Below are 57,671 nucleotides of genomic sequence, written 5' to 3' on the forward strand. Positions count from 1 at the left end.
ATCATTAAAAACAACTTTTTAAGGTTTTTGATAATATTTTTTTCTTCTGAAAACAACTCAGAATAATCTGGAGTTTCAAAAGAAGGGATGCTTGTCAATTCTTCTTTAACAGCCATCGCTGGAGTTATAACATCTACATGTCCTTTCATGGCTTTTTTAATAAGCATGCCAATGCACAACATCCGGTTTATTTCGTTAGTGCCTTCGTAAATTCGCGATATGCGAGCATCCCGCCATGCAGACTCCATTGGTGTATCTTCCGAAAATCCCATACCACCTAAAATCTGGATACCTTCATCTGTGCACTTTTGAACAAATTCTGAAACGGCAACCTTAAGCATGGAGCATTCTATGGCATATTCTTCAACACCTTTAAGTTCTGCTTCTTGATGTGTGTCCTTGCCGTTATGTCTTCTAAGTTCTATACGGTCTTCAATATTCTTTGCTGCTCTATAACAACCCGCTTCACCAACCCAGCAATTGGTAGCCATTTCAGCTATTTTTTGTTGTATGGCTCCAAAACTTGAAATAGGTCTTTTAAATTGAATGCGTTCGTTGGCATATTTAACAGATTCGGATATTACCCGGCGTTGAGCATCCAAACATGCTACAGCCAACTTTATTCTACCTACATTAAGGGCATTCATGGCTATTTTAAAGCCATTGCCTCTAGAAGAAAGCATGTTTTCAATAGGGACTTTGGTTTCATTAAAAAACACCTGACGTGTGGATGACGCACGTATCCCTAATTTGTGTTCTTCTTCACCCAAAGTAATGCCGTTAGGGTTTTCTGGGTCGTATTCCACAATAAAGCCAGTAATATTTTTATCATCTTCTATGCGGGCAAAAACAATCATAAGACTACAAAACCCTGCATTGGAAATCCACATTTTTTGGCCAGTGATTTTATAGTATTTACCATCTTCAGATAATACAGCTTTGGTTTTTCCCGAATTGGCATCACTACCTGCACTAGGTTCTGTAAGGCAATATGAACCAAACCATTCACCAGAAGCTAATTTTGGAACATAATTTTGCTTTTGTTCTTCTGTACCGTAAAGTGTAATAGGCATGGTCCCTATACCAGTATGGGCACCAAAAGCTGTACTAAAAGATCCTGTGGCTCCTGAAATATAGTCACAAACCAACATGGTGTCAACAAAACCCATACCCATGCCACCATAAGCTTCAGGCACAGAAACACTAAGAAACCCAAGTTCACCTGCTTTTTGCATGCAGGACTCTGTTAAAGCATAGTCTTTTTGTTCAAACTGAGCTTTTTTTGCCCATATTTCACGATCAACAAATTCGGTAACCGCCTCTTTCATCATCATTTGATCTTCGTTGAAATCTTCTGGAATGAAAATATCTTCACAGTTTGTTTCCTTTACGAGAAATTGACCACCTCTTAATATTTCTTTTTCCATATTTATTTTTTTCTTTTTCTTAATTTATAAATTCAAAAATTCCACAAGCTCCTTGTCCAGTACCTACACACATGGTTACAGCACCGTAGTTCCCTTTCATGTTACGTTTTCGCATTTCATCAAATAGTTGTACTGATAATTTAGCTCCTGTGCAACCAAGAGGATGTCCTAAAGCTATAGCTCCTCCATTAACATTTATCAAGTCAGGATTTAAATTTAATTCCCTTATAACGGCAAGCGACTGGGATGCAAAGGCCTCATTCAACTCAATTAAGTCTAAATTTTCCTGTTTTAATCCAGACATTTTTAAAGCTTTAGGAATGGCTTTCACAGGGCCAATACCCATAATTCGTGGTTCAACACCAACTGCGGCATAACTCACTAAGCGTGCTATAGGTTCTAGGTTCAATTCTTTAACTAAATTTTCGCTCATTACCATAACAAAAGCAGCACCATCACTCATTTGGGATGAGTTTCCGGCAGTCACGCTTCCTCCTTGTGCAAAAACAGGACGTAATTTTGCTAAAGCCTCCAGACTTGTGTCTGTGCGAGGACCTTCATCTTTGGTAACTATATATGTTTTTGTAGCCTTTTTACCATTGACATCAATATAGGTTTGCTCAACTTCTATAGGAACAATTTGATTTTGAAAACGATTTTCAGCTTGGGCTTTTAATGCTTTTTGATGTGAATGGTAAGCAAACATATCTTGGTCTTCTCGAGATATATTGAACTGTTTGGCAACCGCTTCAGCGGTATTTCCCATGCCCCAATAATAATCTTCATGCCCCGCTTTTATTGTGTTATAGTTTAGTTCTGGCTTAAAGCCGGTCATAGGTACTGAACTCATACTTTCTGAGCCTCCTGCGATTATACAATCGGCCATACCAGCCTTAATTTTTGCTGTGGCAATCCCAATGGTTTCTATACCGGATGAACAAAATCTGTTTATTGTTACGCCCGGTACATCAATAGTATTTAAACCAATTAAAGAAATAAACCTTGCCATATTCAGCCCTTGTGAGCCTTCGGGCATGGCATTACCAACAATAACATCATCTATTCTTGAAACATCCAAGTTAGGAAGTTCCTTCATCATGTACTGTATGGTCTCAGCGCCTAATTCGTCTGCACGTTTGAAACGAAATACTCCTTTAGGGGCTTTACCTACGGCGGTTCTATATGCTTTTACTATATATGCTTGTTTCATAATTTTAAATTTTAGATAATTGGATTTTTAGACTGTTTCGATTTCTAAATATCTAAAAATCCAATATTCTAATTTGTCTAATTACGTAATGGTTTTCCCGTTTTCAACATGTGTTGAATACGTTCCAACGTTTTACGCTCTGTACATAAACTCAAAAAGGCTTCTCGTTCAATATCCAGTAGGTATTGTTCGGTTACTAATGAGGGCTCCGATAAATCACCACCCGCCATGACATAAGCCAATTTATTTGCAATTTTTTGATCATGTTCACTAATATAGTTACTTGCCTCCATGGCATCTGTTCCTACCAAGAACATCCCTAACGCTTGCTTTCCTAAAACTTTAACGTCTTTGCGTTTTATAGGTTTAGTGTAGCCTGCATCAGCCATTAATTTAGCATAAGCTTTTGCTATAGCAATTTGTCTGTCCTTATTAACAACTATAACATCTTTTCCTTTTTGAAGTATACCTAAGTCGTATGCTTCATAAGCTGATGTTGATACTTTTGCCATACCGATGGTTAGGAAATATTCTTGCAGGACATTTAATTCAACATCTCCTTTTCTGAAAGTATCAGATGCTCTTAAAGCCATTTCTTTTGAGCCTCCACCACCAGGAATAACACCTACTCCAAATTCTACCAAGCCCATATAAGTTTCGGCTGCTGCAACTACTTTATCTGCATGCATGGAAAGCTCACAAGCTCCTCCAAGTGATAGGCCATGTGGTGCTGAAATAGTTGGAATGGAGGAGTAGCGCATACGCATCATAGTGTCTTGAAAATATTTTATAGCAGCATTTAATTCATCATATTCCTGTTCTACTGCCATCATAAAAATCATACCAATATTGGCACCAACTGAGAAATTGGGGCCTTGGTTACCAACTACTAATCCCTCGAAACTTTGTTCGGCTAAATCTATGGCCTTGTTTATTCCTGCAAGCACATCACCACCTATAGTGTTCATTTTAGACTGGAATTCACAGTTTAAAATACCATCACCCAAATCTTCTATAACAACACCTGAATTTTTATAGACTTCATTGGATTTTCTAATATTATCCAAAATAATAAAAGCATCTTGTCCTGGTATTTTTTCTTGAGTTTTGTTCTGAATATTATAAATATAGGTGGCGCCATCTTTTACGTTATAGAAAGAGTTCCTTCCAGATGCTAACATATCCTTTACCCAAGTAGCTAGTTCTAGATTTTCATCTTCTATCATTGCTATCCCTTTTTCAACACCTATGGCATCCCAAATTTGAAAAGGACCGTGCTCCCAACCAAAACCGGCTTTCATAGCGTTATCAATTTTATAGAGGTCATCCGATATTTCAGGAATACGTTGAGATACATAAGCAAATAATGCGGCGAATGTTTTTCTATAGAATTCACCCGCTTTATCTTTCCCGTTTACAAGGATTTTAAATCTATCAATTACTTTATCAATAGGTTTGGTTAATTCTAAAGTCGTAAATTTTGCCTTTTTAGCCGAGCGATATTTTAATGTAATTAAATCTAATGATAGAATTTCTTTTTTACCATCTTCAGAAACATGTTTTTTATAAAAACCTTGACCTGATTTACTACCATACCATTTGTTTACCATCATGGTTTGGACAAACTCAGGTAGCTTGAAAAGTTCTAATCGTTCATCATTCCTGCAATTTTCTACTATGCCATTAGAAACATGAACAAGGGTGTCAAGGCCAACAACATCAACGGTTCTAAATGTAGCTGATTTGGGCCTGCCAATAACAGGGCCAGTAAGTTTGTCTACTTCTTCAATGGTCAATCCCATATCCTGTACAGTATGGAATAAGCTCATAATACTGAAAATACCAATTCGGTTTCCAATAAAAGCAGGTGTATCTTTTGCTATAACAGAAGTCTTACCTAGAAATTGTTCACCATAATTATTAAGAAAATCTAAAACCTCACGGGAGGTTTTAGGACCTGGAATAATTTCGAATAACTTTAGGTAACGTGCCGGATTAAAAAAGTGGGTTCCACAAAAATGTTTTTGAAAATCATCACTTCGACCATCACTCATAAATTTTATTGGGATGCCAGAAGTATTACTAGTTATTAAAGTGCCTGGAGTTCTGTGTTTTTCAAGATTTTCAAAGATTTGTTTTTTAATATCCAACCGTTCAACAACCACTTCCATAATCCAATCTGCATCAGCTACTTTAGCAATATCGTCTTCCAGATTACCAGTAGTTATTCTACTTGCAAATTTTTGGTGATAAATAGGAGAGGGGGTCGACTTTAATGCCTTATTTAAAGCATCATTGACTAATCTGTTCCTAACTATTTTATCGTTTAAGGTTAACCCTATGGCTTTTTCTTTTTCGTTAAGTTCCCTAGGGGTAATATCCAATAATAGCACATCTACGCCAATATTTGCAAAATGACAAGCAATACCGCTTCCCATAATTCCAGAACCTATAATGGCTACTTTATTTATTCTACGTTTGCTCATTCTGTATAAGTTCTTACTTATTTTGCTCGTAAATTCTTTTGTTGGTGATCATATCGTTTATTAATTCAGCCACTTCATAAAAATGATCCAACTTTTCTTCTGAAATATTGTTTCTTATGGCGTTATTAAAAGTGAGTACTTTTTCTCTTGAATAATCCCTTTTTTCTTTTCCAAAATCGGTTAAGTGTATTAGTACACCACGACCGTCTTCTGGATTTGGTTGGCGTTCTATTAATCCCCTTTCTTCCATGGTTTTTAAAATACGTGATAGACTTGTGGCCTCCATTCCCATTTTGGGACCTAAGGCTGTTGAAGGAGTACCTTTTTCTGGATCTATGCTTAATAAAGTAAAACCTGTTGCCATTGTACTATCAAATTTAGCAGCTTCTTCATTATACATTTTTTGTACGGTAAGCCATGTTGTTCTTAGTACGTAATCTAAAGTTTTATCTTTCATAATTTGCCTTTTGTTAGCCAAATATAATAAAATATATTATGCGTGCATAATAAAAATATTAAAAACATTTCATTTCAAAAACTATTAAATTAGTCACTAAAAAAACGCTCAATTTATTAATTGAGCGTTTTTTTGGATTAAACAAGATCTTCTACTTTGCTAGAACAGTCGCTTTTGTTTTTTTTAAATCAATTTCAACTTGATTCTTTAGTAAGTCATCAAAGGTTTCACGTTTTCTTATTAAATGTGCTTTTTTATTGTACCATAATACTTCAGCAGGACGATAGCGCGAATTGTAATTACTAGCCATGGAAAAGCAATATGCTCCAGCGTTTTTAAAAGCTAAGATATCACCTTCGTTAATTTCATTAACTCTTCTATTATTACCAAATGTATCGGTTTCACAAATATAACCCACTACAGTATAAAAACGTTCACGCCCATTAGGGTTAGAGATGTTTATAATATCGTGGTGTGATCCATAAAACATGGGGCGTATTAAGTGGTTAAACCCAGAATCTACATGAGCAAAAACGGTAGAAGTAGTCTGCTTTACCGCATTAACTTGGGTTAAAAAAGTGCCAGCTTCGCTCACCAAAAATTTTCCAGGTTCAAAAGCTAATGTTAGTTCCTTTCCGTAATCTTTACAAAAGGCATTAAACTTTTCAGATAATTTTCTGCCTAACTCTTCAATGTTTGTTTCAATATCTCCTTTTTTGTAAGGAACTTTGAAGCCGGATCCAAAATCTATAAATTCAAGGTTTTTGAATTGTTTAGCCGTTTCAAACAATATTTCACTGGCATATAAGAATACATCAATGTCTAAGATGTCACTTCCTGTGTGCATGTGAATACCATTAATAGTCATTTTAGTATTCTCAACAATGCGTAATAAATGGGGGATTTGATGAATAGAAATCCCAAATTTAGAATCAATGTGTCCAACAGAAATGTTACTATTGCCTCCAGCCATTACATGTGGGTTGATACGAATGCAAACAGGTGTATCTGGATGATTGGTTCCAAATTGTTCTAATATTGATAAGTTGTCAATATTTATTTGTACACCTAGTTTTGCAGCTTCTTCAATTTCAGATAAAGACACACCATTTGGAGTGAAAATAATTTGTTCTGGTTTAAAACCAGCAGCAATCCCCAAATTAACCTCTTGTATGGAAACCGTATCAATTCCAGAGCCAAGTGAATTAAAAAACTTTAAAATCGATATGTTGGACAATGCTTTTACAGCATAGTTTATCTTTAAGTTCTTTACCGATTTAAAAGCACCGGTTAAGCGACTATATTGAGAAGCTATTTTTTCAGCATCATAAACATATAATGGATTACCGAACTCCTTTGCGATTTGTAATAATTGACTGTTAGTCATAAGTATATTTATTTTTGAGCAAATATATTCCTTTACAACTTAAATAAAATAATTATAGATAAAATTAAACAAATTAAACAAAATGTTAATTATATAACATTGATAAAATTAACTAAAAACAAGTTAGGGGCTTTTCTTTATAAAAACATTAGTCTAATTACATGTGATTATTTACCTTTGCCCAACTCAAATTATTAAGCTAATTATGAATTTACACGAATATCAAGGTAAAGAAATATTAAGTAGTTTTGGAGTGCGTATTCAACGTGGTATTGTAGCCCAAAGTGCTACAGAAGCTGTTGCTGCAGCCAAGCAATTAACTGAAGAAACTGGTACAGGATGGCATGTTATTAAGGCACAAGTTCACGCTGGTGGACGCGGTAAAGGTGGTGGTGTTAAATTGGCTAAAAACTTAGAAGAGGTTGAAACGCTTGCAGGACAAATTATTGGAATGAATTTGGTAACTCCACAAACATCGGCCGAAGGGAAAAAGGTGCATCAAGTATTGGTTGCCGAGGATGTTTATTATCCAGGAGAAACTGAAACGAGTGAATTTTACATGTCCGTTCTTTTAAACAGAGCTACCGGTAGAAATATGATTATGTACTCCACAGAGGGGGGTATGGATATTGAAACCGTAGCAGAAGAAACCCCACATTTAATATTTACAGAGGAAATTGATCCTACAGTAGGTTTAATGCCTTTTCAAGCAAGGCGTATCGCTTTTAATCTAGGATTATCTGGTATTGCTTTTAAGGAAATGACCAAATTTGTTACAGCACTTTATTCCGCTTATGTAAAATCCGATTCATCATTGTTTGAAATCAACCCAGTATTGAAAACTAGTGATAATAAAATTATGGCTGTTGATGCCAAAGTTACTATCGATGATAATGCCTTATATAGACATAAGGATTATGCAGAACTTAGGGATTTGAGGGAGGAAAATCCTATTGAAGTTGAAGCTAAAGAAGTTGGATTAAACTATGTTGATTTAGATGGTAATGTAGGTTGTATGGTTAATGGAGCAGGACTGGCTATGGCAACTATGGATTTAATTAAACAAGCTGGAGGAGAACCGGCCAATTTTTTAGATGTTGGTGGTACTGCTGATGCTGCTAGGGTAGAGGCGGCCTTTAAGATTATATTGAAAGATCCAGCTGTGAAAGCTATTCTGATTAATATCTTTGGAGGAATTGTACGTTGTGACCGTGTTGCACAAGGTGTAATTGATGCTTATAAAAATATGGGGAATATTAATGTTCCTATTATTGTACGTTTACAAGGGACCAATGCCGATATAGCCAAAGAATTAATTGATAATTCTGGATTGGATGTATTAAGTGCTACAGAGTTTCAAGAAGCAGCTGATAAAGTACAGCAAGTATTAGCTTAAACAAAATACTATTATATAGATATTAAAGGGTAACTAAGCGTTACCCTTTTTTTGTTCGGTTTTGTTTTCTTTCTTAGGTATTGGACCTCTCATATGGATTATTAAGCCATTTAAAAAATTCCTTAAAATCTGATCGCCACATTCAACATATTTTGGATGGTCTTCTCTTCTAAAAAAAGCGCCTAATTCACTTTTAGATATTCTAAAGTCAACCAGCTTTAGGATATCCACAATATCACTATCTCTTAATTTAAGTGCAACACGTATTTTTTTTAAAACATCATTATTAGTCATATGGATATGTTTAGATTATTCAATATTAAAAATGAATCGTTTTTCTTCATAATCAAAACGTTTTCTAGAATTCTAACAATATTTTTCAAAGATACCTCATTGTAAATGAAAATAGCTTGGTAAAAACATAAAATATGTTTCACTTTATACTATTGATAATCAATTAATTAGTAACATTTAAAATGATTGATAACATATTTTATTAGTATTGAATAATTGATAATTAAGTCATAAATTATGATACTATATTTGATGAAATCATAAAATATCCGATGAAAAGCTTGTTAGTTTTCGATGAGTTACAAATTATCAACGATTATAAATCTACAGTTTTGAGTATCTTTATAATGTAATTAATTAATCCTCATTTACAATGATTAATAGAGTAGAAAAATTGAGTCTACTTTCAGAAATGATTGCATTTGCAAAGTACGACAAAGAGATTAATACTATTGAATACAACTTCCTGCTAGGTGTAGCTAAACAATTGGATATAACTCGTGAAGATTTTGATTATTTGATTGAACATCCTGTAACATATACCCATTTAAAATCTCACAGTGAACGCATAGTTCAGTTTCATAGGTTAGTTTTATTAATGAATATTGATAGCGAAAATTCTAAATCTGGTGCAACAAAACTTTATAATTTTGGTTTGCGAATGGGATTAAGTCACGAATCAATTAGTAAAGTACTTTACTTAATGGAAAGTTTTCCAAACAAGATTGTACCACCAGATGTACTTATAGATATTTTTAAAACACAATATAATTAGTATTTAATTGGTTTGAATCCTAATTTAAAAGCGCTAAAGGTATTATACATTTAGCGCTTTTATTTTATCTTGATATTGCTTTATTTCATCACGTAACTTAGCAGCAATAATAAAATCTAGAGCTTTTGCAGCTTCTTCCATTAATTTTCGTTTTTCCCTAATTTTCTTTTCCAATTCTGGTTTGCTTAGATATTCACTTTCAGGCTCTGCGGCTTTAGCTGCTGATAACCGATAGCTATAAGTACTTACAGAATTTTTAGCCAAGGCATTATCCAAGCTTTTATTAAGGGCTTTAGGCGTGATATTATTTGCTGTGTTGTAAGCCATTTGTTTCTCTCTTCTATAATTTGTTTCGTCAATGGTTTTCTGCATACTTTTAGTTATAGTGTCCGCATACATTATGGCTTTGCCATTAAGGTTTCTTGCTGCTCTTCCAACAGTTTGGGTAAGTGATCTTGCGGAACGTAAAAACCCTTCTTTATCGGCATCTAAAATGGCAACAAGAGATACCTCTGGAAGGTCTAAACCTTCACGAAGTAAGTTTACGCCTACCAAAACATCAAACAGTCCTTTTCGAAGATCCTGCATAATTTCTACTCGTTCCAGTGTGTCTACATCACTATGTATATAGCGACAACGCACTTGAATGCGTTCTAGGTATTTGGTCAACTCTTCAGCCATACGTTTGGTTAATGTGGTTACCAAAATACGTTCGTCTTTTTCAACACGTAACTGGATTTCTTCAATTAAATCATCAATTTGGTTTAAACTTGGGCGTACTTCAATTTCTGGATCTAAAAGTCCCGTTGGACGAATTACCTGTTCCACATAGACACCATCTGTTTTTTGCAATTCATAGTTGGCAGGTGTGGCACTTACGTATATGACTTGGTTTTGAAGCGCTTCAAACTCTTCAAATTTTAACGGGCGGTTATCCATTGCAGCTGGTAAACGGAAACCATATTCTACCAAATTTTCCTTTCTACTGCGGTCACCACCATACATGGCATGCACTTGTGAAATGGTTACATGGCTTTCATCGACTACCATTAAAAAGTCATCAGGAAAATAATCCAATAAGCAGAATGGGCGTGAGCCAGCAGGTCTTCCATCTAAATATCTGGAGTAGTTTTCAATACCAGAGCAATAGCCTAACTCACGAATCATTTCTAAATCGAATTCGGTGCGTTCCTTTAAACGCTTTGCTTCTAAGTGTTTTCCAATGTCCTTAAAATAGTCATATTGTTTTACTAAATCATTCTGAATATCCTTAATTGCATTTTGAAGCACTTCTGGAGAAGTTACAAACATATTGGCTGGGTATATGTTGAGCCTGTCATACTTTTCAATAACCTGATTGGTTTGAATGTTAAAAGATTCGATTTCCTCAATTTCATCTCCAAAAAAATGAATTCTATAGGCATCATCTGCATAGCTTGGGAATATATCAACTGTATCCCCTTTAATACGAAAATTTCCATGGTTAAATTCTGCCTCGGTACGGGAATACAAACTTTGTACTAATTGATGTAGCAATTGGGTCCTTGAAATCACTTGATCCCGTTTTAAAGAAATCACATTCTTTTGAAATTCAATGGGGTTACCAATACCATATAGACAGGATACGGAAGCGACGACAATTACATCACGACGTCCAGACAATAGGGAGGAGGTCGTACTAAGCCGCATTTTTTCAATTTCTTCATTAATTGAAAGGTCCTTTTCTATATATACACCTGTAACGGGAATATAGGCCTCAGGTTGGTAATAATCATAGTAAGAGACAAAGTATTCTACAGCATTTTTAGGAAAGAATTGTTTAAATTCGGAATATAATTGTGCTGCCAAGGTTTTATTATGCGCCAAAACTAAGGTAGGACGTTGCACTTCTTCTATAACATTGGCAATGGTAAAGGTTTTACCCGAACCGGTAACGCCTAATAGGGTTTGATATTTTTCATTAGAATCAATACCATCGCTAAGCTGTTTGATTGCTTCAGGTTGATCACCAGTAGGACTAAATTCGGATTCAATTTTAAACTGCATACTACTATGTACCTAGAATTTTAAGCTTCTAAAATACTTAAAGTAACTGGGATATTGAATTTAGGCTTAGAAAAATGTATTACCGCTTTAAAGCAAAATGTCCCATAAACTCCCTTCCATCTTCTAAAAGCACCTTAAACCAGTAATCATCTGAAGGCATCATATTCCCATTATAAGTTCCGTCCCAACCCTCTTCTAATGTTGAAATTTGTTTAAGGAGTTTACCATATCGGTCAAAAACTAAAATTCTGCTATTTGGTTGAAAGAATGCATTAACGCCAATGATTTTCCAATAATCATTAAAACCATCATTATTTGGTGTAAAGAATTTCATGTATCCTATTACTGAAATATCTAAAGTAGAAGCTCCACATCCATTTTTATCATTTACATAAATTGTATAAAAACCTGGTTTTACATTGTTGAATTCAGGTGCGTCTTGATAATTTATAAAGTTAGAATCTTGTTCAACCAAAGCAAATTCATAATTTCCTTGACCTAGTTTGGTAGTATCAATTGTTACCGAATTATTATTTTCGTTAAAATCAATAATAGTTACATCATCATGTGTAATGGTAGCTAATTCAGAAGCATTTACAAAAATATCTCTAGTTCTTGAACATCCCGTTCCATCTGTTTTTGTTAAGGTAACATGATAAGTTCCCGGAATTGAAACGTTAATAGTAGGAGTAGTATCTGTTAATAATTGGTTGACAGTACTTCCATCTATACTTGTATAACGCCATTCATAGGTAAATGATTCAATATCATTGGATTCCACTGGATCTAGTTCTATTGCGAATGTTGGATCCGATGTACAAACAATATACTCCGAGTCTATATAAAAATCTGGCAACGGATTTACAATTAAATCTATTGTAGTATTAGCATAACAATTTGGGTTTATGGGGTTAATAACATCTACATTTACAGTTTGATTTGTAGAATTTAATGGGTTTGGTAAAGTTGGACTATCTACAATAAAGTTTCCGTTTTCATCAACATAATCAAAATAAATTTCCATATTGGTCTGTGTTCCTAAAATGGTGCCAGAAAAGCTAGATGTGTCAAAAGGGAAGTAATCATCATCATCAACATCACCACTATCACCATCGCAAGCTATTTGAGGTGCAACAGTGTTAGCAATAATAGGCTGTTCATCCACAATAAACGCTAAAGTGGTTTCATCATAACAAGGCCCGTCTGGGTCTTGGGTGTTATTATTCGTTACTAGTATGGTGATGGTCTGGTTTTTGGTTAAAAATGGATTAGGTAAAGGGCTGGGCAGTTCGGTTCCCATTTCATCAAAATACCTTATGTTAACGTTTGCTGAATTTTGGTTGCCCAACACAGTACTTTCAACCAAAGAAGTATCAAAGGGATAGCTTAATATTGTATCGCTGGTATCGTAATCGCACTGTCTATCCACAGATACCAGATTGGCAAAAGGTAAGGCTTCTACAATTAAAAGATTTGGCAATTCTTCAAGTCCTAAACAATTATTACCTATATCACTTTTTATACGAACCCAAATACTTTGAGTATTGGGTGAGTTGGTATTTTGATGACTAGAAATATCTGATATTTCGTTGGTCTCAAGTTCTGCATCCATTTGGGTTTCATAAAAATGAACTGAGGCATTAAACGTTGAAAATATGTTATTAGAAATATGGTCTCTAATGTGAGTAAAATTAAAAGTAGCTACGCCATCTCTTGTATCTAATCCATCATCACATTGGTAAATAGGTATAGGATTGTAAACACTTAAAGCGGCACTAGAAGGGTTAACTAAAAGAGTTAATGGTACTTCTCTAAAGCAACCATTTGGATTTTCTACTCTAACCCAAACGGTTTCTGGAATAAATCCTAAAGCATCTTGATAGCTGTCTGGATTAGGTATAGGATTTGTTACATTTTGAGCATCATTCTGTGTTAAGTAATATGTGAAAGTTAATCCTTTTGCAATGTAATTTGGATTGATTTCTTCTTTTATCAAGTCAAGTGTTAGATTAAAAAAAGCTTGTCCATCATTAGAAGCGTCATCACATTGAGCGTAAATATTAGGGTTATTGACTACAGGTAATTCAAAAACTTCAATTTCAAAAGCAGTATCGGTATGGCAATTACTGTACAAATTATTAGTTACTCGCACATAAATGGTTTGATTACCAGCAATTGCATTTGTATAGGTGCTAGGAGTTATAATTTGATTTGTATAAGCTGCATCAGTAAAATAAGTTAATGAAAAGTCACTAGCCGACTGCCCGTTTAAGATCTCATTTTCCTTTTGTGTTAAATCAAAAATAATAAAACCGTCAACATCAGTTCCCACAGAAGTATCATCACATTCTTGAAGAGGGGTTACATTTAGTAATGGGAAGGCACTATCGAAAACCTCTAAATCAAAACTAGAAGTATCATAGCAAGTATTGTTTGCATCATTTTCAATACGGGCATAAATAGTGGTACTTCCACTTTCAAAAGGACTTGTTATAGGGTTTGCACCATTATCTGCATCGGCTTGAGAGGTGTGATATGTTATTGTCATACCTGCCGCAGTACTTATAGCACTATTTTGAAGTGTTAAATCAAAAGGCATAGTGCCATTGTTATCATCATCACATGATAGCACATTAGGTGCCGTATTAGCTACAGGCAAAGAAAAAACTGTAAGTTCTCCTAAATCTGAATATAGACCGCAACCATTTCCTGTCAGTTCTAAAAATGCTCTGTATTTGTAAGTATTAAATGATAATGGCGTGTTATAAATAGTTAAATCTGCAGTTTGGGAACCACTATAAGTGGCATCATCTACAATGGTGTTCCAATTGAGTCCACCATCGGTACTCACTTCCCACTGGATAGTATCATAAGTGGATGATACTACCGAAAGAATAATATTGGATAATTCACAAACAACAGAATCAATGGGTTGGGTTGTTATTGTAATAGGAGCAGCTATTATATAATTAGGATGTGGAGTGGTATATCCATCAGTTGCATTGTTAACAATACCATAACTATCTACAGTAACTATATCATTCCCAAGATAATCATCTGCATCATCGTCAGTGAAACCGGCTTCAATGACATCACTACAGCCATCATTATCAGAATCTGATTCAATACTGTTAATATCTCCATCTCCATCTGTATCAAAAACAGTAAAATTTACAGTTCCACTATTTGGTATAGTTTGAACAGCATCTGGGATACCATCATTACCTACACTTCCATTAACAACACCAGTTGTATGTGGTTTTCCATGGCCAGCTTCTTCTGCATCATAAATTCCATCATTATCACTATCTAAATCGAGACTATTTATAATACCATCATTATCGGTATCACATACTTCTGCAAGATATTCTAATCTTAAATTGTCAAAATACATATAAGAAGGAGATCCAGCAGTAATTTCTCTGGCTTGAAACTTAATTTTTGTGAATATTGTAGTCGAATTTATGTCAATGGTAAATGATTTCCAATTAGGAGATGTATTGGTCAAAAGATTAGTTATTTCTACTTCTCCTAAAAACGTTTCATTGTTTGCTGCATCAATACCAAAAATAACTAGTTTACCTGATGACGAATAATATGGAGGGTAAGATATGTAACCACCATCAAAAGTAAATTCATATGCGCCAATAGGCATTGCTTGGGCCAATGTGTTGATTGCATCTTCACCATCAGTAGTGGATAGGCTATGAATTCCAAGCCATGCTTTACCATCTGATCCTGAAGGCAAACTAGTACTTGCCGGCCATGATTCAGCAGGCTTTGATGACACACAACCACTAATAGGGTCATTTACCATTAATTGCCCCCCCCAAGTACGGTCACTAGTATCCCAACCTGAAGCCAATTGAATTGAGCCTGCTCCAGTTGCAGGAGGACAACTAGAATAGCTTTCCATACTAGCACCAAATAAAAAATTGGTTTTAGTACATTCTACACTATCTAAAATACCATCATTGTCGTCATCAAGATCTAATGTATCATCAATACCATCATTATCGGAATCTATAACTATATTTTCAATGAAAATAAACTCTTTTTTTGTGTGATTAATATAATTGAATAAGGTAATTATTTGTAGTAAAATGATTAGCAACAATAATTTATACATGAATCAATAATTTATACATGAATCAAAAGTAGTAATTTATACATGAATCAAATACATTATTATTAACTTATCTTTTCAAAGCAAAATGTCCCATAAATGATCTGCCATCGACCAGTTTTATCCTAAACCAATAGTCATCCGAAGGCATCATTACCCCTTTATGAGTGCCATCCCAACCATCGGACAGTGGATCCAATTGTTTAATTAACTTTCCATAGCGGTCAAATATTAATATTGTACTACCAGCCTGTAAAGGACTAAGGCCAAGTATTTGCCAATAATCATTTCTACCGTCACCATTAGGCGTGAAGAACTTTTTATGGCCAACTACATAAATTTCCAACTCAGCAATGCCACAAATATCATCTTTTACATATAGCGTATAAGTACCAGCTCTTACATTGTCGAATACAGGACTATCTTGATAAGGGAAAAAGATTTCACCATCATTAGATTCCAATGAGAACTGATAGGTTCCAGCACCTAAACTATTGGGATTGTTTATGGTAACGTTGTTATGTTCAGAAATATCTATAATAGTAATATCATTTTGGGTAATAGTGGCCATTTCAGATGCTTTTACCGAGATGGTTTTGCTTCGAGAACAAAATGTTGTTTTATTACTAATGGTGATCGTATAATTTCCTGGTAAAGAGACATCTAAAGCCTTTGTGTTGGAAAGTATCGTACCGTCTTCAAATCTCCATTCATAATCAAAATCCAAGGGATTGGCTATAATAGGATCTAAGTTTACGGTAAAGGTTGGGTCCGAGGTACAAACAATTTCTTCTTCAACAATTAAAAAATCTGGTAATGCATTGACCTTAAGTTCTATGTTCGTAGCTGCTATACAGTTTGGGTTATTTGGATTTATGGCTCTTACTGTTATGGTTTGGTTTCCTGAAATTAATGGATTGGGTAATGTAGGGCTATTCGAAACAGGTATTCCATTTTCATCAATATAGTCATAATAAATATCCATACCCGTTTGTGTACCCCTTAAAATGCTCTCAAAGGTTGAGGTGTCGAACTCAAAAATACCATCATTATCTATATCGTCAGCACTACCATCACATACTATTTGTGGTGTGATGTCATTAATTATTGGCTGCTCATCAATAGTGAGTATTAATATGGTTTCATCATAGCATGGACCATCGGGATCGTAGGAGACATTATACGTTACCCTAATTGTAATGGTCTGGGGTACCATGAGTAGTGAGTTAGACAAGGGACTTACCACATTGTTGCCGTTGGCATCCTTAAGAGGATTACCATTGGTGTCCCAATAGCTAAGGCTAACGATTGTGGGATCTTGACTTCCTAAAACAGTACTCTCTACCGTTGAAGTGTCAAAATAGTAAAGACCATCGTTAATACCACTGCCATCTGTACCGTCATCACATTGCCTGTCGATGGTTACCGGGTTGGCCGTGGGAAGTGGTTCAACCACCAAAAGGTCGGGAAATTCATGTAATCCAAGGCAGTCGTTGCCTAATTCACTCTTGATACGCACCCAAATACTTTGTGAGTTTGGTGAATTAATATTTTGATGGTTTGAAACATCCAATATTTCGTTTAATTCCGTTTCTGCATCAATCTGGTTTTCAAAAAAATGTACACTAACATTAATGGTAGAAAAGATAGTATTGGAGATATGATCCTTAATTGCAGTCATGTTGAATGTGGAGATACCGTCCCTATGGTCATTACCATCATCACATTGAAAAATAGGACTTGGTAAGTATGAATCTAATGCACCAATGTAAGGATTGACCACAAGGGTAAGAGGTACAATCTTAAAACAACCGTTAGGATCTTCAACACGTATCCATACAGTCTCTGGTGAAAAGCCAGGGGCATCTTGGTAGCTAGTAGGATCCGGTATTGGGTTGGAGGCACTGTCGGCTTCTATTTGGTCCTTGTAATAGGTAAATACAAGTCCTTCAGAAGCATGGTTTGAATTTACTTCTTCCTTTATCCAGTCGAGGGTGAGGTTAAAGTAGGCCTGACCATCGTTAGTTTCGTCGTCACATTGGGCGTAGGTACTAGGGGTATTGGTGAAGGGTAATGGATTGACTGTTAAAACAACTTCTTCTGTATATATGCCACAGGAGTTACCAGCTCTGTCCAGTTTAGCCCTGTATTTATAGTTATTAAGACTTAATGGAGTATTTGTAATATATAAATCACTAGTTTGACAACCATTATAGTTAATATTGTCCGTTAATGTACTCCAATTGATTCCATCCGTACTTACTTCCCATTGGTATAATTCTGCCTCTGAAGAAACTACAAATACCGTTGTCGACGATGTTTCACAAACCATTGTATTTAATGGCTGTGTGTTAATTGTGATTGGGGCTATCAATAAATAATCTGGGTTTGGTAATGTATAGCCATCATTGGCATTATTTACTAATCCGTTTTTGTTGGTTGTAACAGTATTGTCTCCAAGCAAGCTATCATTATTACCATCAGAAAAACCAGCTTCAATTACATCGCTACAGCCATCGCCATCACTGTCTAGGTCAATATAATTAAAAATACTATCTCCATCTGTATCTGCTAAATTGTAACCTATTTCACCACTATCAGGTAAGCTTTCTGCTGTATCGGCCAGGCCATTAGTTCCAATTAAAGCATTAACATTATCTATTATGCCATCAAAATTTACATCTAACAAAGTGCTACCAGATTCCTCTAGGTCAAAAATACCATCATTATCGCTATCCAAATCATATACGTTGTAAGTTCCATCATTATCATTATCACCAATTAGATCATAATCAGGATAAATATAAAAAGGATCCATAATGTATTTACGCGGGAATCCAAGCGGTGTAACACCAACGGGATTTATAGGCGAAATATAATTCCCAAACATTTCAATATTATCAGGAATGCCATCGTTATCACTATCCAAATCTAATTCATCCTTAATACCATCATTGTCATTGTCATTTTTAAAACAGGTCAATGATACATTTCCATTAAATGTTACATTATTAACGGTATTTGTGAGCTTATGAATAAATGAAAATCCGTCTACTTGATTAGCGTAAAATGTATAATTTTCGAAATAGCCAGTAGGATTTGGGTTTATCTTAAAATGAATTTCAGATCCAGAGATTTGGGTAATACCAGTTTCAAAAATCCCATCAAAATTAGAGTCTACAAGTAATTTGTTATCTGGGTCAACCAAAGTGATATTTTTATCAACAGGAAAAACCCTAACAATAAAGTATTCACCATCAAAAATATTATGTTCTGTAGATGAATCACCTTCAAATTTAATATTTACTGGCTCTGTAAACGAAATATTGTAGTTATTTTCCTCGTTAGTACCAGCTACTATATTACTTGTAAAATCTCCTAAATTGTTTGTTGTAAATATATTGTTTGTATTTGATGTAACATAACTTGTAGTTATGATTGAGTTATCTATAGTACCGTCTTTAAAAACAAGCTGTGGATTATTTATATTTTGAATATCTAAAATAACATCTCCCTTAGACTCAGTACAGTTTAAAATGCCATCGTTATCGTTATCTACATCCAAATTATCAATAATACCATCATTGTCAATATCATCTGGGCAAATACTTACAGGAACCTCAGTAGATTCCAATTGTTCACCTGTACAGGTTATTTGACCTATAAGTTTATATTTTCCAGGAAGAGAAGGTGTAATGGAATGTACATTAGAACTCACTATTTGAAACCCAGAGCCATCATCAAACCACCATTCATAGTTGTCAAAATTTTCAGTATTTGCTGCTTCAAGTGTAATGTTAGGAATACAATTACCTAAGGTTGTAAATTGTACATCAAAATTAATTTCTGGCGCTGAAGGAAACCCTGAATAATAACTCCCCGAAGTAGCCACACCATTATAATTAAAATATGCACAGTACAATTCATCCGTACTTTGAACTGAGATATTACCAAAAAGTCCAGTGACTTTATAGGTTACATAATCTGGATTACCATCAACATTGCTGGGTCCTATAGCGCTATAGTTATTTAGTGGCATGTTATTAATAGTAACATTAGCACCTGCTTTTGTAACTATTGATACACCTCCAGTATAGGTTGTAAAACCGATACGTTCTATAGAAGCAATATTGTCTAAATTACCTCTAGCTTCACAACTTAAGGGAGGTACAAAAAACATACCTTGGTTGGCCTCGCTATTTGTGGCTCCAATACCCTGGTATGCAAAAACATCATTTGAAGTTTCAACATACATATTGCCATTACTGTTATACTGATTGCCTTCTATTAAATAATATTCTCCTCCATTTATTGTTGCTACTGGTCCAGCTCCATTAATACTAATCGAAGTATTACTTGTATGACCTACAATTAAGATATTTTCCCAGCCATTTTGACCATCACCTTTGACAAAAACATATTCTCTACCTACTTTATCTAACCCAACAATTTGATCAATTCCATAATCCCTACTGTTTCCGTTATGAAAGCTTCCGTTAGTAGAACCACAATTCACTACAATAGGTCGATCTGAATTTATCAGACAACCAATTAGGCCATCTCTATTAACTATACTATATGAACTATTTGCAGCTATAGTATAACTTTCTCCTTTGTTTAATTTCACAGAGATAGGAGTAGGGCCTATATAGTTTTCAATAATCAATCCAGTTGGTAATTGACTAAAGTTAACCTGGGTATTGTCTTCTGAAGCCATAACAGACACAAAACTTAAATAATTATCTTGTGGATTTTCGTTTGTATATGCACCTGCTCTAAATGTTGTGCCTAATGCTGAAAGTCCTTTACTTACCAAGGCACCTGCTTGAGCACCTCCACCAGCATTCATTCTCACTGAAACATAAATGGAGCCTTCAGCTTCAATAATATAGCCTTTATTACTAACAATTGTACTAGTTTGATTTGAAGATATAAATAACTGTCCATTACCGTTACCTATAAAAATTTCTTGTGGATTAGTGTTTGATACATTTCCATAAATGTAATTTGATGCAGGCTGTCCCACAGGTTTTATAGTAAAAGCAAGATCAGTTGTATTGGGTGTAGATATATAAATATATTGATCTTCTGGGTTGGCATTTCCAAAAGGGGAGCTAGTTAATGGAGGAATATAGTGGGTTTTGCTTAATTGGGCAAAACCTAAAAAACAAAAACATAAAAGTATTATGAAAAGATATTTAGTATGTTTTTTATAGGTCATAGGTGAATGAAACCATTAAGTTTCAAAAGTTTAATAATTTTACCAACAGCTAAAGTTATTACATAAATATATATTTAGACTTAAAGAATAATAAAAGGTTTATTATTTTAGATAAAAAGAAAAAAAAGAAGATTTATCTGTAACTTGATAAGCTTTTTAATATGATTTCAAAACCAATAACTTATCTTTTCAAAGCAAAATGTCCTTTAATGTTAAAAGATTCTCCATTGTGGATAATGTCTGCCGAAAACCAATAATCATCTGCTGGCATAGGATTTCCATTAAAGGATCCGTCCCATCCTATAGAGGTGTGTGGCAGCATTTTTAATAGTTTACCGTGTCTACTGTAAATGTATACCACAGTTCCCGGTAATCTATCAATACCCACTATATGCCAAGTATCAAAATGACTGTCATTATTAGGCGTCACAAATTTTGGAATATCTATAACGAATACATCGGTTTCAACGGGCATACAGCCGTTTAAATCTATAATGGTTACGATATGGGGGCCGAGGCTTACATTATTGAAAATATTTGATTCTTGTGGTTCCCCATCATCTAAAACAAATTGGTAATCACCTATACCGCTTACGGTTACGGTTATGGTATTGGGATCTGTAAAATCTGCAGTTGCTGTGGCTTCAATTGTGGCTTCTTCAGATTCAATAAGCGTGAAATTTTTCGTAAAATCACAATTTTGACTAGTAGTAACGGTAACCCAACGCTCACCTAAATCAGACAGGTCAACTGATATTTCAGAAGTCGTTTCACCATTCCACCATAAATAGGTGTCTGTTGGGTTTCCAGTTTCGGCACTTATGGTTGCGGGTTGGTTGTTGCGACATAAAGTAATGGTGTCTTCTAAAGTAATTACTGCTAGTGGATTTATTATGATTTGAAATTGTGTAATATCATAGCATCCAGTAGTATTATTTTCTACCCTTGCATATATAGTTTCCCCATTTGTTGCATAATACATGTTTTTTAAGCGATTGGTATCATTTTCTGCGTTGGCAATATCATTGTTATAATAGTATACGGAATAGTCAATAGAACTTTGAGCACCCAAAATATTATTATTGTTTTGGGACAAATCTAACTCTAGCATTGCATCAAAATCATCGTCGCAATCAATCAAGTTTGGAGGTATGTTTGCAATAGGGTTTGAGCTAATTTGCAACATAAAGGAAGTAAAAGTGAGACAACCAGTATCATTGTCTTGAATTCTAACATAAATAGGGTAGTTGCCCGGTGTAGCGTAATTAAATATTTTGTTATTATATATGCCAATGTTGTTATTGGCATTAGATAGCGTATCGTGATAGCTTATTGTAACAGCATTTAAAAAAGAACTATGGACAACAAATGTATCTACTTGGCTTAAATCGTAAGTATTACTAGAGTTATCACATTCCTGTATACTGTTTAGGGGAAGCAACGTTGGAGGCAGGTTGACAAACAGATCCAACGGTATTGAATTTGAGCATCCTGTTGAGGTTTCAGCCTTTACATATATGGTTTTGGTATTGGTAATTGGGTAGTTATTTATTTGAGCACTCGATATTTGTAAACTTAATGCAGAATCTTCATAATAGGTTAAGGTTATATCCCCGAATCGAACATTTTCTATTTGAAATACAGCAGTAGATAAATCTATAGTTGTAATTCCGTCATAGTCTGTATCACAAACAGGGGGAATGGTTGCAGAGGTAATAAGAGGTGTTGGGAAGGTAATAAACCTAACTTCTTCAATAGCATAACATGAATTGCCCGTGTTTTCAATTCTGGCATAAAACTGACTTTGTAAAGCCTGTGAAGTGTATAGGTCTGGTAAAAAGCTACTAGCATTAGTCTCAGCTTCGTTAAATGTTAAATAAAACTGAATATCTAAAACGTCTGTACTACCAGAAGCAATTTCTTGGCGCTTAGCTTCTAAATCAAAAGTATGTGTTCCCTCTGTTGTTTGGCAAACTGGTGCAAAATCGGTGAAATTGGTATTGTAATTAGGATTAGTTCCAATTTCTAATATAAATGATGATGTTGCGTAACAGTCTGGATGTGAAATATTTTGAACACGAACATAAATTGTTTCTGCACCATTGCTATTATATGCATTTGTTTTGTTTAAGGGAACAGAATATCCAGCATCTTGAAAATAAAAGACTTCCTTTCCCAATTGTCCATTTAATATTTCGGCGTCTTTGTCCTGTAAATAAAAATTGGCATTGGTTGTACCTTCATCTACACATATTTGATATGGTGTAATAGAAGCAATTACTGGAAGCGTATTAATAATAATATTAAAATCAACTATTGAAAAGCACCCTGTGCTTATATCCTCAACCCTAACGTAGATGCTTTTAGAATTGGTGTTGAAAGCATTCGAAGTCGCAATAGGGTTTGTATTGCTATTAGCATCATTGTTATTTTCATAAAAAGTAATGTCTAAGCCAGATGTATTACTAACTATTTCAGGTATTTTGCTGTCTAGATTAACTATTGAAAGGCCATCTTGGTCATTGTCACAAATTAAAATATCTATAGGATCGTTAACTGTTGGTGCTGGTATTATATTTATATCAAATGGATTAACGGTATAGCAGCCAGTAGAATTGTTTTCTATTCTTGCATAAAAGGTGTTCGATCCTGTATCATAAAACTGAGGTAATTGGTCTATACCAGTATCGGCGTTATTAGAATTAGTAAAATAACGAACGTTAAAAGCGGTGTTTCCCCCTGTAAGGGTAGTATCAAAAGTTTCAAAATCTACCGTCGTAATCCCATCATCATCAGTGTCACAATAAGGTATTGGATCTACTGCATTAAAAGTAACAACCGGATTTACACGTAATATTATATCTGAAACTTCAGAACAAGATCCATCTTCAATAGTGATATATAATGTTGTGGGAGTTATTTCTGTAATGGTTATAGGGTTTAAGGAAGATTTATCTATGGGTGACACACCATTATCTCTGTCGGTTTGGGTCTGATAAAATGTTACGGTTATGTTGGGTAATCCATTTGCAATAACATTTTCTAAGGAGTTAAGATAAACGTCATACATACCATCATCGTCTTCATCACAAAAAGCAAATCCGTTTACAGGTAGTAGTGTAGCAGTAAGTAATAGATTAGTATGGATTTCTATGGGGATAATTGCATAGCAACCAGTACTACTATCTTCTAGTCTTAAGTAAATAGTTTCCTCATTTGGAGTACTATTAGAGTAGTTTTGTGGATTTGAAATGGGATTGCTACCTGATTCAGCATCATTATAGCTAGTATGGTAGGTAGGAGGCAAGAAGCCTGTTGCTCCATTTAAAATATCATTTAATACTTGTGTTAAATCAAAAATGGCAGAGCCGTCATAATCTGTATCACAAGCATCAATATATTGAGTGTTTCTATTAATCTGGGTATTTCCATTAGTAATATTAACTGTTAACGTTATATTGGATGAATTTGAGCAACCCGTAAGCGAATTTACAACCCGTACATACAAGGTTTCTGAAGGATTTGTGTTTGTATAGGGCAATGTAATTGGATTTGCTCCAGTATTAGCCTCTAATTGGGTAAAATGATAGGTAACAAACGAATTTGGGTCGCTACCTGTTATTTCACTGTCTTTTTGACTCAAGTCAATCTGCGTGATATTGTCCGGTATATAATCATTGTCACAAACATCTAAACTTGATGGTTGTGCTGCTGCTGGTAATGGATTTACAACCAATTCAAAATTTCCATAAATAACACAACCGTTAACGGTATCTTCAACCCGGACATAAATTGTCCTTGAGATTGAACTTATTGGTGAGATAATATTATTGGATGGGTTATTTCTAGCATCACTATCTGTTAAGTAATAAGATATAGTATAGCTTTGTGGCAAAACTTGAATAGCATTTTCAACATCAGTATCTTTAGTGGATAAATCGAAAGATTCTTGACCATCACCGTTCATATCACATAGCTCATAAGACACGATAGGATTAGCAGTTAGTTCAGTATCTATATTAACATTGACTTCGTCTTGAATGACACACGAATTTATACTCACTTCCACACGATAAAGACCGCTTATTGGAGTTGTTAATGTAGGATTAGTTTCTCCAGAAATTACACCATTATCTCGATACCAGGCATAGGTTGCCAATGGATTTTGAATTTCACCATTCAGGGTAACATTGCTGGAACAGGTGCTAATATCTTCCCCTAGATCAAGTTCGGCGAAAGCACTAGCTTCAATAAAAACAGCGGTGTCATAACTTGGATCAATACCATTTATACTTTGATCAGATATTATTAATTTAACATGATATTGTACATTTGGTAATACAGTAGTTCCTGCTGTCAATATAGTTGTTCTGCCATTGTAATTGGTGTCTCCAAAAGCATAGCCGTCAAAATATTGGTCATTTGAAGCCAGACACCCTTGGCTATTAGCTATTATTTCGTCATGAATATTATTTACTGTTACTGGATCTCCCGAACCTGGCACTAAAGCAATATTTTGATAAGGCCCTGTACTCGAAGCTTCTTTTATTAAAAAAACAAACCCATCAGAAGAATTACAAGGAAAAAATGCAAAATATTCTTCCGAAGCCAGAATATAGTTGAATTGAACCATATTTGATAAGGCCACGAAATCGAATTCAATAGATGTGGCATTTACGGTATTACCAACGCCCAAGAACGTTTCAATATCAGGGTCTGTTCCCCAATTAACCGTACCTTCACTTAAATCACTGTTATTAACAGTATTTCCACTAGAAGCGACGTCTCCTGAAGACAATACAATTCCACTTTCCAATGGAAAATTTGAATTTCCACGTTGAAAAGCACCGTAGCTAGTTAATCCATCTATACTTCCATTGACAGATGAACTCACATTTGAAATTTCCACACAGCTATTAGCTAAATTGTTTTCAATAAGTTGTTGTAAGGGAATAGTGTTGTCAATATTAACTTGTTGAGCAAGAAAAGGTTTAATGCTAAAAACCATTAACACAAAAACAAAATAGGGCTGTAGGTTCTTTTTCACTTTGTTTTATTTGGGCAAAACAATTAAATGATTTGGTTTTACGGTGTGAAAAATAGCTTTTTTACAGATAAAATGCAAAAAATACAAGGTATAATGCAATTAATTGATGTTCTTTACTTTAAGAAAACTTTTTTATTCTAAACTTCTTTAAAAAAATCTAAACAAATTATTTGTTTTTAAATTACAACAAAATTTAAGTTGGTTTATATCTTGCTAAAAATTGCTAACTTTATAAAAAAGAATTGTTTATGCTATTTAACAATACAGAGGAGCTCAAATTTAAATTGCTAAATGGTTTAATAAAATGGGTTTCATTTTTAGCATTTTTATTATTGTTTGGCTGTAATAGAAATATTGAGTTCGAAGAATCATTTAATTTTACTATAGAATTAATTTCTGGAGATGATCAAATTGGATTACAGAATACAACTTTGTTAGAAGATATTATTGTAAGAGTAGTAAATGATACTGGAGAAGCTATTTCAGGAGTTACTCTTAATGTTAATATTATTTCAGGTGGAGGAAAAGTTAATAAAGCATCAATTATCACTACTGATGAAGGCTTTGCTAAAATTTCTTGGGAATTGGGGTCAGATTATAACAATTCAATAGAGATTTATACAAGTTCTGATAAGTCATCTTCAGTAGTTGTCAATGCTATCGCAAAGTATAAGTATGTAGCCCCTGTATATGATGATGATGGGTGGGAGATTACAAATGCAGGTGACCTATTGTTGAATGAAAAAAAAGTATACGATGCTATTGATGAAATTAGAAAGGGAACCTACCGTAAAATTCATTCTATTCTTTTGTCTGTTAACGGTAAATTGATTTTAGAGGAATATTTTTCTGGCACCAATTCTTTTGGGGATTTTATAGACTATGATAGGGACACACCACATGAATTACAGTCGGTCAATAAATCATTTAGGGGCGCTATGATAGGAATAGCAATTGATAAAGGCTTTATTCAAGATGAAAAAGTTCCTATAAGTGGGTTTTTTCCAGAATTAGATTATTTAACAAAGGATGGTAAAGAAGCTATTTTATTAAATCATTTTTTAAATATGTCATCTGGATTACAATGGGATGAAAGCACTGATCTTGCTGGATTCTATGAAACCCCTTTTTCTACTGCTCATACCTATGTTTTATCAAAACCCCTTGAAAATACTCCAGGCACTTTTTTTGAATATAATACGGGAACTTCCTTTGTTTTAAACAGGATAATAATGAATGCAATAGATACTGATTATGAAACTTTTGCGAGGAACCACTATTCAAATTTAGTAGAAAGTAGTGCATTACCTGGAACTGGTGAGCCTTTGGATTTTAGAAATACACCTAGGGATATGCTAAAACTGGGCCAGGTATATTTAAATGAAGGAAAGTGGAAAGACACTCAGGTTATTTCAAAGCAGTGGGTAAATGAATCTACTAAAGTCCATTTTACTGTTTCACCTAATAGTTCTTATGGGTACCAATGGTGGATTAGAAACTTTAACACTAGTACACAAGCTTATAATTGTTTTTATGCTGCTGGTTTTGGTGGACAGTTTATCTTTGTTATAAAAGAATTAGGTTTAGTAGCTGTTTTTACTGGGGGTAATTTTAATTCAAATATGTCTATTCCCTATGAAATTATGGAAAATTACATTTTGGAAGCATTTGAATAAAATTAGCGTTTTAGAGTAAAGTGACTTTTAAAAACACGCCCATCTTGAAGTGTTACAACAAACCAATAATCATCAGTTGGTAGTTCTTTGCCATTTAAAGTGCCGTCCCAACCTTCGTCTAATGGATTAAGTTGCTTAATTAATTTTCCAAAACGGTTAAAAATTATAATTTTGGAGTTGGGTTGAAACATGTTTGATATTCCATAAACTCTCCATGTATCATTATTACCATCATTGTTTGGGGTAAAAAACCTAGGAAAACCAACAACCGAAACGAAATTGTTAATAGTTCCACAGTCATTTTTTGTGTCTTTTACATGAAGGGAATATATTCCCGGGCCAACATTTTCAAAACTATTACTGGTTTGAAAATTTCTATATATGAATTCACTGTTATCATCATATAATGCATATTCATAAGTGCCTTCTCCAGTTACATTTGCTGTAATGACATTATTTTGGGACATATCGGTTATCTCTATAGCGGTGATGGTGGCTACATTTGAAGCTGTAATAACAAAATTTTGACCTCTAGAACACACAAGTCCATTTGATTCCGAATAAACAGTTAAAGAGTAGTTCCCTGTTTTAAATATGCTAACTACACTATTTGTTTCAATAATGCTGTCATTTTCGATCATTTTCCATTCATAGTAATCATAATTTGAACCTGCGTCAATAATAGTTGGAATATCGGGTTTATTTAGACATACATAATAGTTATCATTAATCGATGGCTTGGGAACTTGATTAACAATCAAGTTTAAAGGTTCAATCCCGATACATTCTTGATTTTCAGATTCTGCTCTAACCCATATTCTTTTAGATGTTGAGAGGTATTCAATAGTCTCAATCCCATTGATTTCAAATTCTGCATCACCTTCATTAAGAAAATAATTTATGGAAATAGATGGATCTAGGTTAAAGAGAGATTTTATAAAGTTTTCTTCATCTTCTAAATTAAATAAACCTATATTGTTATCAATATTTTCATCATTGTCATCACATACAACAAAATCTGGAATGGTGCCAAGAGTTGCATTTATAGCTCTTATATAAAAATTAGTAATTTCTTCACAGCCAACTTCATTTATAACTTTCAGCCATAACTCCTGGGGATTGGAATTAGAATTTTGGAAAGGAACTGAAGTATCTATTTCTATGTCATTATTTAGGTCGGATATATCTCTATAAAATTTAAAACTGTAAAACTCAATATCATCATCAGTAATCAGGGGTATAGCTTCATTAAGGTTAAAGTTGGCTATACCATCATTATCATTGTCACATTGTTCTAAGACCTGATCTGGAATTAAATCAGGAACTTCAAATATTTGTATTCTTCTACTAATGGTCTTTGATTCACCATTTTGTAATTGCATGGTTGCCGAAACATCATAAAACCCCGAATTAGGATATTTATGTGTAGGATTAATTTCTGTTGAAGTTAAACCATCCCCAAAATCCCAAAAAACAGTATAGTTTTCTTCAATGGTATTAATGGAGAATTCTGCTGTTTGATTTTCGCATGGTTTTTTAACATTAATGGTAAAGAAGAATAGGGATTGAATAAATGGAGGTAGCCCTTGAGTAGAATAATTTAACCTAAAACTTGGACTCAAGTCTATAGCATTGTGTTGGTAATTACATAAATCCCCATCTAACTCTGGATTGTTTATTACTCCAAGATATCTAGATCCAACATCATATTCGCTTGATAGTGCTCTGTATATCTTACCATTTAATGCTAATTGTAATGCGCCTCTGTAAGTGTCCTCATTTTTAGAAATTAATTTTCGCGAATTATTAACATTTCCAGAGTTTATATCAAATTGATAAAGAAACCTAGTATATTTAAAAACATCGGGGATGTTTGTTGATTGTTGTAAAAAGGTGTCAACATAAAGTTTATTGTTTTCGGCCGAGAACTCAACGCCATAGGCTTCTTCTTGTTCATTTTCAAATTCAAATTGAATTCCAGGAAAAACTTTACCATTAGCAGCAAAAAATGATAATAGATAAGATTTATTGGCATGATTGGCCATGGCTAAATATTCACCGTTGGGAGAGGCCTTTAAATAACCTCTTGGATCTAAAATAAGTTCTCCCAAACGAGATTTAACAGATGTTCTATTTATACCTTGCGAACTTACTTTGAATGAATGGAAGGTCACACCATCAAAGGAAATCACCCATATTGAAGTACCATCAGAATGCTTTACAGCAGTTATTTTTTCTGAGGAAGAACTAAGTAGGTTGATGTTTTTCTCATTTACTAAAATATCTCCGTTTCCATTATCTAATCTTATATCTACAGTGGAATATCTTAATCCAGGTTTTTCAAAACCAACGGTAAAAATATAATATATATTTTCGTCCTCTGGTTTAGGAACGATAATGGCTGATTGAGAACTGGAAGGGTCTCCTAGTAGTCTAACTCCATTAGGCATAATTTGATGTTGTTTGTTATATACAGTTATTCCATCCGTATAGAACAACAAATTTCCATTTTTGTCAGATATTGTAGCACAGCCTTCATATGTGTATAATCTACTGTCAGTTAATACAGTAGGCGGTTCAGTATTGAAATTTAAACCAGCTCCTTGTCCAAAATACCAATTAATAGCTTGCTTTTGGGAGTATAAGTTCCCAAAAAAAAATATTACAATTATAGATATTAAGTGATTTTTTTTCATTTACTAATATTACATAGCACAATTGAGAGAACTATCTTTTAAGTGTAAAATGATTTTTAAAAATTCTACCATCTTGTAGGGTCACAGCAAACCAATAATCGTCAGTAGGCATAATTTTTCCGTTGAAAGTACCATCCCAGCCATTGCCTAATGGATCCAGTTCCTTTATTAGTTTCCCAAATCGGTCAAAAATTAAAATTTTGGAATTGGGCTGAAACATACCTGATAAGCCAAATACTTGCCATGTATCGTGAAACCCATCATTGTTAGGGGTGAAGAACTTTGGAAAACCAACAACTGAAACCTGCTGAGTTATTGTTCCGCAATCGTTCTTTATATCTAAAATATTTACAGTGTAGATACCCGGAAACACGTTTTCAAAAAGATTACTCTCTTGAAAGTCCCGATAAATTGTCTGGTTGTTCTCATCATAAAGGGCATAGAGGTAGGTTCCTTCACCAGAGGCAAAAACGGTAATGGTGTTATTGGTTGATACATCTTTGACCTCAAAGGGAGTCATGTCGAAACTAGCTATGTTCGATGGCTCGACTTTAATTGTTCTGTCCTTTGAACATCCAGTAGTAATATTTGTAACTGTAACTGTATAAGTCCCTGTTTGGTTGATTTGAATACTATAAGTATCATCACCTGTAGACCATGTATAGGCATAATTGCTTGGTGTATCCATTAGTACAGCAGCATTAAGCTCTATAGACTGTGGAGAAGTATTAAGGCAATAGTAAGTAAGAGTCTCGGTTTCTATATTAGGGAGCCTGTTAACCGTTAATAGGACTTCGCTAATACCATAGCAGGCATTATCGTTTTCAGCTCTGGCATATATGGTTTGTAAATAAGGAGTGGTGTTGGTGTAAGGTGAGTTTAATACATTTTGTTCAAGAAGAGCATCTGTGTAAGTTTCATAATAAGTAATAGGAAATGTAAACCCATTAATGGTTTGCATGTCAATAGTAATATCATTTAAATTAAAGTTATTTATTCCATCTTCTGATCCTAATTCATCACAAACAGGAGGTGATATATAATTATCCATTTGTGTACTGGACACTTCAAGCGTAAGTTCAGCAATATTATAACAACTAGTGGTATTATTAATAACCTGTACATAAATTAATTGAGGGTTGGTAGTATTGGAATAACTATTTGGTGTTTGAATTTCGTTTGTACTATTTTGGGCATCTATTAAACTTGTATAAAATTTAACGGATCTATCGGGAATACCATTGGTTAACCCATCCTTTGCTTGGTATAAATTAAAAAGGGTTTTATGGTCCACAATACCATCTTCATCACATTGAACTAATGAAGTATTACTATTTGTTGGCAGCGGATTGACAATTAAGTGAATAGCATCAGAAACCGAATAACAATACGGATACAAATTGTTCTCTATTCGAGCATAAATAATTTCATCGAAGGCTGCTTGATTGGTGTAATTATAATTGAGTGCACCAACATTGTTCTCAGCATCTCCAGTAGTATGGTGATAGGTAATGGTATAGTCTGAATTACTCTGACTTCCTAAAATATCATTATCCAATAAGTGAAGATCTATGTCGGTTAAACCATTCGAAGGATCTGGATCTGTTGGGGTTACATTATCACAGAAAATTAAATCTTTTATATTACTTATTTTTGGAGTATTATATACTTGAACCTTAAAAGACACAGAAGTGTCAAAACAAGTCTTGTTTTCATAAAGCCCAACTCTTGTATAGATGGTTTGAGGTGATTGAGTGGCAGTAAACAATTCTCTAATTTCATTAATATTTAAATCGGCATCACTTTTCGTACTAAAATATTTAACCTCATATACTTTAGGATCTTGCTTCCCTAATATTTCATTATTGATGGTGGTTAAATCAAAATTATATCGATTATCGTTATTATCATCACAAAGAAAAACATTATTTGGTTGGTTGGCTACAGGGGGATCAAAATAACTTACCAATGCTTCGCCTTCCAGTACGTTACAATCATTATTTATAGTTTCAACAATAAGTTTATATTCTCCTGCTTGGGAAACCTCAAGATCAAAATCATTTTCTGGTAATATAATTCCATCTTTTGTCCATTCATAAGTAGCTCCATGGATATCCTCTGCGACTAAGGTATATGTTTCCCCATGGCACAAGGGCAGATAGGTTATATTTATTGTTTTACGGGTTATATTTATTTTTTCAGCAAAAAAAGAAGCAATAAATGGTGGTAAACCCTGTCTGGAGCTTCTGTTAAGTGAAACAGCATTATGCCTATAGTCACAAGCTGTTCCTCTTTCGTTAGGATTGTTTATCACAGAAAGAAAAGGAGATCCAATAGGGTAGGTAATGCTCATGGCACGGTATATCTTGCCATTTGGTCCAAGTTGCAATGCACCCCTATACATTTGTCTATGGTCTATAACAACTTTGCTTCCACTTATATCTGGTTCCAAAAGGTCGAATTGTAACAATGCACCATATTGACTTTGAGGATTATTGAACTCGTCTCTTGGTGTTTCATAATACGTAGTTACATAAAGTAGTTCATTGTTTTGAGAAAACTCCAAACCATAAGGTACCTGTGGTTTATTATTTGGACTAAAGCCAATATTTATGGGTGTTGAATTACTAACCTTTCCTGTGTTGGCATCAAAATCAAAAAGATATAATCCTGATCCAATATTGGCACATGCCAGTTTTGTACCATCAGGAGACAATTTAAGATAGCCCCTGGCATCACTAATAAAAGTATTAACAAAAGATTTAACTGGGGTAGTATTTACTCCTGTATTTGAAACTTCATAAGCATAAAACGTGTCATAAATGGGATTGTCTTCAGCTTTTCCGCTTGAAGAAGCCAATGTGATGACCCAAATGGATTTAGAAACACAATCTTTTAATACTGCACTAATTTTTTCTGAACTGTCTTCGAGCAATTCAACATTTTTTGAAACTACATCACCTAAACCATTATTTAAGGTTAAATCTACAGTAGAGAAATTAAATCCTCTGTCTGGATCACCGCCAATAGAAGTATCAACGGTAAAAATATAAAAGATATTTGCATCATTAGGTTTAGGAACAATAATGCCAGATTGCGAACTAGATGGATCTCCATAAAGACCGTTACCATTTGGCATGGGTTGATGTAATTTATTCCATACCGTAATACCATCAGTATAGAATAATAAATTACCATCACTATCTGAAATGGAAGCACAACCCTCATCGGTATTTAACATTCCATTAGTCAGGTTTGTTATTGATCCATCAGGATTAAAGTGTATGCCAGCATTTGCTCCAAAATACCAATTGGAAGCCTCATCTTGTGAAAAAGCACCAAGGGTAGTTAGAAAACAGAATAATATAAAAGCGGTTTTTTTCATCTTTCACAGCAAAGGCTACCAAAGATATTATAAATCCCGCTTTTTTAATAATCTATACGATAAAAAGACAAATAGTGCTGTCCAGCCCAATACAATAACAATTTCATACCAGTGCACGGCGTAGTCGTAGGATAGGTCTTCTCCAACTTGGGCAGCTACTTCTTTTACAGCTGATAGTCTAGACCCTGGTTCATCTATTAAGTTCCACATGGATTTAAAGGGCAAAAATTGATAAATAGTGTCTGCTAGATCAGTTCCCTTATTATATCCAGACACAACCAAATAGCTAATGAATTCAACTGAAAATAAAACAATCATAGTTGCTACAGCAAAAGCAGAACGCTTAATTAGCATGCCGAGAAATAACCCAAAAGAGAAAAACCCAAGAAGCTTCACGAAAAAAGCAACAAGATATTCTAAATCTAAAAAAATAATCGATAATTCATTATAACTCGAATATATTAACCCAAGAATAAGGGACACCACAAAAACAAAAAGTGTAGATATTAGCGATAGTGCAATGACGGCATAAAATTTTGAAAGTATAAATTCTTTCTTACTTAGGCCGTCAATTAAATTTTGCTTGATGGTTTTATTGCTATACTCATTGGCTACCATAGATACTATAACCAACAAAAGAAAGAATTTTAATTGAGCAGCTACAAAAGTATTAAAGTGCCAGATATATGGAAAATTGAATATGCCTAGTTCAGCCAAATGGAATTTTATTGGGCCAATATTAAACTTAATGGTTGCAAACAACGAAATTAAGCTTAATAATATAAAGTAGATAAGCACTAAAACCCTACTTGCTTTATTATGGATTAGTTTATAATATTCTATATCTAAAAGACGTAACATAATAATAATCTTTTGCGAGCTATTTGTTATGGTCAGTTAATTGTAAAAATTGTTCTTCTAAGCTTTCTTTACGCTGTACCAAATGAGTTAGGATAATCCCTTTATCAAACAATAGTTTATTAAAATCTTCAGATGATAAAGGTTCGTTTAAAAAAGCAGTAATTAAGTCACCTTTGGTTTTAATGTTACCAAAAGAAGTATTGTTCTTTAAAAACGAAATTAATTCTTCATGCTTTTTACACTTTAGCTCAAAGAAACCATGACTGGAAATCATTTCATCCACTCTACCAGAATATAGCTTAACACCTTTACGAAGAACAACAACATGTGTACACACCTTTTCAACTTCATCTAATAAGTGTGATGCTAAAAGGATAGTTGTCCCTTTAGCGGCTATTTGTTTAATAATCTCCCTAATTTGATGAATACCTTGCGGATCCAAACCGTTAGTTGGCTCGTCTAGGATTAAAATTTCAGGATCGTTCAATAGGGCAGAAGCTATTGCTAAGCGTTGTTTCATGCCTAATGAATAGGTTTTAAACTTACTGTTTTTACGTTCCAAAAGTCCAACAACGTCTAATTTCTCATCAATTTTATTGTAATTGACGCCCTTTATTTTACAGACCAATTTTAGGTTTTGGCTTCCGGTCATATAGGGATAAAAATTAGGACGCTCAATAATAGCTCCTACTTTTTTTAAAGCATTGTGGGTGGTAATATTTCCATTGAACCAATGAAAACTTCCTGAAGTTTTATTTACTACATTTAATACAACACCAAGAGTTGTTGATTTTCCGCTGCCGTTTGGACCTAAAAGGCCATAAACATTACCTTTGTTTATGGTGAATGATAAATCTTTAACTGCGGTTAAATAACCAAATTTTTTTGTAAGGTTCTTGATGGTTAGAATGGATTCCAAGTGTATTCTATTTTTGACCGAATGAAATCCGGAAGTGATTGATTACTGAAAATATGACGATGTTCATATGTTTTTGTTACAATGGTACTTATAAAAAACTAAATTTTGAATCAATAGCTTACAAGGATTAGTTTAATTTTAGTAAACAATATACCTATTTCATTTAATTTTCATATAGATATTGTTGATTTTTAAATAAAAAAAATCATGTACTTTTGAATAAGCAATAAATTTATGGACGATTTAAAGATATCGAAAAAAAAACCTACTTATTCCATTAGCAATAAGTTGCACAATTATCTAGTTAGGTATGATCGGGATGTAAAAATACCTATATTCTATGATGATTTATTGCGTTTTCAAGGAGGTCTCGTGGTTTATGATAAAGATGGTAATGACACGCTTTGGATTAGGGTGTATTATAATGAATTTGAAAGGGAAGAGATAGATATTGCCTTAAAACGTATTTATAGTATTTTACATTCTGATGGAAGTATTAATACCATTCCTTTTTTAAATGTTGATGCCATTGATTTTTGCACTTTTGGTAATTCAAAACCCTTTAGAATTAAAGTTAGAAATATATTGAATGACAACTACACTTATTTTTATGTAAAATCTGCTGATGCTTCACGGGTTTATGGCTTAGAGTTAGAACATATGCTTTCACCATACAATCTAAACTTTTTAGTATATAAAAATACGTTAATAGAAGAACATATTGCTGGAATCCCTGGAGATGAGTTCATAAAAAATATGCTGCCTAAGTGTAATAAATCTGAAAAATCACAAATAGCCAAAGAATTTGTTAAGTTTAACGAACGTTGTATGATTAGGCTTTTGGGGGATATGCGTTCTTATAATTATGTAATAGTACCTACTCACGATTTTGACCATGTGGTTTATAAAATAAGGGCTATAGATTTTGATCAGCAGAGCTACGAAGGCAAGTTTAATATTTACCGTCCTCAGTTTTTTAAAGAAAATTCAAAAATGGTGGAATTGGTTTCTGAAACTATCCAAAAACCTTCTATAGATCAATATAAAACAGAAGAACGTTCTATATTGGTAAAGCGTTTAAAGAGTTTTCAAAATAGAATAGGTAAACTCATAGATTGTATGGAAGCCGATACAATTTCGAGCCCAGAAAATATTGATGTGCTTAAAATGAATATTTTTCAATATACCAAAGACGTGAATTTTAAGCGTTCTAAAAACATGGGGGAAATACTTAAATACGCTTTAGAATTCTTGGTTAGAAATTACGAAAATGTGAAGCTTGAGAGTTTGAAGTAAATTGTTAGTTCCAGTGCTCGTCAAAGTCAAGATTGTCATAATCATCAATATCCAAGCCTTCTTCAAATTCATCAAAATCATCATTACCTTCAGCTTCAAATGATTTTTCCGGCGCGATTTCAGGCACTTGTCCTTGAACAAACATTAAGTTAGGATAGTCAAAACCTTCTGTTTCTTCTACTATTTCAGCTAGCTCAACAAAAAAGGTCCACATGCTTAAAAAATCGTAAACATAAATAAGTTTAGGAGATATTTCATGTGCTACATCATTTATCCTGGTTTCATTCATTAAACGGGCAGAAGCATCTTCACTTAAATCGAAAAGAGATATTTCCTCACCTTGGTTCCATTGATCGTCACTAATATAAAATGAAGCCATTTCAGAACCATCAAATCCAAAGGACTGTGTGATAATGTTATGTAAATCTTCCAAGGTGTCATCTTCACGAATTTCCAAATCACGAAAAATATCCTCTTCAGTATCATTATCCAATATTACCCTAAATCTATAAATCATTTTTAAACGTATTTTGCAAATGTAAGTTTTTTATACTATTTACTAAAGCGGTGTAAAGTAAATATCATGGCACTTAATAAGAAAAAAGCACCTACTTGATGGGCAACTCCCAACCAAATAGGAACTTGTAATAAAATGGTATAAACACCCAATAAAAACTGTAAACCTACTAAAATTAAGAGCACATTTATGGCTTTTTTTTGTAAACTATTTAACTGCATTTTTTTTGATTTATACCAAACTAATAAAATAATGAACAGTACAATAAAGGCTAAAATTCTATGTACAAACTGTACCCCACTTTTGCCTTCAGTGAAGTTCTTGTATAATGGATTTTGCTCTATGTATACGGTTTCATGTATGAATCTACCTTCACTCATCATAGGCCAATGGTTATGGATGAAACCAGCATCTAATCCTGCTACAAAAGCACCATATATAATTTGAAGTAGTAATATAGCCAATCCAAATCTAACTAAGTTCCTAAAGCCTTTGTGAATAGTCTGTTTTGTAGGGTAAATTAAGTCCAATCCCACCCAAAGTGTATAAGCAAATGTAACAAAGGCAGTAGTTAGATGTGCTGCTAAGCGATAATGACTAACATCTGGTCGGTCCACCAATCCACTTTTAACCATATACCAGCCTAAAAACCCTTGAAAGGCTCCCAAGCCTAATAATATTATGGCTTTTTTTATGGTAGATTTGGTAAGTCGTTTTTTAATTAAGAAATACAAAAACGGTATAAAAAACACCAATCCCATAAGCCTGCCTATTACACGGTGCAACCATTCCCAAAAATAGATATCCTTAAAATCCTGAAGCGAAAAATGGGTATTCAACTTTTGGTATTCCGGATATTGTTTATAAAGATCGAAAGCAATTTGCCATTCGGTTTCGTTCATTGGGGGTATGGTACCCGAAATAAGTTTGTAATTTGAAATGGAGAGACCAGAATGGGTTAGTCTTGTAATGCCACCTATTATAACCATTATAAAGATTAGGAAGCAACCTGTAAATAACCAATATATAACTGTTTTATTATCTTTTTTCATGTGTTGATATTTATTATTTTTTTGGAAATACTATTTTAAACCTTATGTAAGACCAAAACTTGAAATGATTTTGTAATTATTCTTTTTATAAAACGAAATTGCTACAACTTGTGATGAGTATGAAGCATCCATTCTTAAAATCTGAATCATTAACGAACATTTTTCAATCCTAAGCGTTCTCCTTCCTTGAGCATCAATTGATAAGCAGCATCATATTCATTTGGAATGGTACCCTCCAAAATGGCTTCTTTAATTGTTTCCTTGATGACACCTATTTCCCTTGAAGGTTTTAAGCCAAAGGTTTCCATGATTTTTTCACCAGTAATTGGAGGTTGAAAATTACGAACATGATCACGTTCTTCAACCTCTATAATTTTTTCACGTACTATCTTAAAATTATTATGATATTTTTTGAATTTCTTAGGGTTTTTTGTTGTAATATCTGCTTCACAGAGTGTCATGAGGTCATCTACATAGTCTCCAGCGTCAAAAATTAGGCGACGTACCGCAGAATCGGTTACAATATCCTCGGATAAAACTATAGGTCTGGAACTCATGAAGACCATTTTTTGAACAAATTTCATTTTATCATTCAAAGGCATTTTTAACCGCTTAAAAAGGCGATAAACCATTTTCGAACCTTCGAACTCATGTCCATGGAACGTCCAGCCTACTTTTTTGTTGAACTTTTTGGTAGGCGCCTTTCCTATATCATGTAATAACGCAGCCCATCGTAACCATAGGTTATCGGTATGTTTTGAAATGTTGTCGACCACCTCCAGCGTATGGTAAAAATTATCTTTGTGACGCTGACCTTCAATTTCATCAATACCTTTTAAAGCTGTAAGCTCGGGTAAAATATAATTTAAGAGCTCCGTTTTTTCGAGTAATAAAAAGCCAATAGAAGGCTTATTACTCTCCAAAATTTTGTGTAACTCTGTAACAATACGCTCTTTGGTTATTATTTTAATACGATGGCTATTTTTGGTAATGGCCTCTAGTGAATTACTTTCTATTTTAAAATGTAATTGTGTAGCAAATCGTACAGCCCTTAGCATACGCAGAGGGTCATCACTATAAGTTATATCAGGGTTTAAAGGTGTTCGAATGATTTTGTTTTCTAAATCTTCAATACCTTTAAAAGGATCTAACAAATCACCATATGTAGATTTATTCAAACTTAGGGCTAGTGCATTAATGGTAAAATCACGACGGTTTTGATCGTCTTCCAATGAACCGTTTTCAATTGCAGGATTTCTACTGTCTTCAGTATACGATTCCTTACGAGCACCTACAAATTCAATTTCTATGTCATTATACCTAAGCATGGCTGTTCCATAGGTTTTAAATACCTGCACTTTAGGTTTATTGGATAAACATTTTGATACTTGTTTAGCCAATTGAATGCCGTCACCAATAGCAACCACATCGATGTCTTTTGCATCACCACGATTTAAAATGAAATCGCGAACAAACCCACCAATAACATAGGACTTAACGTTTAATGTTTCAGCCGCTTCGCAAATGATTTTAAAAATGGGATGCTCTATAGCCTGCTTATAGTTCATAATAATCAAATTTCAAGCGCCAAATTCCAATTTAATTTAGGTTGGGATTAGGAATTTGAAAATTGGAGTTTTTATTTTCGTATTATTTTTACAATTCCAGTGTTGCTCAACTTAATAATAGATGAGGGTTTATCACAAATTTTTTCTCGTTGCAAATCTACAACATAGTCCACGCCTTTTAAAATGACAGGACTTATTTCTTTAAACGATTTAGGGGTAGGTTCTCCACTGATATTAGCAGAAGTTGAAACAATAGCTCCATTAAACTTTCTTGTAAGTTGATAGCAAAATTCGTCATCAGGAACCCGGATGGCAATACTGCCATCATCGGCAATAAGGTTTTCGGCTAAATGTTGTGCTTCGTCATAAATAATTGTAGTGGGCTTATCGGTAATGTGTATAATATCCAATGCCGCATTAGGAATCTGCTTGACATATTTTTGTAGCATTCGGTCATCAGCTACTAAACAGATGAGGGCTTTGCTATCCTCCCGTTTCTTTAGATTATAAATTTTTTGTATTGCTTCTGGATTGGTTGCATCACAACCTATGCCCCAAACGGTATCAGTGGGGTATAAAATGAGTCCACCTTTTTTAAGGGTATCTAAAGCCTTTTTAATTTCGTTTTGCATAATTTTGAACCTTATATTTGCAGCGTTGCAAATTTACAATAGTGGTTTTAAATTTAAGGGAGTGAAAGAAAATAAAGTTTTTAATAACCGTTTGGAAAGTCATTTTAAAACAAAGCTTACACAGCTAATCCATGATTTTGAAGCTCTAGAAGGCGGAGTAGGAAAGCGTAACATTATTAAAACTACCGAACTCGACGGAATTAATTTAAACATTAAGGCATTTAAAGTCCCAAATATAGTTAACCAGGTTGCCTATCAGTTTTTTAGAAAGAGTAAAGCCCAACGCTCTTATGAATATGCCCATAAATTATTAGAACTTCAAGTGGGTACACCACAACCTTTGGCTTATTTTGAATATAAAACACCGTTATTATTTAAAAAGAGTTATTATGTAAGTGTACACTTAGATTGTGATTTAACCTACAGAGAACTCACTACAAATTTTGAATACCCAGATTACGACGACATGCTTCGTGCTTTTACTCAATTTACCTATAGTTTACATCAAAAAGGGATCTATTTTTTAGATCATTCCCCTGGTAATACACTAATAAAAAGAAATGGTAATGGTTACAATTTTTATTTGGTAGATTTGAACCGTATGGTGTTTAAGCCTTTGGATTTTAAAACGCGAATTAAGAATTTCTCAAAGTTGACCATTCACAAATCTATGGTTGAAGTGATGAGTGATGAGTATGCTAAATGTTCGGGTGAAGATTATAACAAAATAGTGCATTTAATGTGGAAGGAAACGGAAGATTTTCAAAATAAATTCTATAGAAAAAAAAGGCTTAAAAAGAAACTAAAACTATAATTGGTGTTTTAGCTTTTTTAATTCTTGGTATCTGTAATATACACCATAAGCACCCAAATAACAGATTGTTAGTCCCTCTTTACCATCTAGAAAACCAAGCCTGAAAAAATAGTTTATAACAAACTTATACAGAGGTTTAAACACAAAATGAAATATATTGGCTTTTTTTCCTTTTCTAAAAAGTTCCAAAGCCTTTAGTTTGGCATAATGCTCCATTTTGGATTTATAGTGTTGGGCACTATCAAAACAATAATGTAACATTCTTTTTTTAAGAAGCTCACTTTTTCCATTTAGCATAGGCATTTCATGGACAATCTTGTCTTCTATATATTTTACATAATCCTTTTTAAACAATCTGTAGGTCGTATCTGTTTGGAAGCCGCTAAAACGTATTCGCTTCTGTTTAAAGAAAAAGAGGCGTTTAACCATAAACCCAACAACACCATTGGGGTTTTTTATACGGTTTGTAATTTCGCTTTTTAAATCTTCAGGGATGCGTTCATCGGCATCAATAAACAGTACCCATTCATGCTTGGCCTGTTTTATAGCAAAGTTTCTCTGGTCTGCAAAATTGATGAATTTGCGTTGTATGGTTTTAACGTTTGTATATGATTTCAATTTCTCTAAAGTCCCATCAATACTAAACGAATCTATAACTATAATTTCATCTGCAAACTGGATAGTTTTGATGACATCATCAATATGATTCACTTCATTGAAAGTAATCATCAATGCAGATATTTTTTGTGAAGTATTCAATTTAGCTTGATTTAGATGGTTTTCCGAACAACGAATGTATTTTCATTCTGCGTAAAAAAGACAATTTTCTTTTTTCAGGTACACCATGTTGTTCAATATAACCTCGGGTTGCATCCACCATGCGCAATGCAGATTTTCCATCGGAATAGGGATGGTATTGCTTGCATATATATTCCCTTGACTTTGCAAATGGGTCTTTATTAAGGTTTTTGTCAATTAAGGGAATCAAATCATTAAATGATTTGGTGTTCTCCCAATAAATATGTTGTGAAATACTGTTGAAGGTTATAACGGGTTTGTCCAATAACATAAACTCATAAACTACCGAAGACGTGTCACTAATTAATATATCGGCAATCAACAAAAACTTTACAATGTTCTTTTCTTCTTTATAATATATATTGGGGATTGAATCTGCTAATATCTTATATTTTTCAATCCATTCGGGCGCCATTAGGGGATGGAACTTTAATAGTATTACATAATCTTGATTTTTTGCCAAAGCCTTTATTTCCTTAAGCAGAAAAGGCGCTGAGGTAAGTTTTGGTGAAAACGTTGGCGCATAGAGAATAACTTTCTTTGCTCCAAACTCTTTTAACAATTCTTTTTTATAATCAATATATTTTGATTTATCAATTCCATAAATGTCCAGTTTTGGCCATCCTGTTTCAATTACGTCGAAGTCTTTATGTTTATCCCTTAGTTCATTAAATTTGTTTGTAAAATAAGGGCCTTGGGTAAGGTAAAGATCAAAATATTGGCGAATTCTAAAATGCCCTTTTTTTTCTCCTGCCATACCGTGAAACACCTGAACTTTCAAGCCTCTTAAGTAATATGGAACGGCATTTCCAGGAACAAAAATGGCATCGGCATTAAAGGTTTCTAATTCTGAAATTTGTGAAGTGTAATTATCAGAACTATAGGGAAAATCTTTAATTATTTTCTTGGTAACATACCAAATGTAATCATATCCTTTTTCGATTAAAACCTGTTTTATTGGGTCTAAAATTCCGAAGGCGTAATTATTTTCACAAAAAAGAATAGATTTCATTTAAAGCATATTATTGGCATTTTCTAAATCTTCAATAAAATCTATTTCCATGCAGTTGTATTTCGATATATCTAATGCTCTAATTTGAAGATGATCCTTTTCAATAGCAAGTTCCAAACCACGTTCAAAATAGTCGTTATCTCCACAGTCTTCCAAACGATTTATAAACTTTTGAATATCGTTCGATGAAATAAAATTAATACCAACAGCTTCTCCCAAACCATTTTTAACCGTTTTAGAGAGTTCATCAATAAAGCCATTTTTTAAGGTGTACTTTACCTCTTCATCGGCAACTTTACTAGTATTTACAGCAACAAAAGACTGATTGGCATTTATTGAAGGGGTTAAGACATCAAACAATTTTTCATCAAAAACAACATCGCCATTAAACCAAAGTACAGATTTGTCTTTATGCTTTTTTAATGCCTTTAGTAAACTTTTTGATGTATTGGTTGTGTCAAAAAACTGATTATATACATAGGTGAGCTCAGGAAAGCGCTCCATGATTAAATCCTTTTTAAATCCTACTACCACATTAATATCATCAATATCATATCGTGAGGCAATGTTGTCTGTTTGCATTTGCATGATACTTTTCCCATTTTTTAGAGGTGTTAAAGGTTTAGGGAAGGGGTTTCCCAATCGGGAGCCTATGCCGGCAGCCAGAATAACAATTTTCATTAGAGTTGATGTTTTTAATTTAATCTATTAATAGGCCAATTTAGGATATATTTTTTAGTTTCTCTCATTGTCATTGTCCAAAAACGATAACTGTAACAGCGTATTGTTATAAAAGTCATTAATAATCAAGGCTTATAATTAGTCTATTTAATAATTAAAAAACCGGCGATTTATAGCCAATATGTGCTTTTTGAGTTTTATTTTTAAATCTTCACCAGTATCATAAACCATCTGCTCATTATTAGGAAAAGGCATTCTCTTGTTTTTTAACATTAATATGTCATCTTTATTCAAAGCACGTTTGTCTCCTTTGGCATTTGCATAAAAGTGTTCGAAAATAAAACCGCTGTCAATTGTAAAGGAATCCAATATTTGATTGGTCTTTAAATCAATATGAACCACATCTGCAATAATTTGAGAAGTTTTAAATTGCTTAATTTCATTCAAGCGACATTTTACGTTTATAATTTTATCTATTTTGATGTCATTGCCTAAACTGTCCTTCGCTACATTACCATTAGTGTCTAATTTATAAGTCCACCCATCAACAATTTCCTTTTCTCTTTCAAGTATACGTTCGGTAATTTTTTCTGGGGATATGTTGATGCGTTTTAAATTTAATTCCATGGTATAGTCGTACTTAATATCTGTTGATTGTTGCGCATGGTAAACGCTCCAAAAATTGTCGATACCGTAAGTGTCAAAATCTAACAGATCGGCTTCCAAGCGCTGTGGAATTATTTGCTGGGTATCGTTGTTTATGCTTACTATAACGTAAGATGTTCCACGTTGATGAGCTTCTTCCATTAATTTGCGCGTGTTTTCGTAATTCGGATTTATATTTTCAACATATTCCAAAATATGGTATGCTTCACGCATAATGTTTTTATCCTCTTGTTCCAAAAGATCCAGTCCCTTTTCATATAAGTAATCAGATGTTTTTTCCTTATATGCGACAATGTCATTACTGTAATTATTGAACTTAAATGTAACGGATTTTCCATTAACAGAAAGCGGTAAAAGGGGCTTTATAACTTGCTGTCTGGATTCAAGGTTTAGGTAAAGTTCATAAATCTCCCTGTACATTTCAGGATTATTATCATTTTTTAAATGGTTTATAGTACTTAAATCACGCTCTGTTGCTTTAATATAAGCATCCTGTAGTGTAGGAATGTAATCTTGCTTTCTTTTTGCATTTTTACTTGTACTCAATTTTTTTATGGTCGTTGCAATGGCTTCATCATAATTACCATAACTAACCGCTTTTTCAAGCTGTTTACGGGTGCTACAAGCAAAAATGGATAGTGATAATATTAAAAGTAGAATTTTTTTCATAGGTTAAGTAATTTGGTTTACACAGGAATATCTATTCCAATAGTAATGCCAAAAATATAAAAAAGCATTTAAACAGGTGTAGTGTATTGTAATTCAGTTATTTATTATTATATACTGGCAATAATTTCGTAGATACTTCCCCAAAACCTATTCTAGTACCATCTTTTTCACAGTACCCCCTCATAATAACAGTATCATAGTCATTAATAAATTTGCGTTCGGTGCCATCTTTCATTTTTATTGGCTTTTCGCCTTTCCAGGTAAGTTCCAACATAGAACCATAAGAATCTGGAGTAGGACCAGAAATAGTACCACTACCCATCATATCACCTGAATTTACTGGACAGCCATTAACCGTATGGTGGGCTAATTGTTGAGCCATATTCCAATACATATATTTAAAATTGGATTTACTAACCGTCTTTTCTTTTGCTCCCTTGGGTTGAATGGCTACTTCTAAATTAATATCAAAGCTTTTTTTGCCTTTATATTTTAAATAATCCAATTGAGGTTTAATAGGTTTTGGGCCTTCAACTCTATATGGTTCTAGGGCATCTAATGTCACAATCCAGGGAGAAATGGAAGACGCAAAGTTTTTAGCCAAAAAAGGTCCAAGGGGTACGTATTCCCACTTTTGAATATCACGTGCACTCCAATCGTTGAACAACACCAATCCAAAGATATATTCTTCGGCTTCTTCAACAGGTATCGGTTCACCTAAATCATTAGCATCGGTAGTAATAAAGGCCATTTCCAATTCAAAGTCCACTAGTTTACTTGGACCAAAAACAGGTTCGGTAGAGCCATTGGGCAAAATTTGACCTTGTGGTCTGTGAACAGGGATTCCAGAAGGAATAATGGAAGAGCTTCTTCCATGGTAACCAACAGGTATGTGTAACCAATTAGGTAAAAGAGCGTTTTCTGGATCCCTAAACATAGAGCCGACGTTAGTGGCATGTTCTTTACTTGAGTAAAAATCTGTATAATCACCAATATGTACAGGTAACTGCATTTCAATTTCATCCAAACGGAATAATACAATTTCCTTATGCTGTTTGTTGTTTTTTAATGTATTGTTTTCTGCATCAAAAATTTGAGCGATACGGTTTCTAACGGCACGCCATGTTTTTCTTCCATCAGCAATAAAATCATTTAATGTGTCCTGAAGAAAGATATCATCAGTTAATGGAATACCATCAAAATACCCTAATTGATGCAAGGCTCCTAAATCAATAGCGGTATCTCCTATACGTGTTCCAATGGTAATAATGTCGTCGCGTGTTAGAAAAACACCAAATGGAATGTTTTGAATAGGAAAGTCCGAATTTTTATCGACGTGTAACCACGAGGTTCTATCTGGATTATTTGCTGATAAAGGCATACTGATATTATGTTTTTTTTAAAAATTCTAATCAAACCTACACAAAATTTTTAAAAAAATGGCTAAAATTTAGGTTTAATATAATAGTTAATAAAATGGTTTAAAACTTAGGAGTAAATATATGTTTTTTGATGTATTTAACTAATCAATTTGCTATTTTTGCCGAATATTTAACTAGAATAAAACTTTATGCAACGCGACGAACAAATTTTTGAACTTATTCACGCTGAAAAAGAACGCCAACTTCATGGCATAGAACTTATTGCTTCAGAAAATTTTGTAAGCGGCCAGGTTATGGAAGCTGCAGGCTCTGTATTAACTAATAAATATGCTGAGGGATATCCAGGAAAACGTTATTACGGCGGTTGTGAAGTAGTAGATGAAGTTGAACAAATAGCAATAGAAAGGGCAAAAGCATTGTTTGGAGCAACATATGTAAATGTGCAGCCACATTCTGGTAGTCAGGCCAATACAGCTGTTTTTGCTGCTTGTTTAACGCCAGGGGACAAGATTTTAGGCTTCGATTTATCTCACGGAGGGCATTTAACCCATGGCTCTCCAGTGAATTTTTCTGGGAAATTATATAATCCAGTGTTTTATGGGGTAGAGCAGGAAACAGGGATATTGAATTATGATAAAATTCAGGAAATAGCCACTAAGGAACAGCCTAAATTAATTATTGCTGGTGCTTCAGCTTATTCCCGAGATATTGATTTTGCGCGTTTTAGGGAAATAGCCGATAGTGTTGGAGCTATTTTGTTAGCAGACATATCACACCCTGCCGGTTTAATTGCCAAAGGTATTTTAAACGACCCTATTCCCCATTGCCATATTGTTACAACTACAACCCACAAGACCTTAAGAGGACCAAGGGGGGGGATGATCATGATGGGAGAAGATTTTGACAATCCGTTTGGTTTAAAACTTAAAAATGGGAATTTGCGTAAAATGTCATCGTTATTGGATTCAGCAGTTTTCCCAGGGAATCAAGGCGGGCCGTTGGAACATATCATAGCAGCAAAAGCAATTGCATTTGGAGAAGCTTTGACAGATGATTTTTTACATTATCAATTACAGGTTAAACGTAATGCAGCTGAGTTAGCTCAAGCGTTGGTTGCAAAAGACTATAATATTATTTCAGGTGGTACAGATAACCATATGATGTTAATCGATTTGAGAAATAAAGACATATCAGGTAAAGATGCTGAACAGGCTTTAGTGAAGGCTGATATTACAGCCAATAAAAATATGGTGCCTTTTGATGATAAATCCCCTTTTGTAACTTCTGGGATACGTTTAGGAGTTGCAGCGGTAACCACTCGCGGATTAAAAGAAGCTGATATGAATACTATTGCAGATTTTATTGATGAAGTAGTTACCAATCATGAAGATGAAGCAGTTTTGGAAACTGTTAAGAATAAGGTTAATGATATGATGAAGAATAGGCCTTTGTTTTCATAATGTCATAAAACCATATTAGATAAAAAAAACCTGCTTTTATAGCAGGTTTTTTTATGCATTAGTAACTTTAGTCTTCTTCAGGGAAAGTAATATGTTGATATGCACCTATGTCTGGGGTACTTGTTCTATTAACACTCAAAATATCAAAGGGTACTTGGGTGGCAAATAAAGAAGCGCCTCTACCAATACCTGAGGATTCCTCACCAATAATCATTTTATTTGAAAAACCATCTTTGAAGTGTGGGTTTTTATTAAAAATGTTGTCTAGATAATGGTTAGTATCACTAAAATCATAATTGGGGCCCGTAAAGGTATTGTTGTTATCCTCAAACCGAATCAAGCAATTAGTGAATTTAAAATTAAAGTTTACAGCATTATCTTCAATTTCATCAAGTAGTATTTCGGGATTATCATTTCCATAAATGATACAATTGTTAAAATTGGCTTGCGTTAAATCGGTTATAGTAGCAGTGTTTTCTTCATCAAGGATAAAATTGTTTAGAAGCAATGCGGGAAGCTGTCTAAATCCATTGTTCCAATAGTTGGCAATAGTACTATGTGTCATATTATATGTGCCACCAAACGTACCAGCAAAAGCAGATTGTCCGGCATTGTTAATCACCACATTTTCTCCTTTAATGGATGTATTTCTGCCTAAAATTCCAAAACTACCAGAATTATAAATTTGAGTATTGGATATGGTAAGTTTATCACTTGTAAGGCTTGGGTTGCCATCACTTAAAATGCCTACAAGAGCATTTTTAATGGTTGCGTAGTTAATGATATTATTCAGACTGCCGTCAACCAACCATATAGTACCCCATTGTCCCGGAACATCAGAAAATTGTGGTTCAAGGCGATCACCTTCAAAAACAACTTCGTTTTCCAATATTTCTTGGTCTGTACTAAAGCTACCGTTAACATGCAGTGAAGCATTATTCGATACGATTATTCCTGAATTTTCATGAAAATGTATACGAGTCCCAGCCTCAATGGTTAATGTCTCTCCTTCTGGAACAGTAGCAAAACCATAAATGACATAAGGTTTTTCGTTGCTAAAAGTAAGTTCATTGGGGAGTAATTCCCGACCTTGTAATTCGGTTTCAATTTGTTCCCCTCCTATGTTCAACGTAAGTGTTTCAATAACTTTCGTTGTATTATTTCTATTCGGATAAATAAATATGGCATCTTTTACCAAGGTAACTAAATCTACTTTTTGTTGATTTGTACCAGAATCAAACTCAATTTTATCTGTGTATAAATAAGTTCCATTAATATTAGGAAGATTGTTTATGTCTATAGTAGTTTCAATAAAAATGAATAAACTATCCTTTGCTAATAATTCCACATTTTCAAATACCTTACCCGGAATACCATCCACACTTAATCTATAAGCTGAAGTTTCCCCTAATCCCAATTTTACCGAAGGAATAAAAATATTATCGTCACTTCTGTTATAAACCTTTAAATTGTATGTGCTTGATCCAATGTTAGTGAAAACAGTATCTAAATAAACAGTGTCTTTAGAAAACTCTAGATTGCCTTTACTGGGTGAGAATTCAAAATCTTTTCTACAGGAACTCCAAAGAGATATAAATAATATAGTTAATAAAAAATAGAGTAGGCGTTTCATTAAGTGTCATTAAATAAAGGTTAAAAATATAAATTTTGTGTTTAGCATTTCGTATTCACGTGCAGATATTTATATAAAAGCCTCTTGGAAAACTTAATATAAAAAGAAAAGAGGCTGTTTAACCCAAACAACCTCTTTTCATCTAATTAACCATGTTTTAGTTTTTTACTCCCAATTTGGTTAAAATAGTCTCCATTAAGCACCATTTTGTAATTGAAGATTGCAACAAATTGGCACCTACAAATAATGTAAACCATAACCAATTTTGGTTTACAAAAATGGCCAATAGTACACTTATAATAACAAATGTACCTGCTATAGCTCTAATATACCTGTTTAACATGATTTTGAAAATTTATAGTTTATATTGATTTTTCTATGGGAACTACAACCGCATGGATCGGGTTGTTAGTTTCTAATGTCTTATTAAATGCCATAATTAACTCAAATAAGGTGTCTATATGTGATTCGTCCGTAAAGGAAAAGAACATGACCGATTCATTTACTGAACGTTCTGTTCCAAACCAGTTTGAAGATACCATTACTGCATTTGGCGATTTATAACCGTCTATTTCAGATTCACTAAAGCACTCTATTTTAGCCTTTTTAAAGAGTTTGATGACATCTTTACGAAACTCTTCTACTGCGGTGACTAATACTAATTTCATATCTTAAACTATTTATATTTTTTACGCTCAATCATGTAATACACTAATGGTACCACTAATAAAGTCAGAACAGTAGATACTATTGTTCCACCCATTAATGATATAGCTAAACCTTGAAATATAGGATCAAAAAGAATAACAAATGCACCAATAACAACCGTTCCAGCAGTCAGCAATATAGGTGTTGTACGCACTGCACCTGCCTCAATGGCTGCTTGTTTTAATGGTACACCTTCTTCTACACGCAAATTGATGAAGTCTATAAGTAACACCGAATTCCTAACCATAATACCGGCAAGGGCAATCATACCAATAAAAGAGGTGGCAGTAAAAAAGGCATTCATTAACCAATGGCCCAGTATAATACCTATTAAAGATAATGGTATGGCTACCATCATGACCACTGGTGCCTTAAAGTTTTGGAACCACCCAACAATTAAGATATATATTAAAATGATGGCTCCTAAAAAAGCAATTCCTAAATCCCTAAATACTTCTAATGTAATTTGCCACTCACCATCCCATTTTACAGTATAATCGTCTTCATATTCGGGTTGTCCCAAATACATCTCGTTAATTTCATAACCTTTTGGTAAGCTTATACCTTTCAGCTTTTCTTCCATACCCAATATAGCATAAGCAGGACTTTCCAAAGTACCGGCCATGTCTGCCATAACATAAACCACTCGTTTTTGGTTTTTTCTGAAAATACTCTTGGCACTTGTGGTTTCTGTAATGGTTATCAAATCGGCAATAGGTACTAAATTTTCATGTCGTGATTTCACTTTTAATTGTGAAATATCCGTTATGGTTGATTTTTCCTTCTCATCTAAAGCCAATACCAAGCCAATTTGGTTAACCGCATCTTCATCATAAAGCGTAGTTACAGGTCTGTTGGCCAATGCCATGTTCATGGTAAAGGCTATTTGCTTAGGGGAAACACCATATAACATAGCTTTTTCCTTATCAATGGTGAATTGGTATTCAACCTGATCTGCTTCAACCATCCAATCGATGTCTACTACGTCATCGGTTTGGCTTAATATGGTTTGTACCTGGTTTGCTATTTCAATTTGTTTATTGTAATCTGGGCCATAAATTTCAGCAACAATAGTAGATAATACCGGAGGCCCTGGAGGGACTTCAACTACTTTTACATTGGCATTAAATTTTGAAGCTATGTGTTGAATATCTGGGCGTAAGGCCTTAGCAATATCATGGCTTTGTGCAGAACGTTCGCCTTTATCCACTAAATTAACTTGAATATCTGCCATATTACTTCCACCACGCAAATCGTAATGGCGTACCAAACCATTAAAGGTGATAGGGGCAGAAGTACCTACATAGTTTTGGTAGTTAACCACTTCTGGTCTAGTGGATAGGTATTGCGCAATTTCTTTAGTAACTACAGCAGTACGCTCTAGAGTCGTGCCTTCAGGCATGTCTATAACAACTTGAAATTCATTTTTGTTATCAAACGGTAGCATTTTTACAGCTACCGAATTGGTAAAGAACATAGCCATAGTGCCTAACAATAATCCAAATGTTAAGCCTAAAAATAGCCAACGTTTAACACGGCTTTCAATTAACGGGCGCTCAAGTTTCTCGTATATTTTGAATAATCGGGTCTCCTCCAAAGGTGTTTTATTTTCATCCTTAGCACCAATTTTGTCTTTTTCCCTTAAGAAAATGTATCCTAGATACGGTGTAATGGTCAATGCAACAAAAAGTGATAGTATCATGGCAATTGAGGCACCAATGGGCATAGGAGCCATATAAGGCCCCATTAATCCAGATACAAAAGCCATAGGTAGTACTGAAGCAATTACTGTAAATGTTGCTAAAATGGTAGGGTTACCTACCTCATTTATAGCGTATAAGGCAGCTTGTTTAAATGGTAATCGCTTCATTTTAAAATGCCGGTGCATATTTTCGGCAATAATAATGGAGTCATCTACCACTATACCTGTAACGAATACCAAGGCAAAAAGGGTAATGCGGTTAAGGGTATAATCTAGCATGTAATAACTTAAAAGCGTTAATGCAAAAGTGATGGGAACAGATAGAAATACTACCAGACCACCACGCCAACCCATAGCTAGCATAACGACCAAGGTTACCGCTATAATAGATCCAATAAGGTGTAACAGCAATTCTGATACCTTGTGGGATGCCGTTTCGCCATAGTTTCTGGTAATTTCTATATGAACATCGTCAGGAATTAAGGTTTTACGAAGATGATCTACTTTATCAATAATAAGATCTGCAATTTTCATAGCATCAGCTCCTTTGCGTTTTGCCACTGAAATTGTTACGGCTGGGTATTCTGATTGAAATTTCGATGCTTTATCACTAGCTTGTCCAAACCCTAAGCTAACATAGTTTTGGGGTACTTCTGGGCCATCAATAATGTTGGCTATCTGTTTTAAGTAAATGGGTTGGTTTTGTTGAGTACCAACAACTAAATTTTCAACATCGGTAAGAGATTCCAAAAACTTACCAGTATTGATAATAAACTCGGTATCGTTCTTATCAAAAGTTCCAGAATTTAACTGTGAGTTATTGGCCTTTATCATTTCGGTTACTGATAGAAAATCCAAACCGGCTCCTGCAAGTTTATCTTTATCTAAAACCACGCGAATTTGACGTTCCCTACCACCAATTTTATGAGTAATAGCAACGTTGTTTACTTTTTTAATTTCGGTTTCCAATTCTTGGGCCATTAGGCCTAATTGGTAATCGTCATAAGTTTCGCTCCAAAGTGTTAAACCTAAAATAGGCACATCGTCTATGGCACGGGTTTTTATTAATGGAAATGTTACGCCTTCAGGCATTTGGTCCATATGCTTGTTAATCTCGTTATAAAGTTTTACGAAAGAGCGCTCAATATCTTCTCCCACGTAAAATTGAACAATGACCATACCTTGTTCTTTCATAGCTGTAGAATACACATATTCCACGCCTTTCACATTTGATATTAATTGCTCTAATGGCTTTATAACACGTGATTCGACTTCTGTTGGGCTTGCTCCGGGATAGCCCACAAAAATATCGGCCATTGGCACATCAATTTGGGGTTCTTCCTCTCGGGGTATTAAAAATGAGCTATATACCCCTATGATCATAAAAACAATCATTAAAAGCACAGTGAGCTTAGAATTCATAAAGACTTTGGCTATTTTTCCAGCTATACCTTCTTTCATTTTTTATCTGTATTTTTTTAGCACTTTAATAGGCTGTTCATGGTATCTTTTTTATTATTAAAAAGGTTGTTTAACAATAAATGTTGATATTATCCTTAACACGCTTTTATTGAACCCTAATTTTAACGCCGTTATACAATTTTCCTTCAGAAGCGATGATGTAACTTTCCCCTGAGTTTAAACCAGAGAGTACTTCTACCTCATTGCCAAACGTTCTGCCCAAGCGTAGCCAACGTAAAATAGCTGTATTGCTTTGGCTTACCGTGTAAATTCCCGATAACTGACCTTGGCTTATAATAGCGTCTTTAGGGACCAATATCATAGAGCTTTGGGATTTATGTTCAATAGGGAATCTAACCGTAGTATACATGCCCGATAAAATATTGTCATCGGTTTTATCTAAATCTATTTTTACTAAATACTGTCCACCAGTTTTACTGGCCGACGTACTAACTTCAGTAACCTTTCCTGTTATAGAAGTATTAATGGATTTAACATCAACTACAACTTTGGTTTCCTTTTTAATTTGTGCTATTTCAGTTTCGGGGACTAATGCCATGACTTCAAAATCTCCTGGAGTTTCCATTGAAATTAATAGTTGGCCAGGATTTGCCATATCACCTTTTTCCACAGTTTTATGAGTAATGATTCCAGAAAAAGGAGCTATAATATTGGTGTAAGCAAATTGGGCATTAATTTCATTTCTCATTTGTTTTGCCGCCTCTAAGCGGGCCTTGGCCATTTCAAAATGAGCTGTTATGTCGTCCAATTCTTTTTGTGAGGCACTTTGCTCTGCAAATAGATTTTTAAAACGGTAATAATCTTTTTCGGCATTGTTGTATGCAGCAGTTACTTCTGTTATATTCGCTTCTATCTGGGCCTTTTTGGCTTGTAAATCGGTACTATTTATTGATACCAATAATTGCCCTTTTTCAATTTTATCACCTATATTTACGGGAACTTTATTTACAAAACCCATTATTCGGGTACTTAAATTAGCTGTATTTTTGGCTTGGACCTTACCGTTAACGGCTAAAAAAGGTGTGTTATCATTGGTGGTAACATCTTTTACAGAAACTAAAATGGTTTGGGAATTATCGTTTGTCACATTTTTATCCTTGCTACCACAGCTAGCCAATAATAATACTATAGAAAGAGTTAAGATGGTATATGTTTTTTTCATTGTTTTACGTGTTTTTTTAATTTCAATCAAATTGTTTGAGTGGTTATGACTTGGTTAAAAATTCTAAATAGGCTAAGGTGTAATTATATTCAAAAATGGTTTGGTAATATTCCAATTGCTTTTGTGCATATAGTGTTTCTGCCATTAATAGATCTGATGTTTTTTCCAATCCTTCTTTAAAACGCTTGGTTCTTATTCTTAGAGCTTCTCCAGATTGATTCAAAGCTAATTTGGATAGGTTAAGCTTATTTTCGGTATCAACTAGCAAGCGCTTGGTTTTATTTAACTCCAATTTGCTTTGAGATAGATATTGGTTGTATTCCAATTTGGATTTTTCGAATTCTGCTTTGCTTTTTTGAACTTTGCTAAAACGTGTAGAACCTTTAAAAATATCCCAGCTTAGTTTAGCACCAAACAAATATCCATTGGCATTAGCCTGAAAAAGAGAGTTATCATACATTTCATAACTGCCAAAGGCATTTAAGCGAGGAAGAAACGTCATGTTGTCGGCTTTATTCATAGCCTTATAAGCATCACTAGCAAGTTGTATAGCTTTAATGTCGCTCCGGTTTTCCGAGATGGTTTTATTTACAGTTATAGAGGTGTTTATGGTTAAACTATCTGCAGGCTGATAGGTTGTAAAATCATCATTATTCATTAAAAAGGATAAGTAATTTGAAGCATTTTGCACATTACTTTTGGCTGATTGTAATTGGTTTTGTACTTCTATAACATGTACTTCAATAAGTAATACGTCGGCACGTTGTAGAAAGCCTTGTTTAAAACTATTGTCGGCTAGTTTTTTATTGGCTTTTGCAGCTTCTAAGGCTTGTTCTAACACGTCAACACTTTTATAGGCTAGTTGTAACTGCATATAAGCTTTATCAACTTCAAAAGCAAGGTAATCTTGCGTGCGTTCTATTTTCAAGGACATAGCCTTCATTTTCGACTTAGCCGCTTTACGTTGGTAGATGCCATCAATATTGATTAGTGGTTGTTCCACTTCAAACTTAGTTGCAAAATTTTGTATTTGTGATGGATCATTTAAAGTGGCTGGGTTAAAATCCGATTGTTTTACAATTTCTTGGTTTAACTTTGAGCCAAAAGCCATTAAAGGGTTTGTAGTAGAAAATCCAGTATGGCTAGCAGTTATATTTGGTAGGAAAACAGCATTGGTTTGTCTGTAATCGGCACGCGCTCTTTTGAATTCCTCAATGGATATTTTAATAGAACTGTTGTTTTCTGAAACGGTATTGAGAACCTCTTCTTTCGTTATTAGTCTAATGTCTTGAGCATGTAATACCAGAGAGCCTATAAACGATATAATTATATATATTATTCTGTTCATTTATTTAAAATTTTATGTAGCAAAAATAGTTTTAGCAATTAGTCTACTTGGTAACAAATGTTACCAAATAAAAATGTACCCTTATAAAAATCCTTAAATAAACCACCCAATAATATAATTCTATTGTTTATTATAACTGCTATAATTTCGTTGTTCTTTATGAGTAAGATATTTGTATGTTGATGTATAGAGCCTGTTTTTGGTTAATCAATAGACAAGGATTCTCTTATGATTAGGTACAATAATATGTTTGATAAAGTAATAATAACCATTTAAGCTTTAATTTATCGATCAAGCTGATTTTGGTAGGGTACCAATTATTAAGCCAAGCAGTAATTTTTCAGTGTTTTTGTAGTATAAATTTTAATCAAAAAACAGGTTTCAATAATTACCTGTTAACAATATAAAAAAAGAAAACCCGCAAATTCTATTGCGGGTTTATTTTGCGGAGAAAGAGGGATTCGAACCCCCGGAGGTGTGACCCTCAACAGTTTTCAAGACTGCCGCATTCGACCACTCTGCCATTTCTCCTAAGCGGTTGCAAATATAGAACGCTTTTTTAATTCTTTCAAATAAAAAGTTAAGTTTTTGTCCAAATCTTTAAAAAAGTAACAGACTCGTCAATATGTAGTTTTTTGTTACCAAAAAGCGACCACAAGTCTTATTTTTGTAAAAATTTAATTAGGAGATAGATGAGCACGATTAAAAAACTAAAATGGCGCTATGCTACCAAAAAGTTTGACCCCAATAAAAAACTGTCCCAAAAAAAATTACAAATTTTAAAGGAAGCTTTCAATTTAACAGCTACTTCATTCGGTCTACAGACAATAAGTTTAGTAGTGTTGGGTGACAAAGAGCAGCGTTTACCCTTAGTTGAGTATGCCTATGGCCAAAAACAAGTATGGGAAGCCTCTCATTTGCTCATCATTTGCATACAGGATAACATACAAGACCAAGATATAAACAATTATTATAAAAACATAGAGGATGTTAGGGAAACACCAACCAAAATTTTGGATCCTTATAGAAAAAGTCTAGTGAAGATGATGCAAAAAATGACCGTAGAAGAGCGTCAACAGTGGTCTAAAAATCAGGCCTATATTTCTTTGGGAAACCTTATGACGGTTTGTGCTATTGAGAAAATAGATGCTACTCCAATGGAAGGTTTTGTTCCTGAAAAATATGACGAACTCCTAAACCTAACAAAACTTGGTTTAAAATCCGTATTATTGTTACCCGTTGGCTATAGGGCAGAAGATGATATGTTTTCGACATTTAAAAAAGTGCGTAAGCCCCTAGAAGAAACAGTCATTGAATTATAATTAAGTTTTTTTAAGTTTCCCCTTTTGGAACCTTTGCTTTTTAGCTTTTTATGGCAAACGGCTAGAATACCTAACGCAAGGATAATGTCAATAATAACAATAAAAGAATAAAATAATATGCCAGGATTTGAATTGTTTGGAGAACTTGAACAAAACCAAGTAAATGATGTGCTAAATAGCGGTGTACTGATGCGCTATGGATTCGACGGAATGCGCAATGGGCATTGGAAAGCTAAAGAGCTGGAATTAGAATTGAAGTGTACATTTCAAACAAAACATGCACAATTGGTGTCTAGTGGTACAGCAGCTGTTACAGTGGCTTTGGCAGCAGCAGGAGTGGGAGCTGGAGATGAGGTTA

37 protein-coding genes and 1 tRNA gene (2 of these 38 cut by a window edge) are annotated in these 57,671 nt (G+C 34.0%); 8 read left to right on the forward strand and 30 right to left on the reverse strand.

Going from position 1 to position 57,671, the window contains the following annotated elements; all coding sequences use genetic code 11:
* The 5 genes from MR053_RS09580 to lysA form a co-directional block, all read right to left on the reverse strand.
* Positions 1-1,427, reverse strand: partial view of an acyl-CoA dehydrogenase family protein gene (locus MR053_RS09580; RefSeq protein ID WP_242132224.1) — the 5' portion only. It extends 376 nt beyond the left edge of the window; the window shows 1,427 of its 1,803 coding nt (coding positions 1-1,427); it begins with the start codon at positions 1,425-1,427; its stop codon lies beyond the left edge, outside the window.
* A 19-nt stretch (positions 1,428-1,446) separates the two neighbouring features.
* On the reverse strand, positions 1,447-2,637 hold the full coding sequence (locus tag MR053_RS09585; RefSeq protein ID WP_242132225.1) for an acetyl-CoA C-acyltransferase: 1,191 nt from the start codon (positions 2,635-2,637) through the stop codon (positions 1,447-1,449).
* A gap of 77 nt (positions 2,638-2,714) precedes the next feature.
* Complete coding sequence (locus MR053_RS09590) at positions 2,715-5,123, reverse strand: 3-hydroxyacyl-CoA dehydrogenase/enoyl-CoA hydratase family protein (RefSeq protein WP_242132226.1); 2,409 nt, start codon at positions 5,121-5,123, stop codon at positions 2,715-2,717.
* 13 nt (positions 5,124-5,136) lie between these two features.
* Positions 5,137-5,580: a MarR family winged helix-turn-helix transcriptional regulator gene (locus tag MR053_RS09595; RefSeq protein ID WP_242132227.1), complete on the reverse strand. Its 444-nt coding sequence runs from the start codon at positions 5,578-5,580 to the stop codon at positions 5,137-5,139.
* A 151-nt stretch (positions 5,581-5,731) separates the two neighbouring features.
* The gene (gene lysA / locus MR053_RS09600; RefSeq protein ID WP_242132228.1) at positions 5,732-6,967 is read right to left on the reverse strand and encodes a diaminopimelate decarboxylase; all 1,236 of its coding nucleotides are present in this window, start codon (positions 6,965-6,967) and stop codon (positions 5,732-5,734) included.
* Between the two features lie 205 nt (positions 6,968-7,172).
* Between lysA and sucC the strand changes: the two genes are divergently transcribed.
* Positions 7,173-8,363 (forward strand): ADP-forming succinate--CoA ligase subunit beta, encoded by a 1,191-nt coding sequence (gene sucC / locus MR053_RS09605; protein ID WP_242132229.1) that lies wholly within the window; start codon positions 7,173-7,175, stop codon positions 8,361-8,363.
* Positions 8,364-8,396: 33 nt separating this feature from the next.
* Here the strand turns inward: sucC and MR053_RS09610 are convergent, their stop codons facing one another.
* The gene (locus MR053_RS09610; RefSeq protein ID WP_223548177.1) at positions 8,397-8,657 is read right to left on the reverse strand and encodes a DUF1456 family protein; all 261 of its coding nucleotides are present in this window, start codon (positions 8,655-8,657) and stop codon (positions 8,397-8,399) included.
* 373 nt (positions 8,658-9,030) lie between these two features.
* Between MR053_RS09610 and MR053_RS09615 the strand changes: the two genes are divergently transcribed.
* Positions 9,031-9,432 carry a TerB family tellurite resistance protein gene (locus MR053_RS09615; RefSeq protein WP_223548178.1) on the forward strand — a complete coding sequence of 134 codons (402 nt, stop codon included), beginning with the start codon at positions 9,031-9,033 and terminating at the stop codon, positions 9,430-9,432.
* Between the two features lie 42 nt (positions 9,433-9,474).
* On the opposite strand, the gene uvrB is transcribed toward MR053_RS09615, so the two are convergent.
* The 4 genes from uvrB to MR053_RS09635 all read right to left on the reverse strand — a co-directional run bounded on the left by uvrB (position 9,475) and on the right by MR053_RS09635 (position 25,872).
* The gene (gene uvrB, locus MR053_RS09620) at positions 9,475-11,478 is read right to left on the reverse strand and encodes an excinuclease ABC subunit UvrB (protein WP_242132230.1); all 2,004 of its coding nucleotides are present in this window, start codon (positions 11,476-11,478) and stop codon (positions 9,475-9,477) included.
* A 79-nt stretch (positions 11,479-11,557) separates the two neighbouring features.
* Complete coding sequence (locus tag MR053_RS09625) at positions 11,558-15,607, reverse strand: T9SS type B sorting domain-containing protein (protein ID WP_242132231.1); 4,050 nt, start codon at positions 15,605-15,607, stop codon at positions 11,558-11,560.
* A 67-nt stretch (positions 15,608-15,674) separates the two neighbouring features.
* The gene (locus tag MR053_RS09630) at positions 15,675-20,825 is read right to left on the reverse strand and encodes a T9SS type B sorting domain-containing protein (protein ID WP_242132232.1); all 5,151 of its coding nucleotides are present in this window, start codon (positions 20,823-20,825) and stop codon (positions 15,675-15,677) included.
* Positions 20,826-21,006: 181 nt separating this feature from the next.
* A complete protein-coding gene (locus tag MR053_RS09635; RefSeq protein WP_242132233.1) occupies positions 21,007-25,872 on the reverse strand; it encodes a T9SS type B sorting domain-containing protein in 4,866 nt (1,621 codons plus the stop codon).
* Between the two features lie 248 nt (positions 25,873-26,120).
* Between MR053_RS09635 and MR053_RS09640 the strand changes: the two genes are divergently transcribed.
* Positions 26,121-27,548: a serine hydrolase domain-containing protein gene (locus tag MR053_RS09640; protein ID WP_242132234.1), complete on the forward strand. Its 1,428-nt coding sequence runs from the start codon at positions 26,121-26,123 to the stop codon at positions 27,546-27,548.
* Positions 27,549-27,550: 2 nt separating this feature from the next.
* Here the strand turns inward: MR053_RS09640 and MR053_RS09645 are convergent, their stop codons facing one another.
* Genes MR053_RS09645 through MR053_RS09660 form a run of 4 tightly spaced genes read right to left on the reverse strand, consistent with a single transcriptional unit; the run spans position 27,551 to position 35,409 of the window.
* Complete coding sequence (locus MR053_RS09645; RefSeq protein WP_242132235.1) at positions 27,551-30,244, reverse strand: T9SS type B sorting domain-containing protein; 2,694 nt, start codon at positions 30,242-30,244, stop codon at positions 27,551-27,553.
* A gap of 31 nt (positions 30,245-30,275) precedes the next feature.
* Positions 30,276-33,629: a T9SS type B sorting domain-containing protein gene (locus tag MR053_RS09650; protein WP_242132236.1), complete on the reverse strand. Its 3,354-nt coding sequence runs from the start codon at positions 33,627-33,629 to the stop codon at positions 30,276-30,278.
* A gap of 27 nt (positions 33,630-33,656) precedes the next feature.
* Positions 33,657-34,490 carry an ABC transporter permease gene (locus MR053_RS09655; protein ID WP_242132237.1) on the reverse strand — a complete coding sequence of 278 codons (834 nt, stop codon included), beginning with the start codon at positions 34,488-34,490 and terminating at the stop codon, positions 33,657-33,659.
* 19 nt (positions 34,491-34,509) lie between these two features.
* Entirely contained in the window at positions 34,510-35,409 is a 900-nt protein-coding gene (locus tag MR053_RS09660; RefSeq protein ID WP_242132238.1) for an ABC transporter ATP-binding protein, read from the reverse strand.
* Between the two features lie 234 nt (positions 35,410-35,643).
* On the opposite strand from MR053_RS09660, the gene MR053_RS09665 reads away from it, so the two are divergent.
* Positions 35,644-36,705: a hypothetical protein gene (locus MR053_RS09665; RefSeq protein WP_242132239.1), complete on the forward strand. Its 1,062-nt coding sequence runs from the start codon at positions 35,644-35,646 to the stop codon at positions 36,703-36,705.
* A 4-nt stretch (positions 36,706-36,709) separates the two neighbouring features.
* Here MR053_RS09665 and MR053_RS09670 read toward each other — a convergent pair whose 3' ends face one another.
* The 4 genes from MR053_RS09670 to MR053_RS09685 form a co-directional block, all read right to left on the reverse strand.
* A complete protein-coding gene (locus MR053_RS09670) occupies positions 36,710-37,222 on the reverse strand; it encodes a plasmid pRiA4b ORF-3 family protein (RefSeq protein ID WP_223548200.1) in 513 nt (170 codons plus the stop codon).
* 35 nt (positions 37,223-37,257) lie between these two features.
* Positions 37,258-38,274 (reverse strand): COX15/CtaA family protein, encoded by a 1,017-nt coding sequence (locus tag MR053_RS09675; protein WP_242132240.1) that lies wholly within the window; start codon positions 38,272-38,274, stop codon positions 37,258-37,260.
* A gap of 149 nt (positions 38,275-38,423) precedes the next feature.
* Complete coding sequence (locus tag MR053_RS09680; protein ID WP_242132241.1) at positions 38,424-39,842, reverse strand: CCA tRNA nucleotidyltransferase; 1,419 nt, start codon at positions 39,840-39,842, stop codon at positions 38,424-38,426.
* A gap of 71 nt (positions 39,843-39,913) precedes the next feature.
* Positions 39,914-40,474, reverse strand: coding sequence for an L-threonylcarbamoyladenylate synthase (locus MR053_RS09685; protein WP_242132242.1), 561 nt, complete (start codon positions 40,472-40,474; stop codon positions 39,914-39,916).
* 61 nt (positions 40,475-40,535) lie between these two features.
* Between MR053_RS09685 and MR053_RS09690 the strand changes: the two genes are divergently transcribed.
* Positions 40,536-41,288 (forward strand): Kdo domain containing protein, encoded by a 753-nt coding sequence (locus MR053_RS09690; RefSeq protein ID WP_242132243.1) that lies wholly within the window; start codon positions 40,536-40,538, stop codon positions 41,286-41,288.
* On the opposite strand, the gene MR053_RS09695 is transcribed toward MR053_RS09690, so the two are convergent.
* The 5 genes from MR053_RS09695 to fahA form a co-directional block, all read right to left on the reverse strand.
* Positions 41,283-42,047 carry a glycosyltransferase family 2 protein gene (locus MR053_RS09695; RefSeq protein ID WP_242132244.1) on the reverse strand — a complete coding sequence of 255 codons (765 nt, stop codon included), beginning with the start codon at positions 42,045-42,047 and terminating at the stop codon, positions 41,283-41,285. The genes MR053_RS09690 and MR053_RS09695 overlap by 6 nt on opposite strands.
* A 1-nt stretch (position 42,048) precedes the next feature.
* A complete protein-coding gene (locus tag MR053_RS09700) occupies positions 42,049-43,098 on the reverse strand; it encodes a CDP-glycerol glycerophosphotransferase family protein (protein WP_242132245.1) in 1,050 nt (349 codons plus the stop codon).
* Positions 43,099-43,779: a phosphocholine cytidylyltransferase family protein gene (locus tag MR053_RS09705; protein WP_242132246.1), complete on the reverse strand. Its 681-nt coding sequence runs from the start codon at positions 43,777-43,779 to the stop codon at positions 43,099-43,101. It abuts the gene before it with no gap.
* A gap of 147 nt (positions 43,780-43,926) precedes the next feature.
* The gene (locus MR053_RS09710) at positions 43,927-45,114 is read right to left on the reverse strand and encodes a hypothetical protein (RefSeq protein ID WP_242132247.1); all 1,188 of its coding nucleotides are present in this window, start codon (positions 45,112-45,114) and stop codon (positions 43,927-43,929) included.
* A gap of 97 nt (positions 45,115-45,211) precedes the next feature.
* Positions 45,212-46,495 carry a fumarylacetoacetase gene (gene fahA / locus MR053_RS09715; RefSeq protein ID WP_242132248.1) on the reverse strand — a complete coding sequence of 428 codons (1,284 nt, stop codon included), beginning with the start codon at positions 46,493-46,495 and terminating at the stop codon, positions 45,212-45,214.
* A 189-nt stretch (positions 46,496-46,684) separates the two neighbouring features.
* Between fahA and glyA the strand changes: the two genes are divergently transcribed.
* Positions 46,685-47,956 carry a serine hydroxymethyltransferase gene (glyA, locus tag MR053_RS09720; RefSeq protein ID WP_242132249.1) on the forward strand — a complete coding sequence of 424 codons (1,272 nt, stop codon included), beginning with the start codon at positions 46,685-46,687 and terminating at the stop codon, positions 47,954-47,956.
* 67 nt (positions 47,957-48,023) lie between these two features.
* Here the strand turns inward: glyA and MR053_RS09725 are convergent, their stop codons facing one another.
* The 7 genes from MR053_RS09725 to MR053_RS09755 form a co-directional block, all read right to left on the reverse strand.
* The gene (locus MR053_RS09725) at positions 48,024-49,589 is read right to left on the reverse strand and encodes a hypothetical protein (RefSeq protein ID WP_242132250.1); all 1,566 of its coding nucleotides are present in this window, start codon (positions 49,587-49,589) and stop codon (positions 48,024-48,026) included.
* Positions 49,590-49,746: 157 nt separating this feature from the next.
* Entirely contained in the window at positions 49,747-49,932 is a 186-nt protein-coding gene (locus tag MR053_RS09730) for a YgaP family membrane protein (protein ID WP_242132251.1), read from the reverse strand.
* A gap of 19 nt (positions 49,933-49,951) precedes the next feature.
* Positions 49,952-50,257: a hypothetical protein gene (locus MR053_RS09735; protein WP_223548223.1), complete on the reverse strand. Its 306-nt coding sequence runs from the start codon at positions 50,255-50,257 to the stop codon at positions 49,952-49,954.
* A gap of 8 nt (positions 50,258-50,265) precedes the next feature.
* Positions 50,266-53,460: an efflux RND transporter permease subunit gene (locus MR053_RS09740; RefSeq protein ID WP_242132252.1), complete on the reverse strand. Its 3,195-nt coding sequence runs from the start codon at positions 53,458-53,460 to the stop codon at positions 50,266-50,268.
* Positions 53,461-53,566: 106 nt separating this feature from the next.
* Entirely contained in the window at positions 53,567-54,643 is a 1,077-nt protein-coding gene (locus MR053_RS09745; protein ID WP_242132253.1) for an efflux RND transporter periplasmic adaptor subunit, read from the reverse strand.
* 43 nt (positions 54,644-54,686) lie between these two features.
* On the reverse strand, positions 54,687-55,991 hold the full coding sequence (locus MR053_RS09750; RefSeq protein ID WP_242132254.1) for a TolC family protein: 1,305 nt from the start codon (positions 55,989-55,991) through the stop codon (positions 54,687-54,689).
* A gap of 446 nt (positions 55,992-56,437) precedes the next feature.
* Positions 56,438-56,522: transfer RNA gene (locus MR053_RS09755), tRNA-Ser, on the reverse strand.
* Positions 56,523-56,683: 161 nt separating this feature from the next.
* On the opposite strand from MR053_RS09755, the gene MR053_RS09760 reads away from it, so the two are divergent.
* A complete protein-coding gene (locus MR053_RS09760) occupies positions 56,684-57,313 on the forward strand; it encodes an NAD(P)H-dependent oxidoreductase (protein WP_242132255.1) in 630 nt (209 codons plus the stop codon).
* A gap of 117 nt (positions 57,314-57,430) precedes the next feature.
* Positions 57,431-57,671: the 5' portion of a DegT/DnrJ/EryC1/StrS family aminotransferase gene (locus MR053_RS09765; RefSeq protein ID WP_242132256.1), read on the forward strand. Its footprint extends 956 nt past the window's final position; only the first 241 of its 1,197 coding nucleotides appear in the window; the start codon lies at positions 57,431-57,433; the stop codon falls past the right edge of the window.

The sequence above is a fragment of the Aestuariivivens marinum genome (assembly GCF_022662175.1).
Lineage (GTDB): Bacteria > Bacteroidota > Bacteroidia > Flavobacteriales > Flavobacteriaceae > Aestuariivivens > Aestuariivivens marinum.

What these genes read in the sequence shown, in the direction of transcription:
- MR053_RS09585 (WP_242132225.1), bottom strand. Translation starts at nt 2,637, where the DNA reads ATGAAACAAGCATATATAGTAAAAGCATATAGAACCGCCGTAGGTAAA.
- MR053_RS09590 (WP_242132226.1), bottom strand. Translation starts at nt 5,123, where the DNA reads ATGAGCAAACGTAGAATAAATAAAGTAGCCATTATAGGTTCTGGAATT.
- MR053_RS09595 (WP_242132227.1), bottom strand. Translation starts at nt 5,580, where the DNA reads ATGAAAGATAAAACTTTAGATTACGTACTAAGAACAACATGGCTTACC.
- lysA (WP_242132228.1), bottom strand. Translation starts at nt 6,967, where the DNA reads ATGACTAACAGTCAATTATTACAAATCGCAAAGGAGTTCGGTAATCCA.
- sucC (WP_242132229.1), top strand. Translation starts at nt 7,173, where the DNA reads ATGAATTTACACGAATATCAAGGTAAAGAAATATTAAGTAGTTTTGGA.
- MR053_RS09610 (WP_223548177.1), bottom strand. Translation starts at nt 8,657, where the DNA reads ATGACTAATAATGATGTTTTAAAAAAAATACGTGTTGCACTTAAATTA.
- MR053_RS09615 (WP_223548178.1), top strand. Translation starts at nt 9,031, where the DNA reads ATGATTAATAGAGTAGAAAAATTGAGTCTACTTTCAGAAATGATTGCA.
- uvrB (WP_242132230.1), bottom strand. Translation starts at nt 11,478, where the DNA reads ATGCAGTTTAAAATTGAATCCGAATTTAGTCCTACTGGTGATCAACCT.
- MR053_RS09625 (WP_242132231.1), bottom strand. Translation starts at nt 15,607, where the DNA reads ATGTATAAATTATTGTTGCTAATCATTTTACTACAAATAATTACCTTA.
- MR053_RS09630 (WP_242132232.1), bottom strand. Translation starts at nt 20,825, where the DNA reads ATGACCTATAAAAAACATACTAAATATCTTTTCATAATACTTTTATGT.
- MR053_RS09640 (WP_242132234.1), top strand. Translation starts at nt 26,121, where the DNA reads ATGCTATTTAACAATACAGAGGAGCTCAAATTTAAATTGCTAAATGGT.
- MR053_RS09645 (WP_242132235.1), bottom strand. Translation starts at nt 30,244, where the DNA reads ATGAAAAAAAATCACTTAATATCTATAATTGTAATATTTTTTTTTGGG.
- MR053_RS09650 (WP_242132236.1), bottom strand. Translation starts at nt 33,629, where the DNA reads ATGAAAAAAACCGCTTTTATATTATTCTGTTTTCTAACTACCCTTGGT.
- MR053_RS09655 (WP_242132237.1), bottom strand. Translation starts at nt 34,490, where the DNA reads ATGTTACGTCTTTTAGATATAGAATATTATAAACTAATCCATAATAAA.
- MR053_RS09665 (WP_242132239.1), top strand. Translation starts at nt 35,644, where the DNA reads ATGGACGATTTAAAGATATCGAAAAAAAAACCTACTTATTCCATTAGC.
- MR053_RS09670 (WP_223548200.1), bottom strand. Translation starts at nt 37,222, where the DNA reads ATGATTTATAGATTTAGGGTAATATTGGATAATGATACTGAAGAGGAT.
- MR053_RS09675 (WP_242132240.1), bottom strand. Translation starts at nt 38,274, where the DNA reads ATGAAAAAAGATAATAAAACAGTTATATATTGGTTATTTACAGGTTGC.
- MR053_RS09680 (WP_242132241.1), bottom strand. Translation starts at nt 39,842, where the DNA reads ATGAACTATAAGCAGGCTATAGAGCATCCCATTTTTAAAATCATTTGC.
- MR053_RS09685 (WP_242132242.1), bottom strand. Translation starts at nt 40,474, where the DNA reads ATGCAAAACGAAATTAAAAAGGCTTTAGATACCCTTAAAAAAGGTGGA.
- MR053_RS09700 (WP_242132245.1), bottom strand. Translation starts at nt 43,098, where the DNA reads ATGAAATCTATTCTTTTTTGTGAAAATAATTACGCCTTCGGAATTTTA.
- MR053_RS09705 (WP_242132246.1), bottom strand. Translation starts at nt 43,779, where the DNA reads ATGAAAATTGTTATTCTGGCTGCCGGCATAGGCTCCCGATTGGGAAAC.
- MR053_RS09710 (WP_242132247.1), bottom strand. Translation starts at nt 45,114, where the DNA reads ATGAAAAAAATTCTACTTTTAATATTATCACTATCCATTTTTGCTTGT.
- fahA (WP_242132248.1), bottom strand. Translation starts at nt 46,495, where the DNA reads ATGCCTTTATCAGCAAATAATCCAGATAGAACCTCGTGGTTACACGTC.
- glyA (WP_242132249.1), top strand. Translation starts at nt 46,685, where the DNA reads ATGCAACGCGACGAACAAATTTTTGAACTTATTCACGCTGAAAAAGAA.
- MR053_RS09725 (WP_242132250.1), bottom strand. Translation starts at nt 49,589, where the DNA reads ATGAAACGCCTACTCTATTTTTTATTAACTATATTATTTATATCTCTT.
- MR053_RS09730 (WP_242132251.1), bottom strand. Translation starts at nt 49,932, where the DNA reads ATGTTAAACAGGTATATTAGAGCTATAGCAGGTACATTTGTTATTATA.
- MR053_RS09735 (WP_223548223.1), bottom strand. Translation starts at nt 50,257, where the DNA reads ATGAAATTAGTATTAGTCACCGCAGTAGAAGAGTTTCGTAAAGATGTC.
- MR053_RS09740 (WP_242132252.1), bottom strand. Translation starts at nt 53,460, where the DNA reads ATGAAAGAAGGTATAGCTGGAAAAATAGCCAAAGTCTTTATGAATTCT.
- MR053_RS09745 (WP_242132253.1), bottom strand. Translation starts at nt 54,643, where the DNA reads ATGAAAAAAACATATACCATCTTAACTCTTTCTATAGTATTATTATTG.
- MR053_RS09750 (WP_242132254.1), bottom strand. Translation starts at nt 55,991, where the DNA reads ATGAACAGAATAATATATATAATTATATCGTTTATAGGCTCTCTGGTA.
- MR053_RS09760 (WP_242132255.1), top strand. Translation starts at nt 56,684, where the DNA reads ATGAGCACGATTAAAAAACTAAAATGGCGCTATGCTACCAAAAAGTTT.